We start from the raw sequence: 57,671 nt of genomic DNA, 5'->3' as shown, positions 1-57,671 counted from the left end.
TGATTATTTTATAGCAGATTTTGTCCCGATCGCTCGGATTTATACAATCCAAATTTAAACGTCTAGTTTTCAACGCGACAGTTAGCGCAGAATTGTATTCTGTGCCCACAAAGACGAGAAAATAAACTAAAAAAACAGAATTATAAATTGTGTTTTTTTAGTTTTGTAGTAAATAGTATATAAGCCATGTCAACAAAATATAAAGCCACTGCAACAGAAGATTGCTATTTCATTACCATTACAACTGTAGGTTGGATAGATGTTTTTACAAGATTAAATCAAAAGCAAAATATCATAAGCGCATTACAATACTGCCAATCAAAGAAAGGTTTGGAGATTTATGCCTATTGCATTATGTCAAAACCCGATTGCTCGGATTTACACAATCGAAATCTAAGCGTCTAGTTTTCAACGTGGCAGTTAGCGCAGAATTGTATACTGTGCCCACAATGACGAGAAAATAAACTAAAAAAACACAATTTATAATTGTGTTTTTTTAGTTTTGTAATAAATATTTAGATAAGCCATGTCGACAAAATACAAAGCCACAACAACAGAAGATTGCTATTTCATTACCATTACAACTGTAGGTTGATTTAACTGTGGATTATTATTTTAGTTCTGCTAGAAATTATGCTGGATTAGAAAATGATCTAGAAGTGATACTTTTATATTTGTTTTGAAAGCCAATAAGAGTGGGCACAGAATGCAATTCTGCGCTAACTGTTGCGTTGAGAAATATGTTGAGTAGATCTGAGCGATCGGGGTTCTAAGCTATACCATTGCAAAACAAAAAGTATTTGTAGATGATTTTTCAGGTATTTCTGAAGGAGGAATGGCTATTTTGAAATCAAAAGTGCATTTAGTGGATTATTGGAAAGAAAATGGTGATTATTTTAAGACAGTAAAACCATATCATGGAAAAAATCATATTTCTTGGACAACAAATGTTGAAGCAATGAGAAATATGGGTGCTAGAGAGGCTGAATTAGCTAATGTCGTAGACCATATATTACATCGAAATATACATGAAAAAGATAATATTTTGCCACCTCATGGTCAAGATAAAAATGATTTTGATGCTAAAATAGTAGGCGTTGGCAATCTCACTTCAGGAAATATTGTTTTAAGATATAATAGGATAAAATTCAATGGGGAACCAATGGAAAAAAGTGATACAGCTTATAATAATTATACTAAAACATTACATCCATTTTTAAGAAGACATCTAGAGTATATGGATTTTATACGAAAAGATTGTTCTTATGGCAATGATGGCAATCTATTTGAAAAGCTGTATGGAGGACAAATTACAAAGAATAAAATTAATATGGCTCAAAGACCTGGTGTTCATACAGAAGTTCAAATATTAAATGAACTTATAGAAGGAAAAACTATTAATAGCGTTCAGGATATTCAAGCTTTAAATATTATGATAATAGTTAAAATCAAAGCTAAGAATTTTGAGAATTCTGATGATCATCAGCACATGTGTACTTGCCCACATTGCTTTTATATAACTCAAGGAGTTAATTTTATTAAAAATGAGTAAAATAGGTGATGGAAAAAATATATCCACAAAATAATTTCGAAAAGTTTATTATTGAGGGTGATAATGAATTTTTTAAAAATAATAATAGTTTATTTACAGGCATAAAGGAGACTTTTGTACAAGGGAGAAGTTTTTATGGAAGGGGTAAATTTTATTGTGATGTCCGTCACGGACTTTTTTTTTGTAATAGTCCAAATGAGGAAGGGTACATATCTAGAGATGTGTATATATATATATATGGGAAAATAAGATTTATATATTCATTTAAAATTCTTAATTCACTTACTAATAGCGATATTGATTTTATATATAATCTATATGAAGTGTCTTATGATGATTCAATTTTAATTGAGAATTTTTTTTGGAGAAACAATGAAAAAAAAATTAATGCTAGATTTGACGAACTTTTTTCAAGAGAAGACCTGAATTATGAAAAAATATTAAATGAGAATCAAAATATCCTAGATGAATATTTTGAAGTTCAATATGATCTATATAGTTTGAATACTTTTATTGATATGTCAATCGATAAAGTTAAATATACTAAAGTTATGAACGCATATTTAGTTAGTCAAGATATGCAGAATTATCTAGGAAAAGTAATTCCTGATACTTTCATGGAAAAGTTTGTATGGCAAGAAGAACAAATTGGTAAAACAATAAACGAGGATCAACTGCCAACTGATATACAATTTATTGGAGGAGTAACAGTAGCCTATCATGATATTACCCAAAAAATAGTAGCAGTCGTTACTGTTATGGATGTAAATAGTCAAGAAATTGTAGATCAAGCAATTTATATTGAGGACAAGATTACTATGCATATTCCAGATGTTTTTGGATTTAATGAAACAGAGTGGGCAATAAAAGCTTTTGAAAAATTAACTATACAACCCCAACTTATTTTTTGTGATGGACACGGTATAGAGCATCCTAAAAATATGGGCTTGGCAACTTTTTTGGGTATTCAACTGGATATACCTACTATTGGTTGCGCCAAAAAGCGTCTTGTAGGGTATTATAAAAAGGAAGATTTAGGGGATAAAAGAGCAGATCGTATAGAACTTATATTTGACCAAAAAGTAGTTGGAAAAGCCCTCCGAACAAAAGAAAATACAAACCCAATATATGTTTCTATAGGACATAAGATTTCTTTAGAGACAAGTGTAAATTGGGTGTTAGAAACAACGCAATCAACAAGACTTCCTTTTGTACTTGAAAAGGCAATTGAGATTGCTCGCCAACAGTTGCCAGAGCAATTCAGAATAGATTTTATGAACGATGAACTTAACCAATACGGAATTATAAAATGATACTAGCCATAGATGTATATTACGTAAACAACACAGCCAAAAGTGTTGGCGTGCTTTTTAATTGGGAAGATACAGAACCCACAGAAATCATTATAGATACAAAAGAAGGAATAGAAGAGTATGTACCAGGGGAATTTTATAAACGAGAATTACCTTGTATTGAAGCATTATTAAAAAAAATACCTTTAGAAAAAATAGAAATCATCATAATAGACGGCCATATTTACGTAGATGATTCTTTAAAATATGGTTTAGGAGGTTATGTATGGGAATTATTAGACAAGAAAATTCCAATTATAGGAGTTGCTAAAAATGCGTTTCATAGTAACAAATCAACGGTAGAACCTATATATAGAGGAGAAAGTAAAAAGCCGTTATATGTTTCTGCCATTGGAATTGAAATAGCAACAGCAGTTATTCATTTGCAAAATATGTACGGAGATTTTCGCATCCCATCTATATTAAAAGAATTAGATACCATCACTAAAATTCAAGATTACAAAAAATAATCTCATTCTGATGCTTATTTATGACAAGTGGTTTTTGAAAAAAGGATAAAGCAAAACACCTTAACTTATTGTTGTTAAAAAGTATAAAAAAGAAGTTAAGATTGGTATTATAAATGCAAAAAGTAGATCTTATTGTCAAATGGAGTTAAAAAATGAAAAATTTGCAATAGAAAAAATTGGATAGGTATGTGTAAAAGTAAAATCAGGAGCCAATGTTTCTAAATATACTCAAGAAATTAAAAATTTAGGATAAAACTTGGAGTACAGATATTATGCTTAAAAGACAAACGGAGTGTCTTTAAATTTTAAAAAAGTGTTAAATCTTAGAAAAAGACCAACTTTTATTATGTAACTTGCCAAACGAATAAAAAAGGGAAACCATCAATACACCTAAATTTAAATAATGAATTTTCAAAAAAAAGTTATATATAGTTTTTTATGGCTCTCAGTCAGTGTTTTTGGACAAGAAAAGATCAAGCACAAAGTAATGAGCGGTGAATCAGTTTATAGTATTGCACAAAAATACAATGTAAAGCAAAGTGAAATCATAGAACTGAATCCAAAAGCAAAAAAAACATTACAACTGAATATGGTTTTAGAAATACCTACTTCTAAAATGCAAAGTAAAGAAATTCAGGTTGTTATGGTAGGGCATGAGGTGTTGGCTAAAGAAACTTTATATAGTCTCTCCAAAAAGTACAACACAACCATAGAAAAAATAAAACAAGCAAATCCAAACATTGAATCTCAAGGATTAAAAATAGGAGAACAAATCAGTATACCAACAGCAAATGCTGATTTAGTCAATTTAACGACCGAAAAACCTAAAAAAGCCAAAAAAGAAGAAACAAAAAACGTACAAGAACCAATAGTTCTACCTAATTTAAATAATACAGTAGAATTAATACATGAAGTTCAAGCAAAAGAAACAAAGTACGGGATCTCAAGAAAATATGGTATTTCTATTACCGAATTAGAATCCTTAAATCCTCAGGTAAAAAATAATTTAGCGATAGGTGATAAATTAATTATAAAAACAAAATCAGTACCTGAAAATGTTTCAATAACAGTAGATACAAAATATCAAAATCCAACAAAAGAGGGAATAACATCTAAAGAAACGGGAACTCGAAAAGAAGTTGAATTAGCTAAATCCTCAGAAAACACAATGCCTACTTTGTCTAGAAACGGACAAATTAAAATTGTAGAAATAAAACCTCAAATAGAAGAGGAAAATACAGACGAACTAATTCTTGAATCAGAAGCTGTACAACCAGAAATGCCCATTACAGTAGTAGCTCCTTTGTCGGAAGAAAATAAGTCTAGAGCAGAACTATTAATTGCTAAAGCCTCTGAAAATATAGGCGCTCGATACCGTAGCGGATCTACAGGTAATGGAGGTTTTGATTGTTCTGGTTTAATGTTTGCTACATTTAAAAATATAGAAATGACTTTGCCCCGTTCGTCAAGAGAAATGGCACAACGAGCAGGTGTTCGTATTGATAGAAGTCAAGCCCAAAAAGGAGATTTAATTTTCTTTGCTACAAGAGGTAGAGGAGTAGGGCATGTAGGAATGATTACTGAAGTTATAGAGGATGAAATAAAATTTATTCATTCATCAACTAGCCAAGGAGTAATTATATCATCTACTAAAGAGCCCTATTATGCTAAAAGATTTGTTCAAATCAATCGCGTTTTACTAGATGAATAGTTGAACCATTCAACTATTGAACCAATTCTGTTATAAATAATTTTAAATTCATAAAAGATTTTTTATACTAGGCTCATTAGCTTAGTGTACCTTTTTTATTGTATCAGGGTTACGACTAAACGCACCTTTTTATGAATTACCAATCAAATCAAATTTAGACATAAACGTATCTTTAAGCCGTTTGTAAAAAAAAAGATTTAATAACGTTTGAAAATAACTAAACTAACACTTTTTAAATATATAAAATGAATTATATGAGATTAATTGTACTGTTTTTTATAGGTTTAAATTATTTAAATGCACAAAATTTAAAAATAGACAACACCTTAAGTAAAGTAGAAAAATTTGTAAAAAAACATAAAGTCAAATCTGTTAAAAAAGAGTCATTCGTTTTTCTAACAGACGCACTATCATTAAGTAAAGAAATCTATTTAGAAAATAATGACACCAATATTCCTAAATTCACAAACTGGATTGGACTAAATCGTAAAGTTGCAGGAGATAACCCTTCTACTAATTATTATTCTGCATTTATTTCAAGTAAAAACAATTATGTCATAAAAGGAAATTTAGGAAACGCCTTCTATATAGGAGTACAAGTATATAAACAAGATGAAGGCTATAATTTACTTTCAGAAAGCATTGCTTCTGAAGCAATGGAAATTAGCCCAAATGGAGATTATGAAATAAACCTGTCAGCGGCTAATCAAGGAGATAAAAAAAATTGGTTAAAAATAAGCGATGATGATTATATCATTATATTAAGAGAATACTATTCGGATTATAATAAGAGATTAAAAGATACCAAAACAACACCTGTTATAGATAAACTTGCGCCAAATTCATCCAAAGAAATAGGGAATGAAGAAGAAAAGATTGATACCAATGCTTCTTTTGTTAACTTCTTTGAAGGATTGGTTGAAAATTCAATAGATCTGACCAATTCACTAAGTGTGGCACCTAATACCTCAAAACAAGAAGTTAAGTTGAATCCTAAAAATTCTAACGCATTATTTCCCTCAAAAGATATATTTTATGAAGGTATTTATGTAAAACTAAATGACGACGAAGCGCTAGAAGTTACAGTTAAAAATCAGCCTATTTCGGATTATTTCTCTTGGACTTTTTATTCTCCTTTTTATACCACACCAGATTATAGTACTTATAAAGTGCAATTAGTGAAAGAAGATCTAATATTAGACGAAAATAACAACTATAAGTTTTATGTTACTAAAGAAAAACTAAACCTAGTTAATGCTATTCAAACAGGACAATATAACACAGGCGTGCTAAGCTTTAGATATTTAAAGAACAAAAAAGACTATAAAATGGATAGTTTAGATTATGAAATTAAATTAATCAAATTAAAAGACATCAAATGAAAAGATTAAAATTTATTGATTTAGCCAAAGCACTAGCAGCAGTGTTTATGGTTTGTGTACATATCCTCAATACACATACTTTATCGACAATAGAAAAAGATACCTATTTCGGAAAAATAATTACCCTATTAGGCGAATCTCCAGCAGCTCCCGTTTTTATGTTTAGTATGGGACTTTCTTTTTCCTATTCTAGGAACTTTGATTTTATGTCAAGATTAAAAAGAAGTGGATCTATTTTTTTGAAAGGGTATAAACTTAATTTTTTTAGATTATTAATTCCTGCCATTTTTTTTGGTATTGTTTCTTTATTTGTAAAGACAGAAGCTGTTGAAGAAATTTCAAAAGAAGGCGATATGATCCAGAACATATTAAATAACTTCTTAGTTATTGATATACTACAATTTGCGGGATTATCCTATTTGATCATGACTTTATTAAGCAGGTATAAAGTACCTGTAAAATATATAGCAATTCTGATACTGCTTATAGGGAGTTGTTCAACTTATGTATGGGGTATTCAAACAGGTTATCCTTTTATAGATAGAATATTAGACTTATTTTGGGGTGACAAGGGTGATGCTGTATCATTCCCTCTATTTCCATGGTTAGTATATCCTCTAACAGGATATGTAATGGGACACTATTTCTTGCATAAAGAAGATAAAGAAGTCTTGATGAAAAGTTTTTACTTAGGAACTTTCCTTTTTTTAATAGGAAGTATAATTACTTATAGAAGTCCTGATTATCATTTAGGGGACTATTGGCATACTAGAATCGGAGGAATCATGCTCTATATAGGATTTGTACTTATATGGATGAAAATTTGTGATATTCTAATTAAATATGTCTCCGAAAAGAGTTATAAACCTATAGCTTTTTTGAGTAAAAACCTTACTAATTTTTATGCTATTCAATGGATTGTAATAGTAGGGCTAATACCTTTCTTAGGACAAAAAGAATGCAATGTATATGAATCTATTTTACTAATGATCTTCGTTTTTCTTGTTACTTATGGGATAACTATGATAATGGAAAAAAAGAAAATAAATTTTTAGGTATTCATAAAGTCGTTGTAAAATCTATCCAATTTTACTTTTATGTAGAGAGAAAAAACTTTATTTCTTAGAAAAAACAAATTTCTTAAAACCTACAAAAAATGGCATTTATACTTCGTTTTGAAAATGTTGTATAAATGCCATAATTTTATTAGAGTAATTCAGTACTTTGAATTTTTAATTATTGAGTATCTTTGAGCCAAATAGATTTTTGAATGACATATTGAAATTTCAAAACTTCGGGTTGATTGTCATAAAATACAGAAAATTCCTTGTTCTTTATGCCACCAATTTTTTCAATTGCTTTTTGAGAACGGATATTGGATGCACCAACCGTAAAATACACTTTCTCTAAATACTCAAAAGCATAATCTAGCATTAATTTCTTTATTTGAGAATTGTATAGAGATCCCCAATAATCTCTACTCAAAAAAGTATAGCCTATTAATACACTTTTATCCTCTAGATTAAGATCATAATATCGTGAGCTACCTATTATTCTATTTTCTTTTTTATCAATAATTTTAAAAGCCCCTTTTGAATCAATAGCTTCCTTGAAAAATATTTCAAATACCTCTATTTGATAACGATCTTTTTTAGGGTGTTGTTCCCAAATTAAAGGATCTGATGCTACATGATACAATGCGCCAAGGTCTTCTTCTCCTAGAGGAGCTAATAAAATATTTTCATTTTCTAATTGCGGTTGTAAATTCATCTTAATGGTTTTTTTTAGGATATAGTAGCTTAAAAGCATTAAATACAGCAGGATGTGTTACTGTTGCATGATCTTCCTCTGGTAAATAGTCAAAAACAACTTTTACAGTTTTAGATTTACCATATTTTATTTTATCAAAAAGTAAATTAGCATCTACTTCCATTACATGGTTATCAAAAATAGGACCTAGTCCTTCTTTTCCAACGCCAATATAAATGGATTTATTTTGTTGGAAATTTTCGTTTAATACATCAGGATTTAATTTTAAAAGCTCTCCATCATTCCACCACAAACTAGGACTAATAATAATATATTGATCAAATAAATGGGGTTTTTTAAATAAAATTTCAGTAGCTAAAAGACCGCCTAAAGATTGACCAATAATAGTTTTATCATTAGTTGTAGTATAATTTTTGGAGATATAAGGCTGTAATTCATTTTCTATAAATGCTATGAATTTTTCAGACCCACCTGAAGTAGGATAACGATCTTTCACGATTTGTTGATTAGGAGTTGATGTAAAATCTCTTTTGCGATCTGTATTAGCAATTCCTACCACAATAGATTTAGGAATACGTTCAATCCAAGGAAATGTAAAGTATTGTACTAAACCTGCTATGTGAATAAAATCTTCATCAGCACTTCCATCTAAAACATAAATCACAGGATAGCGTTCTTGTTTGTTATAGCCTTGTGGAAGATAAATGTTAAGGATTCTTTTTTCATTTAAAACACCAGATGCAATTTCATCGACTATTCCTAAATGAAATGATTTAGAGGTTAGAGTTGAGGTATTCTTTTGAGCTTGTGCTATTAAAGAATAGAAAAAAAAGCTCATAAATAATAATTTTTTCATTTTCTATTTTTTTGATTGATTCTGTTTTCAAAATTAAAAATTTTAAAATAATAATAATCAGCCAAATGGCATTAAAAAAGCCGTCTCTTTTAGAAACGGCTTTATATACTTTCTGTTTGTTTGTCTATTAATAATAAGTATAACGTCTTACTTTAGCAATATATTTAGCTAAACGAATTACTTGATGGCTATAACCATATTCGTTATCATACCATACATACATTACTACATTTTTACCATCTGCAGAAACAATAGTAGCGTTGCTATCAAAAATAGAAGGAGCTGATGTTCCTACAATATCAGATGAAACAAGCTCATTATTTAATTCATATTTGATTTGCTCTACTAATTTGCCTTCTAAAGCATATTTTTTCATAATACCGTTTAGTTCTTCACGGTTTGTAGCTTTTCCTACTTCAAGGTTTAATACCACCAATGAACCGTTTGGAACTGGTACGCGAATTGCGTTCGAAGTTAATTTGCCTGCTAAACTTGGTAATGCTTTAGCAACAGCGCTTCCTGCTCCTGTTTCAGTGATAACCATATTTAATGCAGCAGAACGACCACGACGGTATTTTTTGTGCATATTGTCTACCAAGTTTTGGTCATTGGTGTAAGCATGAATTGTTTCAATGTGACCTTTTTCTACCCCTAAAGTTTCTTCAATAGCAGCTAATACAGGAGTAATAGCGTTCGTAGTACAAGAAGCCGCTGACCAAATTTTAACTTCATCCGGATTATACGCTTCGTGGTTTACTCCATGAACAATGTTTGGAACTCCTTTTCCAGGGGCTGTTAATAAAACTTTTTCAACTCCTACCGAAGTCAAATGACGACTTAATGCTTCTTCTGTTGTAAATGCACCTGTATTATCAATTACCAAGGCATCCTGAATACCATATTTTGTATAATCTATTTCTTCTGGAGAATTAGCTGTAATAATATGTACTGGAGCACCATTAATGATTAGCGTGTTATTATCAGCATCAGCTTCTACGGAACCTTGGAAATCACCATGAACTGAATCATAACGTAATAAAGAAGCACGTTTTTCTAACAAAACAGCATCATTTTTATCACGGGTTACAATAGCTCGTAAACGTAATTGTTGACCTTTTCCTACTTTTGAAGAAAGTTCACGGGCTAACAAACGACCAATACGACCAAACCCATAAAGAACTACGTCTTTAGGTTTAATTTCGTCAGAAGCTTTAGCGTCTTTCAATTTGTCTACTACAAAACTCGTAGCATCGTTATACTTATTGTCTTCTAAGTGAAATTCATAAGTTAATTTGCCAATATCTAAACGAGAAGGAGGTAGATCTAATGCTTGAATAGCTCTTAAAATTTCTACAGAATCAAAAATATTAATTGGTTTTTGAACGAACTCTCCAGCGTAATCATGTAAATTCATGATTTCGCTTACATTGCGATCTAGTAATTGGTTTCTGAATAAAACCATTTCGATTGATTTGTCATACCATAAATCACTTACGATTTTGATAAACTCAACCGCTGCTTTTCTTCTGTCAGCTTGAAAAGCTAACTCTTTTTCATAAGTTGTATTGCTCATTTCTTTTTATAAAAATTAGACCCCGCAAAAGTATTTATTTAAAATCTTTTGCTAAACTTTTTTTTGATTTTTTTTAATAAAAAAACCAACGGTCAAGCGTTGGTTTTCAATGGTTAATAGAGAAGACTATTTACAAAAGGAAACGCAATAGTTCTCCTGTATTTGTTAACATTTCAATCTGAGTTTTTTGAGTTTCTCCCTTTTTTGCTATTACTCGTGTAACCGTTTCTATATCGGTAGCCTTTATGTTGTCTACTTTTAAGATGATTCCACCTTTTAGTTGTTCCGCATAATCGGCTAGTTCTTCATTTGTAACTTCCTTTATTTTTACACCATAACTTAAGCGGAAACGTTTTTTATCATTAGCATCTAAATCTTCTAATTCTAATCCTTTTAGGTCATAATTTACCAACTCTTTTTTTACTAATTTTACAACAGTAGTTTGTAGGTTACCATTTCTTACAAAACCTACTTTTACTTCTTCATTAGGTCTTTTGGTATTAATATAAGCAGTTAAATCAGCAAATGTATTGATTGTTTTATCGTCTAATTTTTTGATTACATCGCCTGATTTTATACCCGCTTTTTCAGCGCCAGTGCCTTTTGAAACTTTAGCAACGTATACACCCGTTGTTTCCTTAGATCCTACTTCTTTAGCTGCTGTGGTATTCAATTCTCTACCTTCGATACCTAAAACAGCTCTTTGTACATTCCCGTACTCCATTAGGTCTTCTACAATTTTCCGAGCTAGATTAGATGGTACAGCAAAAGAATATCCCGTATAACTTCCAGTAGGAGATGAAATCATGGTGTTGATGCCTATGAGTTCACCTCTTGTATTGACTAATGCGCCGCCACTATTACCTGGATTTACAGCAGCATCTGTTTGAATAAACGATTGAATTCCTTGGTTACTCAAATCACGTGCTTTAGCAGATACAATACCTGCTGTAACGGTAGATGTTAGGTTATAAGGGTTTCCAACAGCTAAAACCCATTCGCCAACTTTTATTTGCTCGGAATTACCAAAAGTAGCAGCAGGTAAATCGCCTTCAGCTTCAATTTTTAATAAAGCAATATCCATTTTACTATCAGTACCAACTAATTTTGCTTTGTACGTCTTGTTGTTATTTAAAGTAACCTCTAGTTCGGTTGCATTTTGAATTACGTGATTGTTTGTTACAATATAGCCGTCTTTGCTAATAATTACTCCAGAACCCGTTCCCACTTGTGTTTGTTGTTGTCCACCTCTATGCCCGTAAAAAAATTCCATAAAAGGATCAGAAGGCAAATTATAAACCGTTTTGTTTTTTACGTGTACAACGGTATGAACAGCTTTTTCTGCGGCCGATGTAAAATCTATATTTTCAGCACCCATACTTACAGCTCGTGCATAATTTGGAGCAATAGATAAGGAAGAGGCTGCAGAAGTGTTTTCAAAAAACAATTTGTAACCTCCTAAAGTGGTTGCACCGCTTAGTATTGAAATTAAAAATAAACTACTTAGTTTTCTCATGGCATCTTCTTTTTCTTGTTTTGATTTAAACGTAAAAATATAATTTTCTTATTTGAATTTTTTAGCTTTAACGCTCGTTTAACAATCTTTAACTTCCTATTAATATTTTGTATCTTTGGCAGGTTTATGAAGAAATCAGATATAGGTTACATAAATCGGTATTAATAAAGAAAATTTATAAAAATAGTTGATCTATAAATACCTCCTAATAAATAACTCTTAACAAATGAAACACATATTTTACAAATACCAAGGAACGGGAAACGATTTTATCATCCTAGATAATCGTGATTTAAATTTTCCCAAAAATGATACCAAACTTATCAAATTCCTTTGTGATAGACGTTTTGGAATAGGTGCTGACGGGTTGATGTTATTAGAAAATGACAAATCGACAGATTTTAAGATGGTGTATTACAATGCAGACGGGAATGAGAGTTCTATGTGTGGAAATGGAGGAAGATGTCTTGTGGCATTTGCTAAAAAAATGGGCGTAATTCAGGATTCAACCACTTTTGTTGCGGTAGATGGGATACATCACGCAAGGATTACAAAAGAAAATCTTGTTTCACTTCAAATGATAGATGTAGCATCAGTACAAGTACAATCGGAATATGTTTTTTTAAATACAGGATCCCCCCATCACGTACAAGAAGTAGAAGAATTAAAACAGCTAGATGTTAAAAAAGAAGGAGCAAAAATCCGTTATAGCCATTTGTATGGACAAGAAGGAAGCAATATTAATTTTGTAATTCAAAAAGGAGAAAACAATTTTGCAATTCGAACGTATGAACGAGGAGTAGAAGATGAAACCCTTTCTTGTGGTACAGGTGCTACAGCAGTAGCATTAGCAATGTATCATTTGGGAAAAGCAACTTCAAACACAATAGCAATCCAAGTAGAGGGAGGACAATTGCAAATTGCATTTCAAAAAAGTGAAAATGGATACAAAAACATACAATTAACAGGGCCTGCTCAATTTGTTTTTCAAGGAGAAATTGATGTTTAATTGAATGCTAAAGAGTTAATCTTTGAAATAGTATGACCATTGGTATATCACATTGCCATTGAAATTAAAAAACAACTTATGATTACATTAAAAGGAGAAAAAATATTTCTAAGAGCACTTGAGCCAGAAGACTTGTCATTTATTTATAAAATCGAAAACGAAGAATCAATATGGGAAGTTAGTAACACACAAACCCCTTATTCTCGTTTTTTGATTAAGCAATACCTCGAAAACGCAGATCAAGACATTTACCAAGCGAAACAATTACGTTTAGCAATATGCGAGTTAGGAGTGTATAAACCAGTAGGATTGATTGATTTATTTGATTATGATCCTAAAAATCATAGAGCAGGAATAGGAATAGTGATACAAAATAAAAAGCATAGAAACAAAGGATTAGGAAGTGAAGCATTACAGGTATTAATCAAATACGCATTCTCACATCTGCAATTACATCAAATATATGCAAATATTGGTTGTTCTAATGAAGCTAGTTTAAAGCTTTTTACTAATTTTGGTTTCCAAAAAATAGGAGTTAAAAAAGATTGGATTTTTCAAAATGGAAGCTATCACGACGAACTCCTTTTTCAATTAATCAATCCAAATTATTAAAATCGAATTATTTTGAACAAAAAAGTATTTTTAGGGTTAGGACTAGTGGGGCTAGTGTTGGTCGTTTTTGTTTACATCAAAGCCTTTACAAGTAATACACAATTTGCAGAAAGCGAAAAGTATATTTTTATTCCAACTGGAGCTACCTACGAAGAAGTAATTAAAATTATGACACCCGAGGTAGATGATATAGAAAATTTTAAATTAATCGCAGAAAAACGCTCTTACGATCAAAATGTTTTCCCAGGACGTTTCTTGTTAAAAAAAGGAATGGGAAGTTTTCAGATTGTTACGGCCTTACGTCATAATACACCTTTAGAACTCTCTTTTAACAATCAAGAAGTTCTTGAAAAATTAGTTTCTCGTGTAGCTGGACAAATAGAAGCTGATAGCGTGAGTCTTATGCGTGTTATACAAGATCCTGTTTTTCTAAAAAAAAATGGATTAACATCAGATAATGTTTTAGGGATTTTTATCCCCAATACCTATGAAATAAAATGGAACATTGGAGCTGAAAAATTTAGAGATAAAATGTTAGAAGAGTATCATAAGTTCTGGAATTCAGATCGCATGAAAAAAGCAAAATCCCTTGGGCTTACTCCAGAACAAGTTATTACGTTAGCATCTATAGTACATAAAGAATCAGTAAAAGAAGATGAACGACCAAGAGTAGCAGGCGTTTATCTAAACCGATTAAAACTAGAAATGCCTTTACAAGCAGATCCAACCATTATTTTTGCTATCAAAAAAAATACAAAAGATTTTGATCAAGTAATCAAGAGAGTAAAAGGCGATATGTTATTTGTAAATTCACCGTACAACACCTATAAAAACGTTGGATTGCCTCCAGGGCCTATTGCTATGCCAGACATTTCAGCAGTTGATGCGGTTTTATCTCCCGAAAAACACGATTATATCTATTTTTGTGCCAGTGTAGATCGTAAAGGATATCATGATTTTGCGGTTACCTATGAAGAACATCAAGCAAATGCAAAAAAATATGCAGAATGGGTAAATAAGTTAGGATTATAACGTTTTTAGAATAATATAATTTTAAAAAGCAATCTTAAGTAAGGTTGCTTTTTTTATAGAAAAAAGAATAATAAGTGCCATTTGAAAATATTCTTATAAAAAGCAACGAGTGTGATTGGGAGATTTTATCTAAAAATAAGTTTTAAAAGACTTGCTAGAAAAAAGATAGACTAGTGTTTATAGGTTTTGATGTTAATATTCAAAAAGTTAACATTTTATTTTGTTGTGTGTTTTGTTTTTAATTGTAAATTTGTCGGGTTAATTTTTTGGCGATGATAGTGTAAGTAGTGCGTTTTTTTACTACACTTAGTTAAAAAGAAATTTATTTTTATGACAAAAAAACAAATATTCTATTTTGGATTATTTGCTTCAATCGTTCTTTTAAGTTCAGGTTTTAGACCTTTCAAAATGGAAATGTATCCCTGGTTGCATACTTTAGAAAAAAGAGATGTGTGTACGGTACCCATGGAAGTAGAAGTAGGACAACAATTTTTTGATGTGCCTTTTACAGGTAAGACCTTTGTTGGCTTTACCCAAAGTATAGGAGTAAGAGAGTCTCAAGGAATTTACAATATAGTAAATTCATTAGGTTATCTAGGAAAGTATCAATTTGGAACAGAAACACTTGCTGCTTTAGGAATAGAGGATCAAGCGCATTTTTTGAGTAGTAAACAATTACAAGAAAAGGCGTTTCTAGCGAATTTAGCAAGAAACAAATGGGAACTTCGTCGAGAGATTGCTAATTATTCAGGAATGGAAATTTGCGGAATTACCATTACTGAGTCAGGGATTCTAGCAGCAGCTCATTTAGGAGGAGTAGGTTCTGTAAAAAGATTTTTAAAGACCAATGGAAACCGTAAATGTAGAGACGGTTATGGTACTTCTATCGCAGAATATCTAAAAAAATTTGCTGGCTACAACACAAGTTGTGTAGAACCTAATAAAAAAGCTAAAGCCCAGCATTATACTTTTTAACTAATAGTATTTGTGAATAATAAAGATAGAAGGTCGGTTATGTAAATCGACCTTTTGTTTTTTCCATTCTTTTATGGTTAAGGTTTTTATATATTCAGTAGGTAAAGTAATGTCAGATGCAATACATAAGCTAGTATTGGGTTGTAAGATTTGAATCAAATCTTCTAATAGCTTGTTATTTCTATAAGGTGTTTCTATAAATAATTGGGATTGTTTTTTGTCAAAGGATAATTTTTCAAATGCTTTTAAAGCTTGTTTTTTTTCGCCTTTGTCTATCGGTAGATAACCGTTAAAAGCAAAACTTTGCCCATTCATTCCCGATGCCATTAAGGCTAATAAGATGGAACTTGGTCCAACTAGAGGGATAACTTGTATGCCTCGCTCATGTGCAAGTTTTACAATAGCCGCACCAGGATCCGCTACGCCAGGGCATCCTGCTTCGCTCATTAGTCCAATATTCTGACCGTTTAGTAAAGGTTGAATAAAAGCAATATGATCGGATTCTTGTGTATGCTTATTTAGAATGTTAATGATGAGTTCAGGTTGTTTTTTTTCTGGATGTATTGCTTTAATAAAACGACGAGCTGTTTTTTCATTTTCAACAATATAATGGTTTATAAAATCAATACTCCTCTTAACGGTATAAGGTAAAACATCTTCGGGATTTATTTCGCCTAAAGTTGTTGGTATTAGATATAATTTTCCAAGAAAAGTTGCTGGTTTCATAGATTTTATATTCTTTTGTTGAAAATGTGTTTTATTATGGACAAAGATAGAATAAAAGAAATAGGTAGAAGTATTGCAATAGGTTTTTTAATCCTTTTGTTTGTATTTGTAATGGTATTTAAGGGCTTTTAAAGGCTTTTTTTTAATCTATCGGCAATACTCTGACAAGCTTGCTCTAACATATTAAAAACCTGTTCAAAACCTTCTTGTCCACCGTAGTAAGGGTCTGGAACATCTACTTTTTCGTTAGGGAAAATTTCGTCTAAGATTAATTGTACTTTATTTTTTTGATTTTCTGTAGAGGCTTGGTTGATGACGTCTTTGTAATTTTGGTTGTCCATTACAAAAATGCAATCAAAAAAATCAAAATCTAATTTTTTAAATTTCCGAGCTCTTTGTTGACTGATGTCAATTCCTTTATTTCGAGCTGTTTGTATAGAGCGTTTATCGGGTTGTTCTCCAGCATGCCATCCACCAGTTCCAGCAGAATCTATCAGGTAAGTGTCTGGTAATTTAGATTTAAGTATTCCTTCAGCCAATGGGGAACGGCAAATATTCCCCAAGCATACCATCAAGATTTTTTTAGACATTATAAAGAAAGTTTTTTGTTGATATCATCTACAAACTTTTTAAATTGCTTGTCTGTTGTGAGTAAGTTATCAACTGTTTTGCAAGCGTGTAACACGGTAGCATGATCACGATCTCCAATTTGTGAGCCAATATTAGCTAAAGAGGCCTTGGTATACTTCTTAGCAAAAAACATAGCTAATTGGCGCGCTTGTACAACATGACGTTTACGTGTTGTAGATTGTAAGGTAGCAACATCTAATTGAAAATAATCAGATACAACTTTTTGAATATAATCAATAGATATTTCTCTTTTTACATTTTTAACGAATTTCTCAACGACCTGTTTCGCTAAATCTATAGTGACTTCTTTTTTGTTAAAAGAAGATTGAGCTATTAAGGAAATAATTGCCCCTTCTAATTCACGTACGTTTGATTTTATATTTCGAGCTACGTATTCTATGATGTCTTCTGGCATTTCAACACCATCACGGAATAAGATGCTTTTTACAATTGCTACGCGGGTTTCGTAATCGGGTTGATTAAGTTCAGCGGATAATCCCCATTTGAAACGAGATAGTAAACGTTGTTCAATATCTTGCATATCTACAGGAGCTTTGTCAGAGGTTAAAATAACCTGTTTTCCATTCTGATGAAGGTAGTTAAAGATGTGAAAAAAAACATCTTGTGTACCTGCTTTACCTGACAAGAACTGAACGTCGTCAATAATCAAAACATCAATCAGTTGATAAAAATGGATGAAATCATTACGAGTGTTTTTCTTGACAGAGTCAATATATTGTTGAGTGAATATTTCAGCCGAAATATATAAAACCGTTTTTTCAGGATGTTTTTCTTTTATTTCTACACCTATAGCGTGAGAAAGGTGTGTTTTGCCTAATCCAACACCTCCAAAAATTAATAATGGGTTAAAAGAAGTTCCTCCTGGTTTATTAGCTACAGCCATACCAGCACTTCTTGCAAGACGATTAGAATCGCCTTCAAGAAAATTATCAAAACTATAGTTCGAGTTTAATTGTGAATCAATTTTGATGTTTCGTATTCCAGGGATAATAAATGGGTTTTTTAGCTCTGGATTTTTTTGTTGCACAGGTACGTCAATCTCTTGTGTTTTTACAGGAGCTTTGTCTGCACTTGGAATTTGTTGTGTAAATGGAAGTTTATTCCCGTAAGGGTTTTCCATTTTGATTTTATATAGTAACTTCGCGTTTTTTCCGAGTTCTTTTTGTAGTGCAACCTTTAATAATTTAACATAATGCTCTTCGAGCCATTCGTAAAAGAATTTTGAAGGAACTTGAATGTACAACACGCTATCAGTAAGCTCTACCGCTTTGATAGGCTCAAACCAAGTCTTATAAGCTTGCTCTTGGATATTGTCTTTTATGAATAAAAGACAGTTAGCCCATACTGATTCCGCAGTTTTGTTCATTGTGTGCATTCTTAATTGTGTTAATTTTTAAGGTTTTACTTGATAAAATTTAGACCAAGATTTAGGGTGAATCGGGATAGCAAAGATGGTTGATAAAATTCTTTAAAAAAAATTTTTTTAGTCTTGATTTTGTAGAAATTTTATTGTAAGAATTAAATTTTGAGTTTAACTAAAACATAAAAAAGTAAGATAAATAGTATGAAAATTTTTGATATTCAAGTACGCGTCCGTTATGCAGAAACGGATCAGATGGGGGTTGTTTACCACGGTAATTATGCACAGTATTTTGAAATGGGAAGAGTGGAATGGCTTAGAAATCTGGGGGTTTCGTATAAATGGATGGAGGAAAAAGGGGTTATGCTGCCTTTGGTATCATTAAGTATGAATTATAAAAAGCCAGCGCGTTATGATGATTTGTTAACCATTCGAACTATTTTTAAAAGTCAGACCTCCGTGAAGCTGGAATTTGATTATGAAATTTACAATGAATCGGGTGAGTTATTAACAACAGCTAACTCTTTATTGGTTTTTGTAGATGCCCAATCGGGTAGGCCTATACCCCCTCCTGAGTATTTAGAAGGGCTTTTGAGGTTTTCCTAAAATACACTTATTGTTACCTCAAAAAATGATGAAAAAATGCCAAAAACCATATCGGCATTTTTTTGTCGTGTTGAAATGATGAGTTCGCAACTTTCTTCCATTTTTTGAGAAATGATATGTATTTCTTTTTCTTTTATTACCCTCATGACTTTATTCATGTTTTTATAGTCAAAATTTACTTTATACTGGATATCAATTGTTCTTTCTACTAAAGAAGAGGCTTCTAAAGCCATTTTAGCACTTTCTCTATAAGCTGAAATCAAACCGCCAACACCTAATTTGATGCCTCCAAAATAACGGACTACAATTACCAATACATTGGTTAGTTCGAATGATTGAATTTGACCGTATATAGGCATTCCTGCGCTATTGTTTGGTTCGCCATCATCATTTGCGCGGTAATGTTTTTGAGTTGTGCCAAGTTGCCAAGCATAGCACCAGTGTCGAGCAGCATGATGTTTCTTCTTTAAATGTTCTAAATGTGCCTTGATTTCCTCTTCGTTGCTTACGGGGAAAGCATATCCGTAAAATTTACTGTTTTTTTCTTTGTATAAAACTTCAGGAGAATCCTCTTTAAGTGTTATGTAAGTATCTTCTGTATGCAAAAGGTATGATTTTAATACAAAATTATTGTTTTTAAAAATAAAAAAGAAATCAGTTAAAGAGGGATTTCTTTTTTTGAGAGTAGGTTTGTTATATCTTCGTTCTCTATTTCTAAATGCCATACGTGCATACCTAGTGAAGAAGCTATGTCCGTATTTTCTTTTTCATCATCTATAAATAAAGTTCGTTTGGGATTTAGTTCGTGGTTTTTTAGAATGAATTCAAAAATTTCCTTTTCAGGTTTACGTAAACCGATTTCAGATGAAAAGTACACTTTTTCAAAACATTGATAAAACTCTCTAGCAAAGGTCATTCCTACACGATGTTCAAATTTAGCAATATGTATTTCATCTATATTACTCAAAAGATAGAGTTTGTATTTATGGGATAACTTTTGTAAAAACTCAAGTCGAGAAAGAGGAAAATCAGCAATAGCAGTATTCCAAGCAATGCGTAGATCATCTATTGAGGCATTGGGTATTCTTTTTTTTAATTCAATCATAAAATGAGCTTCTGTTATTTTTCCTTTCTCAAATTCCTGATTGATTTCTTCAAAATGTTCGTCCCATTCTGAAAGGCCTAGGTTTTTAAGTGCTTTTAGAGAGGCATTTTTATCCAAATTCATAAAAACATTGCCGAAATCGAAAATAATGTTGTTAATCATAATTTGAAAAAATTAAAAGTTCATCATTTAATAATTTACTGTTTTTTATTTTTTTACTAGAAATAAAAGGAGCTTTAATGCCATTTAAAAGTGTATTCTTACTTTTAAAAACGCGTGCTTCATCCCAGTAATTATGGTTTATGAAATGTTGTAATGTACGACTGCCTCCTTCGATTATGATTGATTGAATTTGGTGTTGATGTAACCATTCAATTATAGACGAAACGGAATTTTTACTACTGTTTAAAATGATTTCGTCTAGAATGAAGGTTGGGGCTGACTTATCAAATATAAGATTTTCTTTTGAAATTTTATTTTTTTTATCCAAAACTATTCTTATTGGATTTGTTCCTTGCCAGTCTCTAGCGTTTAGTTGTGGGTTGTCGTCAAGAGCTGTTTGAGTTCCTATTAAAATAGCTTGTTCTTCTGTTCGCCATTTGTGAGTTAATTGTCTACTGTATGGATTACTGATCCATACGGGTTTTTGAATATCTTTATGGAGAGGTGCTATAAAGCCATCTGCTGTTTCTGCCCATTTTAAAATAATATAAGGGCGTTTTTTTTGATGAAAAGTAAAGAAACGTTTGTTGAGTTCTTGGCATTCTCTTTCTAAAACACCTACAATTACCTCACAGCCTGCATCTTTAAGTTTTTTTATACCAGCTCCAGATACCTTAGCAAAAGGATCCATAGTACCAATGACTACTTTGGGGATTTTATGTTGAATAATTAAATCAGCACATGGGGGAGTTTTTCCAAAATGACTACAAGGTTCAAGGCTGACGTATATTGTAGACTCGGATAAAACTTCCTTGTTTTGTACTGAATTTATAGCGTTTACTTCGGCATGTGCTTCACCTGATTTTTTATGCCAACCTTCGCCTATAATCAAATCATTGTGTACAATTACACTTCCTACTAAGGGGTTGGGATAAGTAGTGCCTAATCCATTTTTAGCTAATTCTATGCAGCGGGATATGTATTTTTGATGTATCTTCACCACACAAAAATAATAAAATGATCGCTGAAAAATAAGAAGTGGATAGGATTTTAAATGTTCCTATACTCGTTTTAAATCAAGAAATATGATTCGGTTAATAAAAAAAGAAGATAATAAAGAAGTTGCAACTCTTATTCGAACAGTTTTAGATGAATATAAAGTTCCTAAAATAGGGACTGCTTATGAGGATCCACAATTAGAAGTTATGTTTGAAGCGTATCAAATGGCACGATCTGCATATTTTGTATTAGAGTTTTTAGGAGAAATAAAAGGTTGTGCAGGGATAGCTCCTTTGAAAGAAGCTAGTTCTGATGTGTGTGAATTGCAAAAAATGTATTTCTTGTCTTCCGCGAGAGGAAAAGGATGGGGGGCTCAAATGATCGAGACTTGTCTTCATAAAGCAAAGGAAATGGGGTATAAAAGATGTTATTTAGAAACTTTGCCTACCATGGAAAAAGCCCAAAAACTATACTTAAAATCAGGATTTACATATTTGTCTGAACCTATGGGGTATACGGGACATTCTGCTTGTCCTGTTTGGATGTTAAAAGAATTATAATTACGTAAAAGAATAGGATAACATGTTGTTACAAGAATATAAGATACAATTTGCAGAAGAATTACAGAAAATTTATGATGAAAAAGAAGTAGAAAGTTTTTTTACTCTATTGTTAGAAGCTTTTCATGGCATGAAACGAATTGATTTTGCTTTGAATCCTCAATTAGAATTGGATGCCTTACAATTATTGCAATGGGAAACAGTTTTGGATCAATTAAAACAAGAAAAACCGATACAGTACATTTTAGGCGAAACAGATTTTTTTGGAATGTCTTTTTATACTAATGAGTACACCTTAATCCCTAGACCCGAAACCGAAGAATTGGTAGATTGGGTTATCCAAACAGTATCCACTACTAAAAAAGGGGAGAAAGTTAGGATTTTAGACATTGGAACAGGAACGGGATGTATTGCTATTTCATTAGCAAAAAATATACCAATGGCTGAGGTGTATGCAATAGATGTTTCGTTAAAAGCACTTGAAGTAGCCAAAAGAAATGCTAAAAGGAATAATGTAACGATTGAATTTATACATCAAGATCTGCTAATCCTAGAAAGTTTAGAAACCACTTTTGATATCATTGTTTCTAATCCGCCTTATGTTCGGAATTTAGAAAAGTTAGAAATAAAGAAAAATGTTTTAGACTATGAACCTCATTTAGCATTGTTTGTAGAAGATACAGATCCCTTGATTTTTTATAAAAAAATAGCTCAATTAGCATTGAAAAGTTTGTCTAAAAAAGGATGTCTTTTTTTTGAAATCAATCAGTATTTGGGAAAAGAAATGATAGAACTAATGGAGGATTTTGGATTTGAAAATATTAATTTACATAAAGATATATATGGAAACGATAGAATGTTGCTAGGACATAAATCTTAGTTTTTTGTTTTTAAAGAAGTTTTAGGTAGAATGTAGGTTTTCTTAATTTTTATTTAATCTAGACCTCTTATTCGTATCGTAAAGCCTCTATAGGGTCTAGTTTAGAAGCTTTTAAAGCTGGGTAAGAACCTGATATGATTGCTACTATAAAGCATATAAGAAAAGCAGAAATAATAGCCATCCAAGGAATTACAAACTCAAAATCTAATAAAGTAGCAAAACCATACCCTATTAAAATACCACTAAAAGTACCAACTAGTCCTCCCAATTGCCCAATTACCAAAGTTTCCATAAAAAATTGAAAAGCTATAGTACTTCTTTTTGCTCCTAAAGCCTTTCGAGTTCCAATTTCGCGAGTTCGTTCTGTAACGGAAACGAGCATGATATTCATAAGTGCTATAGAAGAACCAAAAATAGTTATAATTCCTATGACCCAAGCTGAAATGTCAAGGTAAGAGGTAAGTTCTATAATTCTTCGAATAAGGTCATCGCTTCTTGATATGCCAAAGTTGTCATCTTCTATAGGGTTTAATTTTCTAATAATTCGCATTTTTAGGATAGCATGATCTATTGCAGGTTCTAAAAATTCTTTTCGAGTAGTCATCACGCTAGTCATATAATTGATATTAGGCGAGCTACATAGAGATCGAGCTATTTGTAATGGAATTAATACTCTTAAATCTTGATTGTTGCCAAAACCAGATCCTTTTTCTTTTAAAACACCAATTACTTTAAATTTAGCACCTCGTATACTGATGGTTTTATCTAATGGATTGATATGGGCTAAGAGCTTTTTTTCAAAATCAGCCCCTAATAAACATACTGGATGATTGTTGATAATATCAAAACCTGAAAAATTCCGTCCTTTTGTGATTTCGAACCCCGCATTTGTAGTGTAGTTTTCATCTACACCCCATACACTTACTTCTGGATCTGTTTTTTTATTTTCATACGTTACTTCTGCGGTAGGGGTAGCAATAAACGAGATGGAAGTATAAGTAAAAGGAAAATTGTATTTTTCTTTAAAAGTTTGTGCTTGAGAGTAAGTAATTATTGGGTTTATTTTTTCTCGTTGTTTGCCTCTTTTATGTCTTTTTATTTCATCTTTATATTGACTAATAGAAAAGGTGTTGGCTCCCATAGAAGCAAAATCTTTAGTAAGAGTGTTGCTTAGGGCAGATACTACGGTTAATATACCTACAAGAGCCATTATTCCAATAGCAATAATTAATACTGTTAGTATTGTGCGCAAAAATTGAGTGCGGATAGCACTTAGAGCAATTTTAATATTTTCTTTTACTAATCCAACCATATATTATGAGTATCTGTATAGAGTAAAATGTTACAATTAAAACCAAAATTTTAGTTTTCTTTGAAAAAGTAAGATATTTGCAAAAGATAATAAACTTAGTTTGTTGAATTTTTAATGAGCTAGATTATCTGTAAAAATTAATTTAATATAAAGAAAACAATGAAACCATCCATTCCAAAAGGGACTCGTGATTTTTCACCTTCAGAAGTAGCTAAAAGAAATTATATATTTGGAATTATTCGTAAGCATTTTGAACGTTTTGGATTTCAGCCTATAGAAACGCCCACTTTTGAAAACTCTGAGACATTAATGGGGAAATATGGAGAAGAAGGCGACCGATTAATATTTAAAATTTTGAACTCAGGAAATTATTTCTTTAATAGAAAAAAAATTGAATTACCTGCTAGTATTGAACAATTGCAATTGAATTCTGCTGAAACGATCTCAACGGAACAATTGATAGAATTAAATCAGTTTACGAACAAAATTTCGGAAAAAGCACTTCGTTATGATTTAACAGTTCCCTTTGCGCGTTATGTAGTACAACATCAGAACGAAATTGAATTTCCATTCAAACGTTATCAAATACAGCCTGTTTGGAGAGCTGATAGACCTCAAAAAGGGCGTTTTAGAGAGTTTTTTCAATGTGATGCTGATGTGGTTGGGTCTGATTCTTTGTGGCAAGAAGTCGAGTTAGTTCAGTTATACGATGCTGTTTTTACTGATTTAGGTCTAAAAGGAGTAACTATTAAAATTAATAATCGTAAAATTTTATCAGGTATAGCTGAGGTAATAGGAGCTTCTGATAAGTTAATAGATTTTACCGTAGCCCTAGATAAATTAGATAAAATTGGAGAAGATGGTGTGAAAAAAGAAATGCAGGAAAAAGGAATTACTGAAGCAGCCATTCAAAAAATACAACCTCTATTTAATTTTACAGGAACAATAATTGAAAAGATAGAAAAACTTTCGAAACTCTTAGAAAATTCTAATGAAGGAATGAAAGGAATTGAAGAATTACAATTTATTTGTCAAAATATATTGGCTCTAGGGCTTCAGGACTCTAAATTGGATTTAGATGTGACTCTTGCACGAGGATTAAATTATTACACGGGGGCTATATTTGAAGTTTCAGCGCCTATAGGAGTAAGCATGGGATCTATTGGTGGTGGTGGAAGATATGATGATTTGACAGGTATTTTTGGTTTAAAAAATATGAGTGGTGTAGGAATATCATTTGGTTTAGATCGAATTTATTTAGTAGTGGAAGAGTTAGGCTTATTTCCAGAAACAGTAACAGCTACTTCTAAAGCTATCTTTTTGAATTTTGGAACCGAAGAAGCTCTGTTTTCAATGAAATCTATAGGTAAATTACGTCAATTAGGAATAAAAGTAGAATTGTACCCTGATTCAGTAAAAATAGGAAAACAGTTTCAATATGCTGATAAAAGAGGTATTCCTTTTGCTATCATAGTAGGAGGAGAGGAAATGAAAAAAGAGGAATATAATTTAAAAAACCTTCAATCAGGAGAGCAGAAAAAGGTGTCTTTTGATGAACTGGTTGAGAGTTTGCAATAAAAGATAAAAAGGTGTTCTAAGATTTAAAAAGATACAAGGAACACCTTTTTTGTTTGAACTAAATATGATTTTTGTTTCTAGGATGGTATTTGTGAAGAACTTGATTCAGATGGGTGCGATCTAGGTGCATATAGATTTCTGTGGTAGTAATGCTTTCGTGTCCTAACATCATTTGAATAGATCGGAGGTCAGCGCCATTTTCTAATAAATGAGTAGCAAATGAATGTCTAAAAGTGTGTGGGCTGATTGTTTTGTTTAAGTTTATTTTCTTTGCCAAATTTTTGATGATTGTAAAAATCATAGCGCGAGTAAGTTGTTTTCCTCTTCTATTAAGGAATAAAGTATCTTCATCTCCTTTTTGAATTTTAATATGGCAGCGAATCTGATTTACGTAAATAGTAATGTATTTTTGAGTGAGTTCATTTATAGGAACAAAACGTTGTTTGTTTCCTTTTCCTGTTATTTTTATAAATCCCTCTTCAAAAAACAAATCTGAAATTTTCAAAGCAGTTAGTTCAGAAACTCGAAGACCGCAACTATAAAGTGTTTCTAATATGGCTCGATTGCGTTCGCCTTCAGAAGTAGAAAGGTCAATGGCATTGATTAAATGATCTATGTTTTCAATACTAAGTACATCGGGTAGTTTTCTTCCTAATTTTGGGCTTTCTATTAGTTCTAAAGGATTGTCTTGTCGGTAGTTTTCAAAAATAAGATAACCAAAAAAACTTTTTAATCCTGAAATTAAACGGGCTTGGCTTCTTGCGTTGATGTTATTGGCGGTATGATATATGAAATCTTGAATGATTTCTTCTTTAATATTTAAGGGAGAGTAGTTTAGATTGTAATGTGTAAGGTAGTGTATTAGCTTTTCTATATCCATTGTGTAATTTTCAATAGAATTTTTAGAAAGAGCTCTTTCGAGTTTTAAATAATGTTGGTAATCTTTTAAAAGGTTTTGCCAATTCATAAGACTAGGTTCTTATTTATAAAATAAAACCTCGGATGATTCCGAGGTTTTGTTTTTATTGATTTCGTTTTAATATTAGAATTGGAAACCTAATTTTAAACCACCAATTGCGTTAGTGTATGTGTTTGAAACTTTTCCTTCTCCAGTTTTTGTTACTGTAGTTGTGTTTCCAGCTACTGTTGTAGTTTCAACAGCATCTTGTGTTCCAGAATTGTAACCTAATCCAACTTCTACTCCAAGGTATAATTTTTTAGTGAAATAATAATCAGCACCTACTGTAGCTCTAACACCAAAAGTAGAAGAGCCAGTTCCATTTACTCCAAGAGCGTTAACTGCACCAACTATCGTTGTAGAGTTATTATTGTTTGATTGAGTCATTTTGTACTCTGCTCCTGTAAAACCAAAAACGATATCAGCTCCTACATAAGTTGATAAACGATCTGTTCCTGCAAAATGCTTTTCAGCTCCTAATGTGATAACTCTGTTCGTTGTTCTAGCAACTTCAGTTATTGTAAATTCTAAAGGAGTATTTTGGTTTCTGATAGAGTTCTCTTCTCTTTTATTGCTACCTAAACCTAAACCAGCTCTAACAGCTAAATCATCTTTTATAAAATATCTAAATTTAGCAGCTCCACCAATAGCGTCAAATTTAGTATCTAAAATACCTCCTGTAACACCTACTTCTGTCGTTAAAGTACCCTTAACAGGTTTGAAAGATTCTTGTGCACTAGCAAAACCGAAAGCAAAAACTGCAGCAGCAGTTAATAAAAATTTTTTCATTTTAGTTAATTTAATTTTTTTTGCAAATCTATGAAAAAATAAATGTAATTTGCAAATTATAAATGTACGAAATTACATTAAAAATAGATCGTGTTGATTTTTATGTATGAAGGGGTGTGAATTGCAAGGATGGTTTAATTTAATATTATTGATATATGAAAAAAGAATCACTTTTAGTATTACTTTTGTTATCTATTACGTTTGTAACAAAAGCACAATTGGTAACGTTAGGGCTAAAGATGGGGGCAAATTATGCTAATTTTAAAAGTACTACTTTACAAACAAAAGCATTAACAAGTTATCATGCAGGTTTAATTGCTCAAATTAAAGTTTTAGAAGGTTTTAGTCTACAACCAGAATTATTATATTCTACACAAGGAGCAACTTATGATTACGCTTTTCAAGAGTTTAAATCAGAGTTAGGATATGTTTCATTACCTCTTATGGCTAAAATAGATTTAGGAAAAACGTTAAGTTTAGAATTAGGACCTCAGTTTTCATGGTTAGCTTCTAAAAAGGTTAATTGGCAAACAGATGTAAAAACACTTGATTTTAGTGCTAATGCAGGATTAGGTGTTAAACTTACAGACCGTTTATTTATTCAAGGAAGATATGTTTTAGGTCTGACCGAAATTGGAAAGAATGTGGATATTAAAAATAGTGTAGGACAGCTTTCATTAGGAGTATTGTTTTAATATGATATAATAAATAAAATAAGCCATTCTATTAAGAATGGTTTTTTTATTTTTACAAAAACAGAATAAATGAAAATATATATTATAAACGGACCTAATCTGAATTTGTTAGGACGTAGAGAACCAGAAATTTATGGAAATGTAACTTTTGAAGATTTTTTCAAAGAGTTAAAAGTTCTTTTTCCTTCTATTGAGTTGTCTTATTTTCAAAGTAATATAGAAGGGGAGCTTGTAGATAAGTTACAAGAAATTGGTTTTTCTTATGATGGTATTATATTAAATGCGGGAGCTTATACCCACACGTCTATAGCTATAGGTGATTGTATAAAAGCAATTGCTGCTCCGGTTATAGAAGTTCATATATCGAATACCTTTTCAAGGGAGGAATTTCGTCATCAGTCCTATATTTCACCGAATGCTAAAGGAGTAATTTTAGGTTTTGGATTACAGAGTTATCAACTGGCTTTGCAAAGTTTTATTAGTATCAATGCCAATGACTTTGTTTGAGGTATTTTATAAAACAAACAAACATTTGAGTTGATATTTACGGTTTAATGGCATTGTTTAAAATAAAAATTATTTTACAAATATATCATAACTTAATCGGATTAGTGTGCCAATAACGACAACTAAAAAGAAAATTCGTATGAATTGATTTCCTTTTTTTATGGCTAACTTGGCACCTAACCATCCTCCTAAACCATTACAAATAGCCATAGGAATTGCTAGGATCCAAATAATTTTGCCTTTTAAGATAAATAGACTTAAAGAGCCAATGTTAGAAGCTATATTTACTAATTTAGCATGTGCAGATGCGTGTAAAAAATCGAGACCTAAAATTACAATAAAAGAAACAATAAGAAAACTTCCAGTACCCGGTCCTATAAAACCATCATAGAATCCTATAAAGCTACTAATTACACAACCGATAAAAAGAAAATTATTTTCTGAAATATTTTTAGGGTGATGATTGCCAAAGTCCTTTTTTATAAAGGTATAAATGGCTAAAAGTATTAAGATAAAAAACAACAATGGCTTCATGAATTGATTACTAACCAATGTAAGCAAATAAGAACCGAAAAAGGCACTGATGCAAGAAAAAAGAGCCATAATTAATAGCGATTTCCACTGCATACGAACATTTTTCAGGTAATGTACTGCGGCAATAGAAGTTCCTGTAATTGCAGGTACTTTTAAAGATCCTATTAGATTTGAAATAGCAAGATTAGGAAGGAGTATCAGTGCTAAAGGAGTTTGTATTAGTCCTCCGCCTCCAGCAATAGCATCAATAAATCCAGCAAGAAAAGAAGCGATACAAAGGGAAATAATAATATAGATTTCCAAAACTAATTTGTGATTATTTGATTTATGTATTTAGATTCAACAGACTGTCTAAAAAGGGTAGTTTATTACTTCTCCATAGGTTGAAATGAATAAAACGCTTTTTGAACAGTCTGTATTTACTGTATATTATGCGCGTATGATGTTTGCACCTAATGCTCTTAAGCGCTCATCAATGCGTTCATAGCCTCGGTCAATTTGTTCTATGTTTTGAATGGTACTAGTCCCTTTAGCTGTTAACGCTGCAATTAGCAAAGAAATACCCGCTCTAATATCTGGAGAACTCATGGTTGTTGCTTTTAATTGAGATTGGAAATTGTGCCCCATAACAACAGCTCTATGAGGATCGCATAACATTATTTTAGCTCCCATATCAATTAGCTTATCAACAAAGAATAAGCGGCTCTCAAACATTTTTTGATGAATTAGCACGTCGCCTTTTGCTTGAGTAGCTACAACTAATATAATACTTAATAAGTCAGGAGTAAAACCTGGCCATGGAGCATCGGATATTGTTAATATAGAGCCATCAATATCTGTTTTGATTTCATATCCATCTGTATGAGCAGGGATGTAAATATCATCTTCTTTTTTTTCAATAGTAATGCCTAGTTTTCTAAATACATTAGGAATAATACCCAGATTTTCCCAACTTACATTTTTTATTGTAATTTCACTTCTGGTCATTGCGGCAAGTCCTATCCAAGAACCTATTTCAATCATATCAGGTAAAATACGGTGTTCACAGCCGCCTAATGATTCTACTCCTTCTATTGTTAATAAATTTGAACCAATACCACTTATTTTAGCACCCATTGCATTTAGCATTTTACATAATTGTTGTAGGTAGGGTTCGCAAGCAGCGTTGTATATTGTGGTAGTGCCTTCTGCTAATACAGCGGCCATTACAATGTTTGCCGTTCCTGTAACAGAAGCTTCGTCTAGTAGCATATAAGTTCCTTTAAGCCTTCCGTCTATTTCTACTCCATAAAAATGATCTGCTCTTTCATATCTAAACTTTGCTCCTAGGTTTATAAAGCCTTCAAAGTGAGTGTCTAAACGACGACGGCCAATTTTATCTCCTCCTGGTTTTGGAATATAACCACAACCAAAACGAGCTAATAAAGGACCAATAATCATAATAGAACCACGAAGGCTGCCTCCTTCTTTTTTGAAAGTTTCAGTTTTTAAATAATTGATGTTTACTTCGTCTGCTTGAAAGGTGTAGTCGCCAGGGCCATTTTTTTGAATTTTAACGCCTAAATTCCCTAATAAAGAAATTAGTTTATTAACATCAATAATGTCAGGGATGTTGGTTATTCGTACTTTTTCAGAGGTTAAAAGTACTGGGCATAAAACTTGTAGTGCTTCATTTTTAGCGCCTTGTGGTTGAACGTTTCCTTTAAGAGGTTTCCCTCCTTCAATTTTAAAAGTTCCCATGTTTTGAGTTATAGGTTATGGAGCTGTCGGGCTCTTAGTTATTTTTTTTAAAAGGTCTTTTTTGTTGAATGTTTTTCTGATTTTTATGTTTACCATTGTTATTACTAATGCTGTTATTGCTTTGCATTTTGTTAGAAGTCCTTTTATTGGTACGCATTAAATCATGAGTATTGGATAGCTCCTCAGTAGTAGAAGAAAGATTTATTTTTCCGTCTGATAATTCGTAGAGATGCTCAAATATAACCGCATCAGTTACGGTATCTTTATTCCAACTTAAATAACTTTTTTTCATGTGATTTGCAATCACGCGTATTAAAGCATTTTTAAGATCGCCATCTTCCCATTCGTTTGCTTTATCTATCATATAGGTAATGTTATTACCATAAAAGCGGTATTTTGGGAAGTTTTGAGGGTAAGGCAATGGAGCTGCTTTCATATTGATCACTTCACGAGTAGGGATTGGGTAAGGGGAATCTACATCTAATAGGAAATCCGACATGATAAACAATTGATCCCAAAGCTTGTGTTGGAAATCAGGGACATCGCGCAAATGAGGGTTCATTCCTCCCATGACTCCTATAATGTATTTTGCCAGTTTATTGCGTTCCTCTCGATTTTCAATCGTAATCGCTTGACTAATCAAGTTATGAAGGTGGCGCCCATATTCAGGTATAGCAAGTGATTTTCTTTCAGAGTTATACTCTAGAAAATGAATTGCTTCTAAAACTTGATCGGTATTAAATTTTGTACTACTCATTCTATAATGAAATTATCCCTTCGATAGTTGATACTTCTTGGTATTTTTTTATGATTTCTTCTGCATTGGGCATTATTACATCAACCGATATACTGGTAAATGTTCCATTCTTTGATTGACGAGTATCTATTACAGCTCCCATACAATCAAAAGCTTTTTCTACGGCACTTATTTTGTTAGTGTCAGTAGGTACTATAAATTTATATAAATATTTTGAAGGCCAAACCTTATTTACAGCATTTAATTCCTCTTTTAATCGAATATAAAATTCAGTGGTTTTCTTATCCATCTTCTACATTATAAATATAGGCAAATATAAGCTTTTTAATGGTTTTTTTGAAAGTTGAATTTTTACTTTGTGTTTTATTGTTTTTTTAAGGGAATAGACCATATTGTCTAAAATAAAAAAACAATAAATAAAAAGCAACTGTAAGAAAACGAAACTTATACCATTTAAACTTTGAATTTTCTTTTTAAAAATAGTACATCTATAAAAGCAACAAAAATTAGCGTTGCTTCTCGATGCGCTTCGCGCTCGAACTAACGATGATTTCAATTATATAACTCAACCGTCTGTTCGAGTTGTTTAAAAAAAGCGTATTGAGAACTTTACTTTTTAACCCAGTATATTTTAAGCTTAAATGGTATTAGTTTGTATAAGCGTTGTTTTTCATTTTTAAAAAAGAAATAGTTTGATTAAGTTTGCGTTCTTGAAATTGATGTTTTGAAAAGAGGAATTGTTGTAATTACAGGAGGACCTGGTACAGGTAAAACTACTATTATCAATAGCTTAGTTGAAAAAGGATATGTTTGCTATCCAGAGATTTCGCGTGAGGTGACTTTAGAAGCTAAAAAACAAGGAGTTGAGCAGTTGTTTTTGACAGAGCCATTGTTGTTTAGTCAAATGTTGTTGGATGGACGTATTAAACAGTATGAGAATGCGCGAAATGAAGAAAACCATTTAGTTTTTATTGATCGAGGGATGCCCGATGTATTAGCTTATATGGATTTTATAGGCGATGAATACCCTGAGCATTTTGATGCTCAATGCCATGAAATGCGTTATGATACGGTTTTTGTTTTACCTCCTTGGGAAGACATCTATGTAAGCGATGAAGCACGTTATGAAAATTTTGAGCAAGCAAAGATAATTTATGAGCATTTAAAACTTACTTACCAGAAATATGGCTATCAATTAATTGAAGTTCCTACAGGGACAGTAGAAAAGCGAGTAGATTTTATTTGTAATCAACTTAAAGTAATTGGATAAGTTTGTTAAAGTTATTACTTTAGCCTTATTTAAATAATTAACTTTTGCAAAAAACATTAGAAATTCTTCAAAAATATTGGGGATATGATAGTTTTAGACCTGTTCAAGATGAGGTTGTTCAGTCAGTTCTAGAGGGTCATGATACGTTTGCACTTCTTCCAACAGGAGGAGGCAAGTCATTGTGTTTTCAGGTTCCAGCAATGATTAGTGGAGGGCTGTGTTTAGTTGTGTCTCCTTTGGTAGCCTTGATGAAAGACCAGGTGGGGCAACTTCAGAAGAGAGGTATTAAGGCAATAGCTTTAACAGGAGGAACTCATGCAGATGAGCTTATACAGCTGTTGGATAACTGTCAGTTTGGTAATTATCATTTTTTATATTTATCTCCAGAGAGATTAGAACAAGATTGGGTATTAGAACGAATTAAAAGTTTACCAATTCATCTAATAGCAGTAGATGAAGCACATTGTGTTTCTCAATGGGGATACGATTTTAGACCTTCGTATTTAAAAATCAATACATTAAAAAAAGCTTTTCCTAAAGTTCCTTTTATTGCGCTTACAGCATCTGCAACTCCCGAAGTTCAACAAGATATATTGCTGAATTTAGGATTGATTAATCCTAAGATTTTTAAAAAATCGTTTTCACGAGATAATTTGAGCTACCATGTTATAAAATCAGAAGATAAACTTTATAAAATCAAGCAAATTTTACTCAAAAACCCAGAACCTTCTATCATATATGTTAGGAATAGGAAATTATGTTTAGATTATGCAAATCAATTAAATTCTCTTGGGTTTAGTGCAACTTATTACCATGGCGGTTTATTGCCTAAGGATAAGGAAAAAAATATGGAATCATGGATGAATGAAAGTCGTTTGATTATGGTTGCAACAAATGCTTTTGGGATGGGTATTGATAAACCCAATGTAAAGACCGTAATACATGTAAACCTTCCTGAAAACCTAGAAAGTTATTATCAAGAAGCAGGCAGGGCGGGTAGAGCAGGCCAAAAGGCTTTTGCTATTATGATTGCGTCTTATAATGATATTATTCATGCTCAAGAACAGTTTGTTACTGTTTTGCCAGACGTAGTTTTTTTGAAAGAAATTTATAAGAAATTGTGTAATTATTTTCAAATTCCCTACGGAGAAGGGATTAATGAAGAATTTACTTTTAGTTTAAATCGTTTTTGTACACATTATAATTTTCCTATTTTAAAAACCTTTAATGCGTTACAATTTTTGGATAGACAAGGAATTATCTCGCTTTCAAATGAACAGTCCGAAAAAGTACAACTTCAGTTTATAGTAGAATCAAAAGAAGTAATACGTTATATAAGTTTTCATCCTGATGAAGAAGCTATTATAACAACTATTTTAAGAAATTATCCAGGGATTTTTGAAATTCAAACCAATATCAATACTTCTTTTGTGGCAAAACAGGCGTTTTGTAAAGAAGAAAAGGTTTTCAACTTATTGCAAAAACTGAAAGAACAAAATATGGTTCATTTATTAATTATTCAAAATGAATCTAAAATAACTTTTTTAGAAGTAAGAGAAGATGATCGTACGATAAATAGAATAGCAAAATATTTAGAAAAACAAAATCTAATAAAGAAAAGTCAATTAGCAGCAGTTGTAGCTTATGTAAACGACCAAAACCAATGCAAAAGTAAATTGATACTTACTTATTTCGGGGAAATTGGAGTTGCAGACTGCGGAAGTTGTTCCTATTGCTTAAAAAAAAACAAGAAAATCTATAACAAAGAACATCTGACAGAAGAATTACTTAAAATATTAAAAACAGAGAAATTAAGTTCTCGAGAAATCTTAGAAAAAATAAATATAGAAGAGAAAATCCTTTTTGAAATCTTAAAGGAAATGTTAGAGTACAATATGATCGAGTTAGATCATAAAAATCAATTTATTCTTAAATAATGAAATCATTGCGAATTGTTTTTATGGGAACGCCAGAATTTGCTGTAGGAATTTTGGATGCCATAGTCAAAGAAAATAAATACGAAGTAGTAGGAGTTATTACAGCTCCAGATAAACCCGCAGGAAGAGGGCAAAAAATTAAATATTCAGCTGTTAAAGAATACGCTCTAGAAAAAGAATTACGTTTATTGCAGCCAACAAATCTCAAAGACGAGAGTTTCTTACAAGAGTTAAAATCCTTAGAGGCTAATTTACAAGTTGTCGTCGCTTTTCGCATGTTGCCCGCAGTTGTTTGGAAAATGCCAGAATTAGGAACCTTTAACCTTCATGCTTCGTTGCTGCCCGAATACCGTGGTGCCGCACCTATTAATTGGGCGATTATTAATGGAGAGACTAAAACAGGTGTGACTACCTTTTTTATAGATGATAAGATTGATACAGGAGCTATGATTTTGAGTAAAGAAATGCCTATTTTGCCAGATGAAAATGCTGGACAATTGCATGATCGTTTAATGAGTTTAGGTTGTGAAGCAGTTGTGGAAACCTTAGAGAAAATAGCAAATGCTAATGTGGTTACTGTTTTACAAAAAGATTCACCAGAAATAAAAACAGCGTATAAATTAGATCGAGAGAACTGTAAAGTTAATTTTAATAAAGGTTTAGATGCGGTTTATAATCAAATTCGTGGTTTAGCGCCTTATCCTGCCGCCTATTGTACTTTTGTAGATCAAGAGGAGCAATGGAGTGTTAAATTGTATGAGGTAGAAAAAGAAATAATGACACATGAATTAGCAATAGGAAAAGTAGAACATACCAAAAAAGAAATTCGAGTGGCTTTAGAAGGAGGTTTTTTAAAAATTAAGTCTTTACAATTTCCAGGTAAGAAAAGAATGAATGCTCAAGAATTACTAAATGGAATGCGTTTTACAGAATATTTAAAAGTAGAATAACTTACATTAAAATCAGTATTTTCTCTCAAAAAATATTTTTTACGTAGTTTTAAAACGGTTTTTGTCGCAAAAATAAATAAAAAAGAGTTAAAAATGTTGTGCGGTAACGAAATCCTACTAAATTTGTGGGGCTTAGAATTAATATTAACCTATCAATTAATAACTAATTATTATGAACAAATCAGATTTAATCGATGCTATGGCTGCTGATGCAGGAATTACTAAAGCTGCTGCAAAGGCTGCATTAGAGTCATTTTTAAGTAATGTTGAAGGAACTTTAAGTAAAGGTGGTAAAGTTGCTTTAGTAGGATTCGGATCATGGTCAGTATCTACAAGAGCGGCTAGAGAAGGAAGAAATCCCCAAACAGGGAACACTATTAAAATTGAAGCTAAAAACGTAGTAAAATTTAAAGCAGGTGCAGAATTAGAAGGAGCTGTTAATAAATAATAGTTTTATAATATTATATAAAAAGCCACGACTTTACGTGGCTTTTTTATTTTTTTATAATTATTTTTTGTTTATAATTATTTTATTTGTTAAATTTAGTTACAAAAGAATAGATATGGTAGTAATTAAACCACAAAAAGGACATTTGTTAATAGCCGAACCCTCTATTATAGGAGACTTATCTTTTAACAGATCGGTGGTTTTGTTAGCAGATCATAATGAAGAGGGGTCTATAGGGTTTATTTTGAATAAACCATTGAATTATACTATTAAGGATTTGATTCCAGAAATATCAGCTTCGTTTAAAATATACAATGGAGGACCTGTTGAGCAAGATAATTTGTATTTTATACATAATGTGCCACATTTAATATCAGGAAGTGTGGAAATCGCCTCTGGAATTTATTGGGGTGGTGATTTTCAACAAACGAAAGAATTGATAAATAACGAAAAAATCAATAAAAATAATATACGTTTTTTCTTAGGTTATTCAGGCTGGGATGCAGAGCAATTGCAAAACGAATTAGAGTCTCATTCTTGGATTATTTCTGAAAATGATTTGAGTAACAATATAATAGGGAAATCATCGTCTAATTTTTGGAGAGAAAAAATAATAGAACAAGGAGGAGAGTATTTAGTTTGGTCAAACGCTCCCGAAAACCCTATTTATAATTAAAACAATCTTATCTTTGTGTTTAATTTTAAAACCAATAACTCGGATGTGCTTGTTTGATACTCTTTTTTACGATATCTAGTTATAGGTTGTATTCCCCTAATTACGTTGCTTATGAATAACTCATCCGCTTTTTGTAATTCAAAAGGAGATATAGGTCTTTCTTCTACTTTTAACGTTTCTATGTTTTGAGCGATTAGAAGTAATTGTTTTCTCATGATTCCATTGATACAGCCTTCAGAAAGAGGAGGAGTCGTTAAAATGCCATCTTTAATCATGAAAATATTGCCGTTTAGAGCTTCAATTATGTTTTTTTCATGGTTTAATAACAGGCAATTATCAAGGTTGTTTTCGTTAGCATAAATGCTTCCCGTTGTATTTATCGTTCTGTTAGTACTTTTGATGGTTGATAAAAGTTGTTTTGTAATTACAAAATCCTTGTAAATATCTACCTCGTAAGGAAGGCTCGAGATTGTATATATAGTATTTTCTAAAGGAGTGGCTGTTGAAAAATAATCCACTTCATTGGTTTGAGGAAGATATAATCCACCATTTTTTCTAAAGACATTAAAACGAACGCGAGCAGAACTCTCTATTTTTAAGTTTCTTGCCGCTTCTAATATTTGATTTTCAAAGTATTCTAAAGTGAAATTTATAGGAATTTCCATTCGTAAAATTCGCATAGAAGCCATCAATCTAAAATAATGATCTTCTGAAAAAAGTACCTTATTGTCTAGTACTTTTAAAGTTTCAAAAACAGCATCTCCGTATAAAAAAGCCCTATTATCCTGTAATGTTAAAAATCTGTCCATAAAAAATCCCGATAAATCGGGACAAAGATAAGTTTTATTCTTTTTTAAATAGATCCTAAAACGTGTTTTAGATCAGAAATTTGATTTTCCCAAAGCATCTTGGCTTCTGATAGATCATCTTCCTCGGCAAAATCAACTACCATTAGAGAAACATCTTTTGTAATATCATCTTCTAGTATTCTAAGTTCAAAATAATACTCTGTGTCTTTGTTTTCTTCGTCAACCCATTTGAACTTTATTTTTTCACCTGTTTTTTTAGAGAAAATACGTGCTTTTTCCTCTGAATCATCCCATTTAAAAGTAAAGAAATCGCCTCTTGAATTAACATTGTTAGCAAACCATTCTTGTAATCCAGATGGCGTAGAAATATACTGATATAATAACTGAGGAGAGGAATGTATAGGGAACTCTAATTCGTATCGTATTTTATTGTTCATAATGATTTTTTTTTGGAAATATAGATAATATGAGTTAGTAAAACAAGTAAAATGTTTTTTTTATTTATCTTTTTATCTTGGAATGTTGATTGCGTATTTGTTTGTTGTTTATGAAATAGAGGATATTTCTAATTGGAGTTCTAATAAGATTACTTTTAAAAGAAAAAAAATTTTTAAATCGTTGTTTTTTAGTGTTTTATATTTTTTGTTTGAAAAAAAGTAAAAAAAAATAAGAAAAAAGTTTGCGTAACTTGAATTTAGTTGTAAATTTGCACTCGCATTCGGGAAGGATGTTACCAACAGAAAAAAATGGCGAGGTAGCTCAGTTGGTTAGAGCGCAGGATTCATAACCCTGAGGTCACGGGTTCAACTCCCGTCTTCGCTACTCAATCCCCAAAAACTCTAATATATAAAGAGTTTTGGGGATTTTTACTTAAAATCTGTGTCAAATCTATGGCAAGAAGCGGATAAAGGATCAAGTCAAAGTCTGTAGACTTGATTGATTTCATTGTACAATTAGTTAATCTAAAAAGAAAACTTGTATTTCGGACTCCTCTAAATTTTACTTTTAAATTTTTTCTTTTCATTAAAGATTCTTTGTGATGTTTTATTGCTTTTTAGGAGATAGCAAATTTTATTTCTGTTGAAAAAATGAACATTGTTTTATGATGATTTATTACAGTTTGTTTATTGTATTAAAAGATTCATAGATGCAGAGTGATATTAAAAAGTTTTATAAAACGAATTTTTTATGTTAATAACATAAAGTGTGTTTTTTATTTTTTATTTGGTTGTTAAAAAAAATAAGATAGTATTGTTTTAAGAGTAAGCTGGTATAATTTTTAAGTTGATTAGTCGTTAATTAAAGTTGTATTATCTAAAAAAAAATAGTATTTTTTTATCTTATTAAGTTTAATGTAAAGTTGTACTTATCTGTTTTGCACGGAATAAAAGTATATTTGTCGATGTTTTTGTTTAATATTATTTTTAAAAGTAGAATCCAAAATGCAATTAGGGCTGTCAGATCATTTTTTTTTAAACAAAATAATTTCCAATCAATCGTTGCTGTTTTTTCAGTTTTCTATAAATCTGGATGGTTGTTTAACAGTAGATTATTTGCAAGGACCTTATTATGATTTTTTTGAATCAGATATCGAAATGTTTAAGAGTGAGCCTTTGCTTATTTTTAGGAAAGTAGTATTGCCGATAGATAAATCTAAGGTTTTAAATTCTATAGAAAAAAGTAGAAAAAACTTAGAGAATTTAGAGCTAGACTTTAGGGTTGTATTATCTAAAGGCCTTAAGTGGTATAAAATGGCTGTTACTGTTGAAAAAGAAAAAGATAAAGTTTCTTTTTTTGGAGTAATGACGGATATTACGGGGCAAAAAAAGATAGAAGAAGAGAATAAAATTATTGAATTAAGAAGTCAATTTGCTAATCAAGCCTCAGAAATAGGAGTGTGGGATTGGAATTTGGTTACGAATGAAGTTTATTATTCGGCTCAATCGCTTAAGATTCTAGAGATACATGAAGGAGATTTGGGGGTGATTTCAAATCCTGAAAAGTGGGATAAGTTAGTTCATCCAGACGATAAAGAAATTTATTTTAATAATATAAAAGATCATTTCGAAGGTAAAATACCTCATTATGAAACCTATCATCGTGTTTTGTGTAATGGAGTTTATAAATGGATTTTGGATAGAGGAAAGGTTATAGAACGAGACGATTCTGGGAAGCCTTTGAGGATTATTGGAACGCATACAGATGTTACCGCTCAAAAAGAAAAAGAACAAAAGCTTCGAGAAACTTTTGATGTCGTAAATAATCAAAAAGGGAAATTAATGAATTTTGCGCATATTGTTTCGCATAATTTAAAGAGTCATACCGAAAACTTTTATATGTTACTATCCTTTTATAAAAATGGATATGTTTCTACAGAAGAGGTTATTGAAAGCTTGCAAATCGTGTATAACGAATTAAAAGAAACTATAGATAATTTAGTAGACTTAGTGGGGGTTCAGGCAGAAGTTATTAATGAAAAACAAAAAAACAACCTAAAGAATTATATAGAAAAAACTTTATCTGTTTTAAAAGAAATGATTCAAGCTAAGGATATTGTTGTGAATCTGGAAGTTGATGAAAAAATTGAAGTTTCTTTTATTCCTGCTTATCTTGAAAGTGTAATTCTTAATTTGACGACTAATGCAGTTAAATATTCAGATCCTGCTAAAAAAGATAATTTTATTTCGTATTATTTAAAATCAGAATTAGATGATAATGCAGAATATGATGTTTTATGTGTTGAAGATAATGGGATAGGAATTGATCTAGAAAAATATCAAGAGGCTGTTTTTGGACCTTATAAGACGTTTCATAAGAAGCGAGAATCTACAGGAATTGGTTTGTATATAGCTAAAAATCAAGTAGAGGCTATGGGGGGGAAAATTAGTGTAATTAGTAAATTGGGTGTAGGTTCTGTTTTTAAAGTTTATTTTAAGAGGTAATTTTGTTTAGATTTTGAGTTTTTTCGAAGAAAAAGGATTATGGTATAATTGGTAAAAAATCATCTATAAAAAAAATCACGCTAAAAGCGTGATTTTTTTTATAGATGATTTTTTACTTAGCTATATTAACAGCTCTGGTTTCGCGAATTACTGTGATTTTGACTTGACCAGGATATGTCATTTCAGTTTGAATTTTATGTGAGATCTCAAATGATAGTTTGGCTGCCATTTCATCAGTTACTTTTTCGCTTTCAACAATTACTCGTAATTCTCTTCCTGCTTGAATTGCGTATGCGCTTTTTACTCCGCCAAAACCGTAAGCAATGTCTTCTAAGTCTTTAAGGCGTTGTATGTAAGAGTCTAAAACTTGGCGTCTGGCTCCAGGTCTGGCTCCAGAAATAGCGTCGCACACCTGAATAATAGGAGCAATTAATGATTTCATTTCTATTTCGTCATGGTGAGCTCCAATGGCATTGCATACATCTTCTTTTTCACCATATTTTTCAGCCCATTGCATACCTAATAAAGCATGTGGTAAGTCGCTTTCTGTTTCAGGAACTTTTCCTATATCGTGTAAAAGACCAGCTCTTTTGGCCAATTTTACATTTAATCCCAATTCAGCGGCCATAATACCACAAAGTTTAGCAACTTCTCTTGAGTGTTGTAATAGGTTTTGACCGTATGAAGAACGGTATTTCATACGTCCGACTATTTTAATTAGTTCAGGGTGTAAGCCGTGAACACCTAGTTCGATTACGGTGCGTTTTCCTACTTCAATAATTTCTTCTTCTATTTGTTTGGTAGTTTTAGCAACTACTTCTTCTATTCTAGCTGGGTGTATACGTCCGTCTGTAACCAATTTATGGAGAGATAAACGAGCAATTTCCCTTCTTACAGGGTCAAAGCATGATAAGATGATGGCTTCGGGGGTGTCATCAACGATTATTTCAACTCCTGTAGCGGCTTCTATAGCGCGTATGTTACGACCTTCGCGACCAATAATTCTCCCTTTTACGTCGTCTGATTCAATATTGAATACAGATACGCAGTTTTCAACGGCTTCTTCTGTTCCTACGCGTTGAATGGTATTAATGATGATCTTTTTCGCTTCTTGTTGAGCGGTCATTTTAGCTTCTTCTATAGTCTCTTGAATATGAGCCATAGCATTTGTTTTAGCTTCTGCTTTTAAGCTTTCCATTAATTGGTTTTTAGCTTCTTCCGCAGATAGCCCCGAAATGGTTTCTAGCTGTTCTACTTGCGCTCGGTGCATTTTTTCGATTTCAGAAGTTTTCTTTTCTAAGTTTTCAGCTTTTGAATCGTATTCTTTTATTTTGTGTTCAATTTCTTCATTTAATTTTTTTGTTTTTGCAAGTTCATTAGAAACTTGAGATTCTTTGTCGCGGGTTCTTTTTTCTACTTCAGCAACTTTTCGGTCACGAGTTAAAATAACCTGTTCGTGTTCGGCCTTTAACTCGATGAATTTTTCCTTGGCTTGTAATATCTTATCTTTTTTGATGTTTTCAGCCTCCGTGTTAGCGTCTTTCAAGATAGAAGTAGCTTCTTTTTTTGCATTTTTAATCAAGGTAGATACATTGGTTTTTTCTAAGTATTTCGCAATACTAAAACCTGTTGCAACTCCAAGGATTCCAATAATAATTACTATTAAAATGTCCATAGTTTATGTTAAGTGTTATGTATAAAAAAACCTACATTAGAAAAATTGCATAAACTCTAAATATGCAAGTTTTGGGTTAACTCAATGTTCAAGCTTCCTACTAAAAGGCCTGCTATAGTATTGATGATTTGCCCTTTTTAAACGTTAGTGTTGAGTTTATCAAATGGGTACTAATGTAGGTAGTGTTTTTAAATCTAATTTTTTAAGAACGTATTTTTGTTTAGAGATATTGATCTAATAAATTGTTTAATCTTTTTAATTTTTCTGTCACTTGTTCATTTGAGTCATTTATTTCCTCATTTTTTTGTTCTACTTGAGTGGCAAATTGTAAGGCACACATTGCAAGTAAATCTTGCTTGTCTTTTACTGCATAATTTTGTTCAAACTGCCTTAGCATATAGTCAATTCTTTGAGAAGCCTTTAATAAGCTTTCTTTTTGAGTAGGATCTATCGTTAAAGGATAAAGCCTTTCTGCTATTGATATGTCTATTTTTAGTTTTTCACTCATTATGCTTTCTAATCCGAAAGTTGTGCTATACAATAATCAATTTCTTTGATTAATGAATTTATTTTGAGTTTCGTATCTCTTTTGAATTCGTCACTACCTAAAAGTGCGTTTGTCATTTTTACTGCGTCAAGTTCAGCCTTCATCTTTTTCAAGTCCTGACTTTGCTTTAGAATAATAGATTCTGAATACCTAAGTTTTAATCTTAGTTCTTGATTATCAAGTTTTAGGTTTTCCATTTTCTGGAAAAGTTCCTGAATCTTAACTTCAAGCGAATTAATTATTCCTTCTAGTCTGCCCATCGTAATAAAAATACATCACATCACTCTACAAATTTAAATTTTAAAATGTATTTTAACAATAAGATTGAAGAAAAAAAATGATAATTGTCAATTTTTTATTGTTAATCGTTTTAAAATGAAACTTTTAAAAATAAAAAAAGAGGCGTGAAATATTGTAAAAAGGAATCGTTATCTTAGCACAAAGATAAAAAGCCTTTAAGTTTACAGATGTAATTTTTGTGATATGATTAAAAAGTTTTGGTTTATTTTTTTGATAGTTCCTTTTATAGGGATTTGTCAGGATAGATATCCTAGAGATTATTTTGGTTCTCCTTTAGATATTGGTTTAAATATTGCGGGTTCTTTTGGAGAGCTTAGACCTAATCATTTTCATTCGGGAATAGATTTTAGAACACGACAAAAAGAAGGGTTTCCTGTATATGCAACAGCAGATGGCTTTGTTTCTCGGTTAAACGTTTCTACTTATGGATATGGTAAGTGTTTGTATATTGATCATCCTAATGGTTATACTACGGTCTATGCTCACTTGCAACGTTTTTCAGAAACAATTGATAGGTATGTTCGAGAAAAACAGTATGCTGATAAAACTTTTGTTTTAGAATTACGTCCAAAAGCGGATCTTTTGTCTGTAAAAAAGGGAGATTTGATAGGCTATACGGGGAATACCGGTGGGTCTAGTGGGCCGCATTTGCATTTTGAAATAAGAGACACAAAAACCGAGTTAGCTATGAACCCCTTTTTGTTTGGCTATGATGCTTTTATAAAAGATACAAAAGCCCCTTCTATAGACGGATTATATGCGTATGCTTTATCTAAAAACGCTGTAGTCAACAGTTCTTCACAATCTATAATGATTCCTCTAACATTACAAGTAGATGGAACCTATCTTGCCGCCCCTGTAAAAGCTAAAGATACAATAGGATTTGCAATAAATACTCATGATGTATCTGATTATAATTTTGGTAAAAATGGAATTTATAAATTGGATACATTTTTAAATGGAACACCTTATTTTGGATATCAATTTGATAGTTTTTCTTTTGATGAATCAAAACATATAAACTGTTTTATAGATTACTCAAGATATAAAAAAACGCATCAACGTTTTCAGAAACTCTTTATAGGTTACATATTTCCAGAAAGTATTATAAAATATAAAAAGAATAACGGACTATTAGCTGTAGAACCTAATTATAATTTAAACTACAAAATAGAAATTTATGATTTCCACGGCAATAAGAACACGATAATCATTCCAATTGAGTTTTCTAATGAAAATAGCTCAGTGATAAATAATAATCTTAAAACACCGTATTTTTTAAAATCACAAATAGAACAATTGTACTCAAAAGAGGGAATCTCGGTGTTTATTCCAGAACAAACTTTTTACGAAGATTTTTACATCAGATTTGATGTAAAGAACCAAGAATTATATTTACATGACGAGTCCGTGGCCATTAGTAAGTCTATGACTATTACGTTTGATGTGGCTCATTTACCTAAAGAAGCACGTGAAAAAATGTTTATTGCCAATTTAGATGGCGGTAGAATAGAGTATAATACCACTGTGAAAAAAGAAGATCAGTTTATAATTAAAGTAAAAAAATTAGGAAAATTTTTCATTGCTAAAGACACCGTAGCACCTAAAATTTATGCCCCTAATTTTAAAATAGGAGAAGATTTAACCTCAAAAGATTCGTTGAAAATTTTTATTTCCGATAACTTATCGGGAATTAAATCATATAATGCGTATCTAAATAATCAATGGATACTAATGGAGTACGAACCTAAGTTAAATAGATTGATCCATTATTTTTCTGATTCTAAATTTATAGATGGTAAAAATGATTTTAAGCTAGAAGTAATGGATAATTTAGGAAATACAACTACATTTGAATCCAATTTCTATAAAACAAAAGCATAAATTTTGAAAACTAAATTTTCTTTTTTATTACTTCTATTTTCATTTAGCTTGTTAGGACAAATGGCTAGAGTCAAAGGAATAGTGTTAGATGAAGATAATAATCCTGTAGAAGGAGTTAATGTATCATTTCAACAAAAAAATAGCAAAACGAATGAAAATGGGTTTTATCAACTAGCCATCCCTTCAAAAGTAAAATCCAACCTAAAGTTTACGCATTTATCTTTAAAAACGGCTGTTATTTCGTTAGAACTAAATCCTAATGAAGATTATGAATTTAATGTTGTGCTAAAAAGTACGATGGAACAACTTGGGGAAATTGTTATATCTAATAGTAACAAAAAAAGAGTCGAAGGAATTACGACATTATCACCTAAAGCCATTCGATTAATACCAGGAGCTAATTCAGGGGTGGAAAATATTTTAAAATCGTTACCAGGAGTTAACTCTAACAATGAATTAAGTACACAATATGCTGTAAGAGGAGGCAATTATGATGAAAATTTAGTATACGTAAATGAAATAGAAGTATATCGGCCTTTTTTAATTCGATCGGGTCAACAAGAAGGTTTAAGCTTTACCAATACAGATCTGATTCAACACGTTGATTTTTCATCAGGAGGATTTCAGGCTAAATATGGGGATAAATTGTCGTCTGTACTAGATATAACGTATAGAAAACCAACTAAATTTGGTGCCTCTCTTGAAGCCTCGTTTTTAGGAGGAAGTGTTTCTATGGATAATGTATCGAAAGATCAAAAATGGAATGCTGTTACAGGAATTCGTTATCGAGATAATAGTTTATTAGTAAAGAGTCAAGAAACTCAAACAAATTTCAAACCGCGATTTGCAGATTTACAAACATATATAACATTTACTCCTAATCTTAAATGGCAATTGGGTTTTTTAGGAAATGTATCACAAAATAAGTATGATTACAGACCTTTTTCTAGGCAAACTAATTTTGGATCACTACAAGAACCTCTGGCTTTATTAGTACAGTATGAGGGCGTTGAAAAAGACGCTTACACAACTACTTTTGGAGCTATAAAAGCACATTACAAGATAAATGATAATTCTAATTTAAAGTGGATTAATTCAATTTATCATACGATTGAACAAGAGTATTATGATATAATGGCAGAATATAAACTAGGGGAGATAAACTCTAATTTAGGGGATTCTAGTTTTGGTAATGTCGAATATGCTAGAGGAATAGGTTCTCAGTTTACACATGCTCGTAATGATTTAGATGCTTTAATTGTAAATACTGAACTAAAAGGGAATCATAAGATAAAAGAGAATCAAATAGACTGGGGATTTAAATACACGCATGAAAGTATACGAGATAGAATCAGAGAATGGGAAGTAATTGATTCTGCGGGTTTCTTATTAAACCCTCCTAAAATTTTCCCTAAAAAGGTTCAACCCTATACTCCCTATATAGGACCTTTAGTACCTTATACTAGTATTAGGGCTGTTAATTATACTAATATTAATCGTTTTTCTGCGTATTTTCAGTGGAATAAACGTTTAAAGTGGAGAGAATATGAATTGTTTATAAACGCAGGAGTAAGAACTCAAAGCTGGAAAGTTATAGATATACTTAAAAAAGGCAATAGCCAAATTACGTTTAGTCCAAGAGTACAATTTGCTATAAAACCGAACTGGCGAACAGATATGCTTTTTAGAATTTCAGGAGGTTGGTATCATCAACCGCCTTTTTATAGGGAGTTAAGAGATTCCTTAGGGGAAGTTAAACCTAATATCAAGGCGCAAGAATCTACTCATATAGTTTTAGGACACGATTTTAGTTTTAAAATGTGGAAGCGCCCATTTAAGTTGGTTACTGAATTGTACTATAAAGATATGAACAATGTAAATCCTTATACGATAGATAATGTAAGGATTCGTTATAAAGCTATTAATAATGCCGAAGCTTATGCTAAAGGAATAGATGTTAGAATGAATGGTGAATTTATTCCAGGGACTGAATCATGGTTAAGTTTTGGATATATGGATACACAAGAGTCAATTGAAGGAAAAGGATACATACCTCGACCTACCGATCAAAGATTAAAGTTCGGAGCTTTGTTTCAGGATTATGTTCCTAACATACCCGCTCTAAAAATGTATCTTAATTTAGTGTATAATACAGGTCTGCCAGGAGGATCACCTTCTTATGCAAATCCCTATGAATATCAATCAAGATTAAGAGATTATCGTAGAGCAGATATTGGTTTTTCATACGTCTTTACAGATAGAGCTAGAGCCAAAGAAAAAGATAATTGGTTAAGACACTTTAAAGAACTGGCTCTTGGAATGGAAATTTTTAATATGTTTGATAATCAGAACTCAATTACAAATACATGGGTGAGAGATGTCTATACTAAAAACCAATATGGAGTACCTAATTACTTAACAACTCGTGTATTTAGTATAAAATTAAATGTTAAGATATAAACTAAAAAATAGGTATATTTGGATCAAATAGAACTGCGATGAAAAAGAATATTTTATATTTTCTGCCTTTAATTATTTCATTAGGAAGTTGTAAAGAAGAACAAAAACCAAAAGTAAAATATGATAGACCTGTAAAACAGGTTGAAATAAAGAAAGATACAACTCGTTTATTAGTTGCAGATTTACCCATACAGTTTTCTAGTTCCAATGTTTTGATTTATCCAATGGGGGAACTCAGGGTAAGTGATCTGAAAAAAGGAAATTATGATGGGGACAAGATGGATATGAATGGGTTTAATGTGTCAAATGTTTTAGACGAAGAACTTACAGGATATTTGCAAAACGTTAAGTTTCAGGAAATAGGAAAAGATTCTTTACATATATTAACGGATAAATCTGTTTTAATTGAACGAATGACTTATCTTAAGTCCAGAAAGATTTTAGTATATGTCATGGCCGATAGTGATACGAATCAAGATGGTAAAGTAGATTCTTATGATGTGAAATCTTTGTATTTGAGCACTGATTTAGGGAATCAATTTACTAAGGTTTCAATTGATATGCAGGAATTGATCGATTGGAATTATGTAGAAGCAGTAAACAAAATCTTTTTTAGAACAATAGAAGATCGTAATAAAAATGGTGCTTTTGACAAAATGGATGGCTTGCATTATTTTTATGTTGATGTTAAAAAAGATTGGGTAGCCCAAGAGTTTAAAATATGATAAGATTTTCTTAATAAATGAGACTGTCCAAAAAGTCCGCAATCTTGACATTTCGACCAAAGGGAGAAATAACATAATGTTGATTTATTACTTCTTGGACAGCCTTATTATTTTACTCCAAACTTTGCATCATTACGAGCTTTGCGTACATACCCTCTTTTGCAAGTAATTCACTGTGCGTACCTTGTTCAACGATTTCTCCTTTTTGCATTACAATAATATTGTCTGCTTTTTGGATGGTTGAAAGGCGGTGTGCAATTACAATAGAAGTTCTGTTTTGCATCATATTTTCAAGAGCTACTTGTACCAGTTTTTCGCTTTCAGTATCAAGCGCAGAAGTAGCTTCATCAAGAATCATAATAGGAGGGTTTTTTAAGACTGCTCTTGCAATTGATAAGCGTTGTTTTTGGCCACCAGATAATTTTCCACCAGCATCGCCAATATTGGTCTCAATTCCGTTAGGTAAGTCTTTGACAAATTCATAAGCATTCGCAATTTTTAAGGCATTAATGATTTCTTCATCAGTAGCAGTAGGTTTGCCTATTAATAAATTGTTTTTTATGGAATCATTAAATAAAATCGAGTCTTGTGTAACAATTCCCATTAAGGATCTTAAAGATTGCATTGAAATATCCTTAATGTCGGTTCCGTCTATACTTATTGTTCCTTCATTTACATCGTAAAAACGAGTAAGCAAATTGGCAATTGTACTTTTTCCCGATCCTGATTGCCCTACTAGAGCAATGGTTTTACCTTTAGGAACTTCAATTGTAAAATTCTTTAAAACCTTTTCATCCTTATAACTAAAATTGATATTTTCAATTTTTATCGAATTTTTAAATTCTTTTTGATCTAGAGCATTAGGTTGATCTACTATGTGGCTTTCTTGTTCTAGTAAACTAAAAACTCTTTCAGCAGCAGCTAAACCACTTTTTACTTGATACGAAGCTTTTGAAATAGATTTGGCAGGTTGTAAAATAGTGTAAGCCAATGCTATATAACCAATGAAAGCTGTTCCTGCAAGACTTTTTTCAATTAAAACTAAATGACCTCCATACCATAAAAGAGTAGCAATGGTTACAATGCCAAAAAACTCACTCATAGGAGAGGAGAGGTTGTTCTTATTCGCTATGCTATTAGATAATTTTAATACACGATTGACAGAGTCATTAAATTTTTGGATAAAAATAGCTTCAGCATTAAATCCTTTCACAACCTTTAATCCTGATAAAGTTTCATCTAAAATAGAAATGAAAATGCCTTGCTCTTGTTGGGCTCTTTGCGATTTAGCTTTTAATGTTTTGCCAATTCTTGAAATGATAAAACCTGAAATAGGAATAAATATAAAAACAAATAAAGTTAGTTTTATACTAATGAATAACATGGCAATAATTGAAAAAAGTATTGTCATTGGTTCGCGAACAATAAGTTCTAAAATTTGAAAAAACGAATTTTGAACCTCACCCACATCGCCTAACATACGAGCCATTACGTCTCCTTTTCGAGTATCTGAATAATAAGATACAGGTAAGTTAATGATCTTGTGATAAAGTTTAATTCGGAGATCTCTAAGTACACCATTTCGTAATACCGTAACTTGTCTTGAGCCTAAATAGTTAAATAAGTTTTTTAATAAAGCTGTAATGATTACAATACTTATAACTACTAATAATGCGTTTTGCTTGCCGTATTCATCTGAAATTTCAGTCAGTTTATAATTAAAAGAATCAGATAAAAATTCTTTTAAGTTAGATATACCTGTATAAATGGGTTTTTTGCTAATTCTTGCGTTTTGTTTAAAAAGAACCTCAAGTGTAGGCATAATAGATACCATCAAGAGCGTACTGAATAGGGCATACAAGATGTTGAAAAGAACATTCCAAAGAATGTTCTTTTTATAGCTTAATGCGTATGGAATTATTTTTTTTAAATTATGATCCATTAGTTCAATTGCATATCGTTAATGATATTTTTTATTTTAGTGTTCAACTGTTTTTCTGCTTCTGGAACATCAGCTGTTGAATCAATAGTACAGTTTACACTGAAATAAAATTTAATTTTGGGTTCTGTTCCACTCGGACGTGCGCATATTTTACTACCATCTTCTAAGTAATAAATTAAAACATTTGATTTAGGAACATGAATATCAAATTCTTCACCATTCATAAAATCCTTACCTTTAGAAGTTAGGTAATCTTCTACACAAACTACCCGTTCATTATTGATTTCGTTCATTGGGTTTTCACGAAGATTTTTCATCATGGCTTCTATTTCAGCGGCTCCATCTATTCCTTTTTTTGTAATAGAAATAAGGTGTTCTTTATAAAAGCCAAAGTCTACATACAGTTCTTCTAATCTTTGATACAATGTTTTACCCGCTTCTTTTGCCTGTGCAGCAATCTCACAAATTAATAGAATTGCACCTACTGCATCTTTATCACGTACAGCATCGCCCACCATAAAACCAAAACTTTCTTCACCACCACCAATGAATTTTTGGTTCGGAAAATCTTTAATAAATTTAGCAATCCATTTAAATCCTGTTAGTCCTACTTTACATTCTACTCCATAAGCCTCTGCTAAATCAAGCATCATAGGAGTAGAAACAATAGTAGATCCAATAAATTCCGTACCTGTTAGTTTATTAGCTTTCTTCCACTGTTCTAACAAGAATGCAGTCATGAGTACCATAGTCTGATTTCCGTTTAAAAGAATCATTTCGTTTTGATTGTTTCGCACGGCAACTCCTAGACGGTCAGAGTCAGGATCGGTTCCAATAACAATATCGGCATTTATTTTATTAGCTAATTCTACGGCCAGAGTCAAAGCTTCTGGTTCTTCTGGATTCGGTGATTTTACAGTAGGAAAATTACCATCTGGGACAGCTTGTTCTTCTACGATATTTAGATCAGTATATCCAGCAGCGTTTAAAACGTTAGGGATTGCCTTTATAGAGGTACCGTGTAATGAAGTATAAACAATTTTTAAATCTTTTTTAGCTTCCGTTGTTGTGTTAAAACAGGCATTTTCAAGTGTGCTTTTTAGAAAAGCATCATCTATTTCCTTATCTATATATTCAATAAGGGTTTCGTTTGATTTAAAGTTGATATCAGCATACTCTAGAGCCTCAATAGCTTGAATAATCTCTTTGTCTTGTGGGGGTACAATCTGACCTCCGTCTTGCCAATACACTTTATAACCGTTGTATTCGGGAGGATTGTGTGATGCGGTTAGTACAATGCCCACATGGCAAGCCAAATGTCTAACCGTAAATGATAATTCAGGTGTGGGTCTTAATTCAGAAAATAAAAACACCTTAATTCCATTAGCTGAAAAAACATCGGCAACAACTTTCGCTAATGTGTTACTATTAGTGCGACAGTCATAAGCAATTGCTACTTTTATTTCTTCGTTTGGAAAACATTTTTTTAAATAATTAGACAAACCTTGCGTATTTTTACCCAGAGTATATTTGTTAATTCGATTGGTTCCCACTCCCATGATGCCGCGCATACCACCCGTGCCAAATTCTAAATTTTTATAAAAACTATCTTCTAATTCTTTAGGTGATGAGGTCATCATCTCCTTAATGATTTCTTGGGTTTCGCTATCAAAAATGGGGGTTAACCAAATGTTTGCTTTTTCTAAAATTGCCTGTTCAATGTGCATAATTCTGTTATTTTTAGTCAATTTTTTTGTTATTGTAGACTTAAATTATTTTTTATCTCCTAAACAGATGAGAGAAGCTTGGTTCTATCAAAAAAAATGTTGGCTCAGTTTGAGTTAATTTTTTATTTCAATAGTTAAAAAAAAATGAGTCTGTTTTTATTACGGGTATTATAATCTTGAATTTTATATTGTTTCTTGAATTTTATATCGTTCTTCATTGTTTTTGGTTCGAAGAATTATTTCGCCTAAAAAGCCTGCTAAAAATAATTGAGTACCTATAATCATTGTGGTTAGAGCTATGTAAAACCATGGGTTATTGGTGATTAAAATTGTTTCCTGATGTGTATAAAGTTTCCAAAGTTTAATAGCACCTATATAACCTGCAGATAAAAAACCAATCACAAACATCACAGTACCCAATAATCCAAATAAATGCATCGGTCTTTTTCCAAATTTGCCTAAAAACCAAATGGTAATGAGGTCTAAAAAGCCATTTACAAAACGATCAATACCAAATTTAGATTCACCGTATTTTCGAGCTTGATGTAGAACTACCTTTTCACCAATTCTTTTAAAGCCTGCATTTTTAGCTAATACAGGGATATAGCGGTGCATTTCCCCAAAAACCTCTATGTTTTTTATTACCGTGTTTTTATACGCCTTTAAACCACAGTTAAAGTCGTTGAGTTGCACGCCTGAAGTTTTTCTAGCAGCTGCATTAAAAAGTTTAGAAGGGAGATTTTTTGTTAAAGTATTATCATAACGTTTCTTCTTCCAGCCTGAAACTAAATCAAAATTTTCTTTAATAATCATTTGATAGAGTTCTGGAATTTCATCAGGACTGTCTTGTAAATCAGCATCCATAGTAATGACTACGTGACCTTCTGCCTTAGCAAAACCAGCATGTAAAGCCTGACTTTTTCCATAATTGCGCAAAAAACGAATTCCTTTTAAGTTTTCGTTTTTTGATGCTAATTGTTGTATCACTTGCCAAGAATCATCGGTACTTCCGTCGTCAATAAACAGGACTTCGTATGAATACTGATTCTGAATCATAACACGTTCAATCCATGAAGATAATTCCGGTAATGATTCTTGTTCGTTTAATAAGGGTATTATAATTGATATATCCACTCTATAGTTGATTTGACGATTTTGTTTTGAAAAATGCAGACAAAATTAAGCCAAAAATTGCACTTATTAAAATTGTAAAAATAGTTCCTTTAAAAAAGTTTCCTATTGAGAACTGATCTTGCGTTTCAAGTTGTTTAATAGATTCTTTAATAACCGATCTTGGTGTTCCAAATTTTTGAAGCATAGTACCGGTTTCTTTAATTATAATTTCCTTTACACTTTCTTTTAAGGAAGGATCTACAATATTAAATAAAATTAGTTCAAAAAGAGATCCCATAAGTATTCCAATGGTAGTAGCAATAAAATAAGTCGTAAAAGTTTCTTTAAAAGTAATCCCTGTTTCAAAATCTTTTTGAGTCTTTCTTAATAATAGAAGGATGACAATAAGATAAAGTCCATACTTAATAAAAGTAATCCATCCCGAAGTAAATAATTCAATATTGATAAGGTAGATGAAAAGCGTAGTCAATATTGAAATGAGTCCTATGACCAATCCATATTGAACCCCGTTTTTTTTGATAATCTCGTTCATAATTTAATGTTCTGATTTTAGTTTAACAAATATAAGTATTTTGATAGTAAGTAGTTTTAAAACTAAAAATGTTACATAATAATTTGTATATTAAAAAAATATATTAAATTTGCAGCCTGAATTAAAAGTATTATACAATAAAAGCTGTTGTAAATCAATACCTTTTAGTGATAAAAGCATCAAGATTGAATGCAGCAAAACATAAACAGATTTATTATGAAAAAAGGAATCCACCCAGAAAATTACAGATTAGTAGCTTTCAAAGATATGTCAAACGATGATGTATTTATTACTAAATCTACAGTTGAAACAAAAGAAACAATTACACATGAAGGTGTAGAATATCCAGTATTCAAAATGGAGATTTCTCGTTCTTCTCACCCTTTTTACACTGGTAAATCTAAATTGGTTGATACAGCAGGACGTATTGATAAATTCAAAACGAAATACGCTAAATTCAATAAATAATATTGGGTTTGATATAGTTAATAGAAGCATCACGAAAGTGGTGCTTTTTTATTTTTAACATTTTTTTGAAATTTATGAAAAATTGCTAATTTAAAAATGGAATTTGCTTATTTTTGAAATATTAAAAGAAGGTGTTCTAAAAGCAAAAAACAATATTTACTTTGTTATTCAGACGGTAGGAGGATTCTTATACTTAATAGTATATGATCTATTCTTTTGGTATATAAAGGGCAATATTGTCAGTTTTTTAGACATCTTTATATAAAATTATAAAAATATATGAACTACATACTTTTTGATGGAAATGTACGCAATGCTTTGCTTCCATTTACTTTTACCCGTCCCGTAGCAGATATTCGAGTAGGGATTTTAACTATTCGTGAAAAATGGGAAAAATTTTTAGGATATACCACCACAACTATTACCGAGGAATACTTGTCAGAAAAATATCCTATGGTAGAAATGGAAGAAAATATCATGATTAACGCTTCTTTTTTACCTAATGATGTATTGGTGGAAATGATCAAGTCTTTAGAAGAAAATCAAGCGGTTTTTTATAAAGAGGAAGTAGTCGCTTTTTATAGTAAAGAAAATCAAGAAGTAGATTTTGATGCATTTGAAATAATAGAATGCACAGTGGATTGTATTACAATCGAACATACATGGGATATTTTTGCTAAAAACGATATAGCGCTTCGTGAAGATTTTGAATTGATTACAGAAGGAAGAACCTCACAACCAATTCCTAAATCGGTGAATGTAATTGCTCCTGAAAATATTTTTATAGAAGAAGGTGCCAAGCTAGAATTTGTAACCTTAAATGCTTCTACAGGGCCAATTTATATCGGTAAAAATTCAGAAATAATGGAAGGATCGGTTATCCGTGGTCCTTTTGCCTTATGTGAAGAAGCACAAGTAAAATTAGCAACCAAAATTTATGGAGCTACTACGGTTGGTCCTCACAGTAGAGTAGGAGGAGAAATTAATAATTCAGTTCTATTTGCTTATTCTAATAAAGGACACGATGGTTTCTTAGGAAATTCAGTATTAGGAGAATGGTGTAATATAGGAGCAGATAGTAATAACTCTAATTTGAAAAATAATTATGAAGAAGTAAAACTCTGGAGTTATGAAACAGAAACTTTCGCCCGTACAGGACTTCAGTTTTGTGGTTTAATGATGGGAGATCATAGTAAATGTGGAATTAATACTATGTTTAATACAGGTACCGTTGTAGGTGTTTCTGCTAATATTTTTGGTGCTGGATTTCCTCGTAATTTTGTACCTAGTTTTTCTTGGGGAGGCGCTTCTGGGTTCACCACTTATCTTACCGAAAAAGCCTTTCAAACTGCTAAAATTGTGATGTCAAGACGTAATATTGAATTTTCAGAACAAGATGTTGAAATTTTAGAACACGTTTTCGAAGAAACTAAAAAATATAGAAAAGAATAACCAAAAAATAAATTAAAATAAGAAACCGCGAGTGTAAATTCGTGGTTTTTTAGCTTTCAAAAAATGTATAGAATAGAAAATGATTTATTAGGCGATTTACAAGTTCCTGTAAATGCCTATTACGGAGTGCAAACACAACGCGCCATCGAAAATTTTAATATTTCAGGAGTACGATTGTATCAATTTCCCGAATTTATAAAAGGACTTGCCTATGTAAAATGGGCTGCAGCCGAAACAAATTTTGACTTAGGGTTACTAGAAGAACCAATAAAAAATGCTATTGTACAGGCCTCCAAAGAAGTGATTGAAGGAAAGTTTGATCGCGAATTTCCAGTAGATATGATTCAAGGAGGAGCAGGAACTTCAACAAACATGAATATTAACGAAGTTTTAGCCAATAGAGCTCTAGAAATCATGGGATATGAAAAAGGGCAGTATCAATTTTGCTCACCTAATGACCATGTAAACTTATCGCAATCTACAAATGATGCGTATCCAACCGCTATAAAAATTGGAGCTATACGCTCTAATATGAATCTAATTTCGCATTTAAAACAATTAATAACATCTTTTAGAAAAAAAGGAGAAGAGTTTAAACATGTTTTAAAAATGGGACGCACCCAGTTACAAGATGCAGTTCCAATGACTTTAGGGCAAGAATTTGAAGCTTTTGCAGCTACTTTAGAAGAAGAAATAGATCGACTAACACAAAACTCAAATCTTTTTTTAGAAATTAATATGGGAGCAACCGCCATTGGTACAGGGCTAAATGCACCCATAGGATATGCTCAGTTATGTGCGGAAAAATTAGCGACAATTACAGGTTTAGCTATAGTATCAGCTCCAAACTTAATTGAAGCAACACCAGATACAGGATCCTACGTAATTTATTCTTCCGCTTTAAAACGTATGGCAATCAAAATGTCAAAAATATGTAACGATCTACGATTGTTGTCATCGGGACCTCGTTGTGGACTAAACGAAATCAATTTGCCTCCCATGCAGCCAGGTTCTTCTATCATGCCCGGGAAAGTAAATCCTGTTATTCCAGAAGTAATGAATCAGGTTTGTTTTCGCGTTATAGGAAATGATTTAACCGTTACTATGGCAGCTGAAGCAGGACAATTACAACTAAACGTAATGGAGCCAGTACTCATTTATGCTATTCTTGAATCCATGCAATTAATGAGTCAAGCCATGGATACCCTAAGAGAAAAATGTATTAATGGTATTACCGCCAATGAAGAACATTGCCGTGAAATGGTATTACATAGTATAGGTATTGTAACCGCTTTAAATCCCTATATAGGTTACAAGAACAGTACTAAAATAGCTAAAGAAGCACTAGAAACAGGCAAAAGTGTATACAATTTGGTCCTAGAACATAATATCCTTTCGAAAGAGCAGCTAGACGATATTTTAAATCCAGAAAATATGTTAGCCCCAAAAAACTTTCATAAATAAAAAAAATACCGATTTTATAAAAAAGAAGTAAATATAAAATTACTGTTTAAAGCGATTTTTTAGTATTTCAGAATGTAAGATCGGTGTTTTTCTTTTAATTAAGAATAGTAATAAATTAGTTGGGAGTGAATAAACTACTATTTTTTTAACCAAAAAATCTAGTTAAATTTGCCTTCTCAATTTTTGACAACGATTTCATTGATTGAGAATAAATTATGGAAAACAAAAAAAAAGTAGCGTTTTATACGCTGGGATGTAAATTAAACTTCTCTGAGACATCCACCATTGCACGAAATTTTCACGAGGAAGGTTTTGATCGCGTAGATTTTGAAGAAATAGCTGATATCTATGTAATTAATACTTGCTCCGTTACAGATAATGCAGATAAACAATTCAAGCAGATTGTAAAAAAAGCAATGAAGCTTAACGAAAAAGCTTTTGTAGCTGCCGTAGGTTGTTACGCACAGTTAAAACCCGAAGAATTGGCTGCTGTAGATGGTGTTGATTTAGTTTTAGGGGCGACTGAAAAATTTAAGATAACAGATTATTTGAATGATCTTTCTAAAAATGATTTAGGCGAAGTACATTCATGTGAAATAG

At 31.5% G+C, this 57,671-nt stretch carries 55 protein-coding genes, 1 tRNA gene and 1 pseudogene (1 of these 57 cut by a window edge); 31 read left to right on the top strand and 26 right to left on the bottom strand.

The features are described from left to right. Positions 1–186 precede the first annotated feature (186 nt). From HUE53_RS02255 to HUE53_RS02225, 7 genes and pseudogenes are all read left to right on the top strand, one after another. Positions 187–360: pseudogene (locus HUE53_RS02255) on the top strand (REP-associated tyrosine transposase); the annotation flags it as partial. A 496-nt stretch (positions 361–856) separates the two neighbouring features. After that, on the top strand, positions 857–1,552 hold the full coding sequence (locus HUE53_RS02250) for a hypothetical protein (RefSeq protein ID WP_192188669.1): 696 nt from the start codon (positions 857–859) through the stop codon (positions 1,550–1,552). An 8-nt stretch (positions 1,553–1,560) separates the two neighbouring features. Next, a complete protein-coding gene (locus tag HUE53_RS02245; protein ID WP_192188668.1) occupies positions 1,561–2,865 on the top strand; it encodes an endonuclease V in 1,305 nt (434 codons plus the stop codon). Next, complete coding sequence (locus tag HUE53_RS02240; protein ID WP_014165048.1) at positions 2,862–3,374, top strand: endonuclease V; 513 nt, start codon at positions 2,862–2,864, stop codon at positions 3,372–3,374. The genes HUE53_RS02245 and HUE53_RS02240 overlap by 4 nt, the downstream gene beginning before the upstream one ends. Before the next feature lie 403 nt (positions 3,375–3,777). After that, positions 3,778–5,085 carry a C40 family peptidase gene (locus HUE53_RS02235; RefSeq protein WP_081278994.1) on the top strand — a complete coding sequence of 436 codons (1,308 nt, stop codon included), beginning with the start codon at positions 3,778–3,780 and terminating at the stop codon, positions 5,083–5,085. Positions 5,086–5,339: 254 nt separating this feature from the next. After that, on the top strand, positions 5,340–6,467 hold the full coding sequence (locus HUE53_RS02230; protein ID WP_065213153.1) for a hypothetical protein: 1,128 nt from the start codon (positions 5,340–5,342) through the stop codon (positions 6,465–6,467). Further along, positions 6,464–7,522, top strand: coding sequence for an acyltransferase family protein (locus tag HUE53_RS02225; RefSeq protein WP_014165051.1), 1,059 nt, complete (start codon positions 6,464–6,466; stop codon positions 7,520–7,522). Before HUE53_RS02230 ends, HUE53_RS02225 begins: the two co-directional genes overlap by 4 nt. A 181-nt stretch (positions 7,523–7,703) precedes the next feature. Here the strand turns inward: HUE53_RS02225 and HUE53_RS02220 are convergent, their stop codons facing one another. The 4 genes from HUE53_RS02220 to HUE53_RS02205 all read right to left on the bottom strand — a co-directional run bounded on the left by HUE53_RS02220 (position 7,704) and on the right by HUE53_RS02205 (position 12,182). Further along, on the bottom strand, positions 7,704–8,237 hold the full coding sequence (locus HUE53_RS02220; RefSeq protein WP_041253192.1) for a GNAT family N-acetyltransferase: 534 nt from the start codon (positions 8,235–8,237) through the stop codon (positions 7,704–7,706). Position 8,238: 1 nt separating this feature from the next. Beyond that, the gene (locus HUE53_RS02215; protein WP_014165053.1) at positions 8,239–9,093 is read right to left on the bottom strand and encodes an alpha/beta hydrolase; all 855 of its coding nucleotides are present in this window, start codon (positions 9,091–9,093) and stop codon (positions 8,239–8,241) included. Between the two features lie 127 nt (positions 9,094–9,220). Next, positions 9,221–10,666: a glyceraldehyde-3-phosphate dehydrogenase gene (locus tag HUE53_RS02210; protein ID WP_014165054.1), complete on the bottom strand. Its 1,446-nt coding sequence runs from the start codon at positions 10,664–10,666 to the stop codon at positions 9,221–9,223. 130 nt (positions 10,667–10,796) lie between these two features. Further along, positions 10,797–12,182: a S1C family serine protease gene (locus HUE53_RS02205; RefSeq protein ID WP_014165055.1), complete on the bottom strand. Its 1,386-nt coding sequence runs from the start codon at positions 12,180–12,182 to the stop codon at positions 10,797–10,799. Between the two features lie 226 nt (positions 12,183–12,408). On the opposite strand from HUE53_RS02205, the gene dapF reads away from it, so the two are divergent. From dapF to HUE53_RS02185, 4 genes are all read left to right on the top strand, one after another. Further along, positions 12,409–13,191, top strand: a complete 783-nt coding sequence (gene dapF, locus HUE53_RS02200) for a diaminopimelate epimerase (RefSeq protein ID WP_014165056.1) — start codon at positions 12,409–12,411, stop codon at positions 13,189–13,191. A gap of 78 nt (positions 13,192–13,269) precedes the next feature. After that, positions 13,270–13,803 carry a GNAT family N-acetyltransferase gene (locus HUE53_RS02195; protein ID WP_014165057.1) on the top strand — a complete coding sequence of 178 codons (534 nt, stop codon included), beginning with the start codon at positions 13,270–13,272 and terminating at the stop codon, positions 13,801–13,803. 12 nt (positions 13,804–13,815) lie between these two features. Continuing rightward, a complete protein-coding gene (gene mltG / locus HUE53_RS02190) occupies positions 13,816–14,835 on the top strand; it encodes an endolytic transglycosylase MltG (RefSeq protein ID WP_014165058.1) in 1,020 nt (339 codons plus the stop codon). Positions 14,836–15,165: 330 nt separating this feature from the next. Continuing rightward, the gene (locus HUE53_RS02185; RefSeq protein WP_065213155.1) at positions 15,166–15,810 is read left to right on the top strand and encodes a peptidoglycan-binding protein LysM; all 645 of its coding nucleotides are present in this window, start codon (positions 15,166–15,168) and stop codon (positions 15,808–15,810) included. Here the strand turns inward: HUE53_RS02185 and HUE53_RS02180 are convergent, their stop codons facing one another. The 3 genes from HUE53_RS02180 to dnaA form a co-directional block, all read right to left on the bottom strand. After that, positions 15,811–16,536, bottom strand: coding sequence for an SAM-dependent methyltransferase (locus tag HUE53_RS02180; protein WP_014165060.1), 726 nt, complete (start codon positions 16,534–16,536; stop codon positions 15,811–15,813). Between the two features lie 128 nt (positions 16,537–16,664). After that, positions 16,665–17,126, bottom strand: coding sequence for a low molecular weight protein-tyrosine-phosphatase (locus HUE53_RS02175; RefSeq protein WP_014165061.1), 462 nt, complete (start codon positions 17,124–17,126; stop codon positions 16,665–16,667). Beyond that, complete coding sequence (gene dnaA, locus HUE53_RS02170) at positions 17,126–18,553, bottom strand: chromosomal replication initiator protein DnaA (protein ID WP_014165062.1); 1,428 nt, start codon at positions 18,551–18,553, stop codon at positions 17,126–17,128. Before dnaA ends, HUE53_RS02175 begins: the two co-directional genes overlap by 1 nt. A gap of 198 nt (positions 18,554–18,751) precedes the next feature. On the opposite strand from dnaA, the gene HUE53_RS02165 reads away from it, so the two are divergent. Further along, positions 18,752–19,153, top strand: a complete 402-nt coding sequence (locus tag HUE53_RS02165; RefSeq protein WP_014165063.1) for an acyl-CoA thioesterase — start codon at positions 18,752–18,754, stop codon at positions 19,151–19,153. Here HUE53_RS02165 and HUE53_RS02160 read toward each other — a convergent pair. The 3 genes from HUE53_RS02160 to ribD are packed head-to-tail and all read right to left on the bottom strand — an operon-like array spanning position 19,150 to position 21,420. Then, entirely contained in the window at positions 19,150–19,758 is a 609-nt protein-coding gene (locus HUE53_RS02160; protein ID WP_065213932.1) for an IMPACT family protein, read from the bottom strand. The genes HUE53_RS02165 and HUE53_RS02160 overlap by 4 nt on opposite strands. 53 nt (positions 19,759–19,811) lie before the next feature. Next, on the bottom strand, positions 19,812–20,420 hold the full coding sequence (locus HUE53_RS02155) for an HAD family hydrolase (RefSeq protein ID WP_014165065.1): 609 nt from the start codon (positions 20,418–20,420) through the stop codon (positions 19,812–19,814). Next, positions 20,413–21,420, bottom strand: a complete 1,008-nt coding sequence (gene ribD, locus HUE53_RS02150) for a bifunctional diaminohydroxyphosphoribosylaminopyrimidine deaminase/5-amino-6-(5-phosphoribosylamino)uracil reductase RibD (RefSeq protein ID WP_014165066.1) — start codon at positions 21,418–21,420, stop codon at positions 20,413–20,415. The genes HUE53_RS02155 and ribD overlap by 8 nt, the downstream gene beginning before the upstream one ends. Positions 21,421–21,505: 85 nt before the next feature. Here ribD and HUE53_RS02145 point away from each other — a divergent pair, with 85 nt between their 5' ends. Next, positions 21,506–21,979 carry a GNAT family N-acetyltransferase gene (locus tag HUE53_RS02145; protein WP_014165067.1) on the top strand — a complete coding sequence of 158 codons (474 nt, stop codon included), beginning with the start codon at positions 21,506–21,508 and terminating at the stop codon, positions 21,977–21,979. A gap of 22 nt (positions 21,980–22,001) precedes the next feature. Next, positions 22,002–22,859: a peptide chain release factor N(5)-glutamine methyltransferase gene (prmC, locus tag HUE53_RS02140; RefSeq protein ID WP_065213157.1), complete on the top strand. Its 858-nt coding sequence runs from the start codon at positions 22,002–22,004 to the stop codon at positions 22,857–22,859. Between the two features lie 67 nt (positions 22,860–22,926). On the opposite strand, the gene HUE53_RS02135 is transcribed toward prmC, so the two are convergent. Further along, entirely contained in the window at positions 22,927–24,171 is a 1,245-nt protein-coding gene (locus HUE53_RS02135; RefSeq protein WP_014165069.1) for an ABC transporter permease, read from the bottom strand. Between the two features lie 159 nt (positions 24,172–24,330). Here HUE53_RS02135 and hisS point away from each other — a divergent pair, with 159 nt between their 5' ends. Then, positions 24,331–25,749 (top strand): histidine--tRNA ligase, encoded by a 1,419-nt coding sequence (gene hisS, locus HUE53_RS02130; protein WP_014165070.1) that lies wholly within the window; start codon positions 24,331–24,333, stop codon positions 25,747–25,749. A 58-nt stretch (positions 25,750–25,807) separates the two neighbouring features. On the opposite strand, the gene xerD is transcribed toward hisS, so the two are convergent. After that, entirely contained in the window at positions 25,808–26,716 is a 909-nt protein-coding gene (xerD, locus tag HUE53_RS02125) for a site-specific tyrosine recombinase XerD (protein WP_014165071.1), read from the bottom strand. Positions 26,717–26,791: 75 nt separating this feature from the next. Next, a complete protein-coding gene (locus HUE53_RS02120) occupies positions 26,792–27,496 on the bottom strand; it encodes a hypothetical protein (protein ID WP_097609609.1) in 705 nt (234 codons plus the stop codon). A gap of 155 nt (positions 27,497–27,651) precedes the next feature. On the opposite strand from HUE53_RS02120, the gene HUE53_RS02115 reads away from it, so the two are divergent. Together HUE53_RS02115 and aroQ are read left to right on the top strand one after the other, a co-directional pair. Beyond that, positions 27,652–28,191 (top strand): porin family protein, encoded by a 540-nt coding sequence (locus HUE53_RS02115; protein ID WP_014165073.1) that lies wholly within the window; start codon positions 27,652–27,654, stop codon positions 28,189–28,191. 69 nt (positions 28,192–28,260) lie between these two features. Beyond that, complete coding sequence (gene aroQ, locus HUE53_RS02110) at positions 28,261–28,698, top strand: type II 3-dehydroquinate dehydratase (protein ID WP_014165074.1); 438 nt, start codon at positions 28,261–28,263, stop codon at positions 28,696–28,698. A 69-nt stretch (positions 28,699–28,767) separates the two neighbouring features. Here aroQ and HUE53_RS02105 read toward each other — a convergent pair whose 3' ends face one another. From HUE53_RS02105 to HUE53_RS02090, 4 genes are all read right to left on the bottom strand, one after another. Beyond that, entirely contained in the window at positions 28,768–29,535 is a 768-nt protein-coding gene (locus HUE53_RS02105) for a sulfite exporter TauE/SafE family protein (RefSeq protein ID WP_065213160.1), read from the bottom strand. Positions 29,536–29,661: 126 nt separating this feature from the next. Then, entirely contained in the window at positions 29,662–30,972 is a 1,311-nt protein-coding gene (gene murA, locus HUE53_RS02100) for a UDP-N-acetylglucosamine 1-carboxyvinyltransferase (protein ID WP_014165076.1), read from the bottom strand. Positions 30,973–31,006: 34 nt separating this feature from the next. Beyond that, positions 31,007–31,729 carry a DUF4290 domain-containing protein gene (locus HUE53_RS02095; RefSeq protein WP_014165077.1) on the bottom strand — a complete coding sequence of 241 codons (723 nt, stop codon included), beginning with the start codon at positions 31,727–31,729 and terminating at the stop codon, positions 31,007–31,009. A gap of 1 nt (position 31,730) precedes the next feature. Next, the gene (locus tag HUE53_RS02090) at positions 31,731–32,018 is read right to left on the bottom strand and encodes a DUF493 family protein (RefSeq protein WP_014165078.1); all 288 of its coding nucleotides are present in this window, start codon (positions 32,016–32,018) and stop codon (positions 31,731–31,733) included. A gap of 435 nt (positions 32,019–32,453) precedes the next feature. Here HUE53_RS02090 and HUE53_RS02085 point away from each other — a divergent pair, with 435 nt between their 5' ends. The 5 genes from HUE53_RS02085 (at position 32,454) to HUE53_RS02065 (ending at position 37,010) form a co-directional block, all read left to right on the top strand. Beyond that, positions 32,454–32,999, top strand: coding sequence for an AAA family ATPase (locus HUE53_RS02085; RefSeq protein WP_014165079.1), 546 nt, complete (start codon positions 32,454–32,456; stop codon positions 32,997–32,999). 44 nt (positions 33,000–33,043) lie between these two features. Beyond that, on the top strand, positions 33,044–34,936 hold the full coding sequence (locus tag HUE53_RS02080) for a RecQ family ATP-dependent DNA helicase (RefSeq protein ID WP_065213162.1): 1,893 nt from the start codon (positions 33,044–33,046) through the stop codon (positions 34,934–34,936). After that, positions 34,936–35,886, top strand: coding sequence for a methionyl-tRNA formyltransferase (gene fmt, locus HUE53_RS02075; RefSeq protein ID WP_014165081.1), 951 nt, complete (start codon positions 34,936–34,938; stop codon positions 35,884–35,886). Before HUE53_RS02080 ends, fmt begins: the two co-directional genes overlap by 1 nt. A 172-nt stretch (positions 35,887–36,058) precedes the next feature. Further along, positions 36,059–36,334 carry an HU family DNA-binding protein gene (locus HUE53_RS02070; protein WP_014165082.1) on the top strand — a complete coding sequence of 92 codons (276 nt, stop codon included), beginning with the start codon at positions 36,059–36,061 and terminating at the stop codon, positions 36,332–36,334. A 115-nt stretch (positions 36,335–36,449) separates the two neighbouring features. Next, positions 36,450–37,010, top strand: a complete 561-nt coding sequence (locus HUE53_RS02065) for a YqgE/AlgH family protein (RefSeq protein ID WP_014165083.1) — start codon at positions 36,450–36,452, stop codon at positions 37,008–37,010. Here the strand turns inward: HUE53_RS02065 and HUE53_RS02060 are convergent. Continuing rightward, positions 37,007–37,819 carry an aminotransferase class IV gene (locus HUE53_RS02060; RefSeq protein ID WP_014165084.1) on the bottom strand — a complete coding sequence of 271 codons (813 nt, stop codon included), beginning with the start codon at positions 37,817–37,819 and terminating at the stop codon, positions 37,007–37,009. The genes HUE53_RS02065 and HUE53_RS02060 overlap by 4 nt on opposite strands. Positions 37,820–37,863: 44 nt before the next feature. Beyond that, a complete protein-coding gene (locus HUE53_RS02055; protein WP_014165085.1) occupies positions 37,864–38,256 on the bottom strand; it encodes an START-like domain-containing protein in 393 nt (130 codons plus the stop codon). 311 nt (positions 38,257–38,567) lie between these two features. Between HUE53_RS02055 and HUE53_RS02050 the strand changes: the two genes are divergently transcribed. Continuing rightward, positions 38,568–38,641: transfer RNA gene (locus HUE53_RS02050), tRNA-Met, on the top strand. A 620-nt stretch (positions 38,642–39,261) separates the two neighbouring features. Then, the gene (locus HUE53_RS02045; RefSeq protein ID WP_014165086.1) at positions 39,262–40,761 is read left to right on the top strand and encodes a sensor histidine kinase; all 1,500 of its coding nucleotides are present in this window, start codon (positions 39,262–39,264) and stop codon (positions 40,759–40,761) included. Positions 40,762–40,873: 112 nt separating this feature from the next. On the opposite strand, the gene rny is transcribed toward HUE53_RS02045, so the two are convergent. The 3 genes from rny to HUE53_RS14395 all read right to left on the bottom strand — a co-directional run bounded on the left by rny (position 40,874) and on the right by HUE53_RS14395 (position 43,087). Continuing rightward, positions 40,874–42,436 carry a ribonuclease Y gene (rny, locus tag HUE53_RS02040; RefSeq protein ID WP_014165087.1) on the bottom strand — a complete coding sequence of 521 codons (1,563 nt, stop codon included), beginning with the start codon at positions 42,434–42,436 and terminating at the stop codon, positions 40,874–40,876. Between the two features lie 220 nt (positions 42,437–42,656). Beyond that, a complete protein-coding gene (locus HUE53_RS02035; RefSeq protein ID WP_014165088.1) occupies positions 42,657–42,944 on the bottom strand; it encodes a cell division protein ZapA in 288 nt (95 codons plus the stop codon). A gap of 8 nt (positions 42,945–42,952) precedes the next feature. Beyond that, on the bottom strand, positions 42,953–43,087 hold the full coding sequence (locus HUE53_RS14395; protein ID WP_257790839.1) for a hypothetical protein: 135 nt from the start codon (positions 43,085–43,087) through the stop codon (positions 42,953–42,955). Between the two features lie 379 nt (positions 43,088–43,466). Here HUE53_RS14395 and HUE53_RS02025 point away from each other — a divergent pair, with 379 nt between their 5' ends. From HUE53_RS02025 to HUE53_RS02015, 3 genes are read left to right on the top strand one after another with little or no spacing between them, the layout of a single operon-like run. Beyond that, on the top strand, positions 43,467–45,167 hold the full coding sequence (locus tag HUE53_RS02025; RefSeq protein WP_077225927.1) for a M23 family metallopeptidase: 1,701 nt from the start codon (positions 43,467–43,469) through the stop codon (positions 45,165–45,167). A 60-nt stretch (positions 45,168–45,227) separates the two neighbouring features. After that, positions 45,228–47,627, top strand: a complete 2,400-nt coding sequence (locus tag HUE53_RS02020; RefSeq protein WP_192188832.1) for a carboxypeptidase-like regulatory domain-containing protein — start codon at positions 45,228–45,230, stop codon at positions 47,625–47,627. A gap of 38 nt (positions 47,628–47,665) precedes the next feature. Beyond that, the gene (locus HUE53_RS02015; RefSeq protein WP_065213166.1) at positions 47,666–48,352 is read left to right on the top strand and encodes a hypothetical protein; all 687 of its coding nucleotides are present in this window, start codon (positions 47,666–47,668) and stop codon (positions 48,350–48,352) included. Positions 48,353–48,464: 112 nt separating this feature from the next. Here the strand turns inward: HUE53_RS02015 and HUE53_RS02010 are convergent, their stop codons facing one another. The 4 genes from HUE53_RS02010 to HUE53_RS01995 all read right to left on the bottom strand — a co-directional run bounded on the left by HUE53_RS02010 (position 48,465) and on the right by HUE53_RS01995 (position 53,687). Beyond that, positions 48,465–50,294, bottom strand: coding sequence for an ABC transporter ATP-binding protein (locus HUE53_RS02010; RefSeq protein WP_014165091.1), 1,830 nt, complete (start codon positions 50,292–50,294; stop codon positions 48,465–48,467). Beyond that, positions 50,294–52,021, bottom strand: a complete 1,728-nt coding sequence (locus HUE53_RS02005; RefSeq protein WP_077225929.1) for a phospho-sugar mutase — start codon at positions 52,019–52,021, stop codon at positions 50,294–50,296. Before HUE53_RS02005 ends, HUE53_RS02010 begins: the two co-directional genes overlap by 1 nt. Before the next feature lie 183 nt (positions 52,022–52,204). Next, positions 52,205–53,155 carry a glycosyltransferase family 2 protein gene (locus HUE53_RS02000; protein ID WP_014165093.1) on the bottom strand — a complete coding sequence of 317 codons (951 nt, stop codon included), beginning with the start codon at positions 53,153–53,155 and terminating at the stop codon, positions 52,205–52,207. A 1-nt stretch (position 53,156) separates the two neighbouring features. After that, positions 53,157–53,687: a DUF4199 domain-containing protein gene (locus tag HUE53_RS01995; protein WP_014165094.1), complete on the bottom strand. Its 531-nt coding sequence runs from the start codon at positions 53,685–53,687 to the stop codon at positions 53,157–53,159. 216 nt (positions 53,688–53,903) lie between these two features. Here HUE53_RS01995 and HUE53_RS01990 point away from each other — a divergent pair, with 216 nt between their 5' ends. The 4 genes from HUE53_RS01990 to mtaB all read left to right on the top strand — a co-directional run. Next, complete coding sequence (locus tag HUE53_RS01990) at positions 53,904–54,155, top strand: type B 50S ribosomal protein L31 (protein WP_014165095.1); 252 nt, start codon at positions 53,904–53,906, stop codon at positions 54,153–54,155. A gap of 279 nt (positions 54,156–54,434) precedes the next feature. Beyond that, a complete protein-coding gene (locus HUE53_RS01985) occupies positions 54,435–55,607 on the top strand; it encodes a GlmU family protein (protein ID WP_014165096.1) in 1,173 nt (390 codons plus the stop codon). A gap of 63 nt (positions 55,608–55,670) precedes the next feature. After that, positions 55,671–57,071: an aspartate ammonia-lyase gene (aspA, locus tag HUE53_RS01980; protein ID WP_014165097.1), complete on the top strand. Its 1,401-nt coding sequence runs from the start codon at positions 55,671–55,673 to the stop codon at positions 57,069–57,071. A gap of 215 nt (positions 57,072–57,286) precedes the next feature. Continuing rightward, on the top strand, positions 57,287–57,671 hold the beginning of the coding sequence (gene mtaB, locus HUE53_RS01975; protein WP_192188667.1) for a tRNA (N(6)-L-threonylcarbamoyladenosine(37)-C(2))-methylthiotransferase MtaB. It continues 938 nt past the right edge of the window; only the first 385 of its 1,323 coding nucleotides appear in the window; its start codon is at positions 57,287–57,289; its stop codon lies off the right edge, out of view.

Source organism: Flavobacterium columnare (assembly GCF_014844295.1).
Taxonomy (GTDB): Bacteria; Bacteroidota; Bacteroidia; order Flavobacteriales; family Flavobacteriaceae; genus Flavobacterium; species Flavobacterium columnare.
Note: the sequence above shows the minus strand (reverse complement) of the source record. Positions and strands in the feature narration are given on the sequence as shown.

Coding starts and splice junctions, on each gene's coding strand:
- HUE53_RS02245 (WP_192188668.1), top strand. CDS start 1,561: ATGGAAAAAATATATCCACAAAATAATTTCGAAAAGTTTATTATTGAG.
- HUE53_RS02240 (WP_014165048.1), top strand. CDS start 2,862: ATGATACTAGCCATAGATGTATATTACGTAAACAACACAGCCAAAAGT.
- HUE53_RS02235 (WP_081278994.1), top strand. CDS start 3,778: ATGAATTTTCAAAAAAAAGTTATATATAGTTTTTTATGGCTCTCAGTC.
- HUE53_RS02230 (WP_065213153.1), top strand. CDS start 5,340: ATGAGATTAATTGTACTGTTTTTTATAGGTTTAAATTATTTAAATGCA.
- HUE53_RS02225 (WP_014165051.1), top strand. CDS start 6,464: ATGAAAAGATTAAAATTTATTGATTTAGCCAAAGCACTAGCAGCAGTG.
- HUE53_RS02220 (WP_041253192.1), bottom strand. CDS start 8,237: ATGAATTTACAACCGCAATTAGAAAATGAAAATATTTTATTAGCTCCT.
- HUE53_RS02215 (WP_014165053.1), bottom strand. CDS start 9,093: ATGAAAAAATTATTATTTATGAGCTTTTTTTTCTATTCTTTAATAGCA.
- HUE53_RS02210 (WP_014165054.1), bottom strand. CDS start 10,666: ATGAGCAATACAACTTATGAAAAAGAGTTAGCTTTTCAAGCTGACAGA.
- HUE53_RS02205 (WP_014165055.1), bottom strand. CDS start 12,182: ATGAGAAAACTAAGTAGTTTATTTTTAATTTCAATACTAAGCGGTGCA.
- dapF (WP_014165056.1), top strand. CDS start 12,409: ATGAAACACATATTTTACAAATACCAAGGAACGGGAAACGATTTTATC.
- HUE53_RS02195 (WP_014165057.1), top strand. CDS start 13,270: ATGATTACATTAAAAGGAGAAAAAATATTTCTAAGAGCACTTGAGCCA.
- HUE53_RS02185 (WP_065213155.1), top strand. CDS start 15,166: ATGACAAAAAAACAAATATTCTATTTTGGATTATTTGCTTCAATCGTT.
- HUE53_RS02180 (WP_014165060.1), bottom strand. CDS start 16,536: ATGAAACCAGCAACTTTTCTTGGAAAATTATATCTAATACCAACAACT.
- HUE53_RS02175 (WP_014165061.1), bottom strand. CDS start 17,126: ATGTCTAAAAAAATCTTGATGGTATGCTTGGGGAATATTTGCCGTTCC.
- dnaA (WP_014165062.1), bottom strand. CDS start 18,553: ATGAACAAAACTGCGGAATCAGTATGGGCTAACTGTCTTTTATTCATA.
- HUE53_RS02165 (WP_014165063.1), top strand. CDS start 18,752: ATGAAAATTTTTGATATTCAAGTACGCGTCCGTTATGCAGAAACGGAT.
- HUE53_RS02155 (WP_014165065.1), bottom strand. CDS start 20,420: ATGATTAACAACATTATTTTCGATTTCGGCAATGTTTTTATGAATTTG.
- HUE53_RS02145 (WP_014165067.1), top strand. CDS start 21,506: ATGATTCGGTTAATAAAAAAAGAAGATAATAAAGAAGTTGCAACTCTT.
- prmC (WP_065213157.1), top strand. CDS start 22,002: ATGTTGTTACAAGAATATAAGATACAATTTGCAGAAGAATTACAGAAA.
- HUE53_RS02135 (WP_014165069.1), bottom strand. CDS start 24,171: ATGGTTGGATTAGTAAAAGAAAATATTAAAATTGCTCTAAGTGCTATC.
- hisS (WP_014165070.1), top strand. CDS start 24,331: ATGAAACCATCCATTCCAAAAGGGACTCGTGATTTTTCACCTTCAGAA.
- xerD (WP_014165071.1), bottom strand. CDS start 26,716: ATGAATTGGCAAAACCTTTTAAAAGATTACCAACATTATTTAAAACTC.
- HUE53_RS02120 (WP_097609609.1), bottom strand. CDS start 27,496: ATGAAAAAATTTTTATTAACTGCTGCTGCAGTTTTTGCTTTCGGTTTT.
- HUE53_RS02115 (WP_014165073.1), top strand. CDS start 27,652: ATGAAAAAAGAATCACTTTTAGTATTACTTTTGTTATCTATTACGTTT.
- aroQ (WP_014165074.1), top strand. CDS start 28,261: ATGAAAATATATATTATAAACGGACCTAATCTGAATTTGTTAGGACGT.
- murA (WP_014165076.1), bottom strand. CDS start 30,972: ATGGGAACTTTTAAAATTGAAGGAGGGAAACCTCTTAAAGGAAACGTT.
- HUE53_RS02095 (WP_014165077.1), bottom strand. CDS start 31,729: ATGAGTAGTACAAAATTTAATACCGATCAAGTTTTAGAAGCAATTCAT.
- HUE53_RS02090 (WP_014165078.1), bottom strand. CDS start 32,018: ATGGATAAGAAAACCACTGAATTTTATATTCGATTAAAAGAGGAATTA.
- fmt (WP_014165081.1), top strand. CDS start 34,936: ATGAAATCATTGCGAATTGTTTTTATGGGAACGCCAGAATTTGCTGTA.
- HUE53_RS02070 (WP_014165082.1), top strand. CDS start 36,059: ATGAACAAATCAGATTTAATCGATGCTATGGCTGCTGATGCAGGAATT.
- HUE53_RS02065 (WP_014165083.1), top strand. CDS start 36,450: ATGGTAGTAATTAAACCACAAAAAGGACATTTGTTAATAGCCGAACCC.
- HUE53_RS02060 (WP_014165084.1), bottom strand. CDS start 37,819: ATGGACAGATTTTTAACATTACAGGATAATAGGGCTTTTTTATACGGA.
- HUE53_RS02055 (WP_014165085.1), bottom strand. CDS start 38,256: ATGAACAATAAAATACGATACGAATTAGAGTTCCCTATACATTCCTCT.
- HUE53_RS02045 (WP_014165086.1), top strand. CDS start 39,262: ATGCAATTAGGGCTGTCAGATCATTTTTTTTTAAACAAAATAATTTCC.
- rny (WP_014165087.1), bottom strand. CDS start 42,436: ATGGACATTTTAATAGTAATTATTATTGGAATCCTTGGAGTTGCAACA.
- HUE53_RS02035 (WP_014165088.1), bottom strand. CDS start 42,944: ATGAGTGAAAAACTAAAAATAGACATATCAATAGCAGAAAGGCTTTAT.
- HUE53_RS14395 (WP_257790839.1), bottom strand. CDS start 43,087: ATGAAGGCTGAACTTGACGCAGTAAAAATGACAAACGCACTTTTAGGT.
- HUE53_RS02025 (WP_077225927.1), top strand. CDS start 43,467: ATGATTAAAAAGTTTTGGTTTATTTTTTTGATAGTTCCTTTTATAGGG.
- HUE53_RS02020 (WP_192188832.1), top strand. CDS start 45,228: ATGGCTAGAGTCAAAGGAATAGTGTTAGATGAAGATAATAATCCTGTA.
- HUE53_RS02015 (WP_065213166.1), top strand. CDS start 47,666: ATGAAAAAGAATATTTTATATTTTCTGCCTTTAATTATTTCATTAGGA.
- HUE53_RS02010 (WP_014165091.1), bottom strand. CDS start 50,294: ATGGATCATAATTTAAAAAAAATAATTCCATACGCATTAAGCTATAAA.
- HUE53_RS02005 (WP_077225929.1), bottom strand. CDS start 52,021: ATGCACATTGAACAGGCAATTTTAGAAAAAGCAAACATTTGGTTAACC.
- HUE53_RS01995 (WP_014165094.1), bottom strand. CDS start 53,687: ATGAACGAGATTATCAAAAAAAACGGGGTTCAATATGGATTGGTCATA.
- HUE53_RS01990 (WP_014165095.1), top strand. CDS start 53,904: ATGAAAAAAGGAATCCACCCAGAAAATTACAGATTAGTAGCTTTCAAA.
- HUE53_RS01985 (WP_014165096.1), top strand. CDS start 54,435: ATGAACTACATACTTTTTGATGGAAATGTACGCAATGCTTTGCTTCCA.
- aspA (WP_014165097.1), top strand. CDS start 55,671: ATGTATAGAATAGAAAATGATTTATTAGGCGATTTACAAGTTCCTGTA.